Below are 57671 nucleotides of genomic sequence, written 5' to 3'. Positions count from 1 at the left end.
TGGTTGGAGATCTCTTGCGGGCGCAGTACCAGTTTGTCCTTGTACTTCTCCAGGTTACCGAACACGTCGGCATTGCGGCGTTCCGACAAGGTGATCGAGCTGCCCGAAGCGAAACTCAGTTTGCCCGCGTCGATCAGGTCGAAGGTCGAATCCTGCAACACTTCCGAATACATGGTCAGGTCTTCGAACGGCGATTCGATCAAGCCACACATCACGGCGTTGGCGATATTGCCGATACCGGCCTGCAACGGACCGAGTTTGTTGGTCATGCGGCCTGCATCGACTTCCTGCTTGAGGAAGTTGATCAGGTGATTGGCAATGCCTTGCGTATCGCTGTCAGGCGGCGTCACGGTGGAGGCGGAGTCGGCCTGGTTGGTGATGACGATAGCGACGATCTTTTCCGGCGGGATCGGGATTGCGGTACTGCCAATCCGGTCATCGACCTTCACCAACGGGATCGGCGTACGGGTTGGCCGGTACGTCGGGATATAAATGTCGTGCAACCCTTCCAGGTTCGGGTTGTGGGCCAGGTTGATCTCGACAATCACCTGCTTGGCGAAAATCGCAAAGCTGGCCGAGTTGCCTACAGACGTTGTCGGTACGATGTGGCCTTGCTCAGTGATCGCGACCGCTTCAATCACGGCGATATCCGGGAGCTTGAGCTGGTTGTTGCGCAGTTGCTCGACGGTTTCCGACAGGTGCTGGTCGATAAACATCACTTCGCCGGCGTTGATTGCCTTGCGTAAGGTGCTGTCGACCTGGAACGGCATGCGCCGGGACAGTACGCCCGCTTCGGTCAGTTGCTTGTCTAGGTCATTGCCCAGGCTGGCGCCGGTCATCAGGGTGATTTTCAGCGGAGAGGTCTTGGCCCGTTCGGCCAGGGCGTGCGGGACGGCCTTGGCTTCACCGGCACGGGTGAAGCCGCTCATGCCGACGGTCATGCCGTCCTCGATCAGTGCGGCGGCGTCTGCCGCGCTCATGACCTTGTTCAACAACGAAGGCAAGCGGATACGATCACGGTACATGGATTGTTATCTCAGGCTACGGAAGCAAGGTGCGCAGTTTAGTGATTTCAGAAAAATTCGGCCCGCTACCATGGTCGAATGCCAGGCAGCGATTTAGAGCCTTTGGTCGGGTTTCATGCGGTGATAAAAAACCCCAGCCTATCGCAGGCCGGGGTTTCGAGTATTGCGCTGAAGCAGTGTTACTCGACGGCTTTGACCATGTCTTCGATAACCTTCTTGGCATCACCGAAGACCATCATGGTCTTGTCCAGGTAGAACAATTCGTTATCCAGACCGGCGTAGCCGCTGGCCATCGAACGCTTGTTGACGATGATCGTCTTGGCCTTGAAGGCTTCGAGAATCGGCATGCCGGCTATCGGTGAGTTCGGGTCGTTCTTGGCGGCCGGGTTGACCACGTCGTTCGCGCCCAGCACCAGCACCACGTCGGCTTGGCCGAACTCGGAGTTGATGTCTTCCATCTCGAACACTTGGTCGTAAGGCACTTCGGCCTCGGCGAGCAGGACGTTCATGTGGCCAGGCATACGGCCCGCGACCGGATGGATGGCGTATTTCACCGTGACGCCGTGGTGAGTCAGCTTCTCGGTCAGTTCCTTGAGCGCGTGTTGCGCCCGCGCCACCGCCAGGCCGTAGCCGGGGACGATGATCACGGTATCGGCGTTCGTCAGCAGGAAGGTAGCGTCGTCAGCCGAGCCGGATTTGACCGGGCGTGCTTCTTTGGAGCCTGCCGCTGCACCGGCATCCGGCGCATTGCCGAAACCGCCCAGCAGTACATTAAAGAAGGAACGGTTCATCGCCTTGCACATGATGTACGACAGGATCGCGCCGCTGGAGCCTACCAGTGAGCCGGCAATGATCAGCATCGAGTTGTTCAGCGAGAAGCCGATGCCCGCCGCCGCCCAGCCGGAGTAGCTGTTGAGCATCGAGACGACCACGGGCATGTCCGCACCGCCGATCGGGATGATGATCAGCACGCCGAGCACGAAGGCCAGGGCCAGCATCAGCGCGAAGGCGGTGAGGTTGCCGGTGAACATGAACGCAAGGCCCAGGCCCAGTGTTGCTAGACCAAGCACTAGGTTCAGCTTGTGCTGGCCGCCGAACTGTACCGGCGCGCCCTGGAACAGGCGGAACTTGTACTTGCCCGACAGTTTACCGAACGCAATCACCGAACCGGAGAAGGTGATGGCGCCGATGGCTGCGCCGAGGAACAGCTCCAGGCGGTTGCCGGCAGGGATCGAGTCACCCAGGTGTTTGACGATGCCCAGGGATTGCGGCTCGACCACGGCGGCGATCGCAATGAACACCGCGGCCAGGCCGATCATGCTGTGCATGAACGCTACCAACTCCGGCATCTTGGTCATTTCTACGCGCTTGGCCATGATGGAGCCAGCGGTACCGCCGACCAGCAGGCCGACAATCACATAGCCAATGCCAGCCGTTGCCAGCTCGGCCCCCAACTTATAAATGAGGCCGACGGTGGTAAGGACGGCCAGCGCCATGCCGAGCATGCCGAACAGGTTGCCGCGCCGCGAAGTGGTTGGGTGCGACAGGCCCTTGAGTGCCTGGATGAAGCAGATCGACGCGATCAAGTAGAGCGTCGTGACGAGATTCATGCTCATTACTTAGGCGCCTCTTCTTTTGCTTTCGGGGCTTTCTTCTTGAACATCTCAAGCATCCTGCGGGTTACCAGGAAACCACCGAACACGTTGACCGCTGCAAGTGCCACGGCCAGGGTGCCCATGGTCTTGCCCAGTGGCGTGACGGTGAGGGCTGCGGCCAGCATGGCGCCGACGATCACGATCGCGGAAATCGCGTTGGTCACCGCCATCAAGGGCGTGTGCAGCGCGGGGGTAACGTTCCAGACCACGTGGTAGCCGACGTAAATGGCCAGCACAAAGATGATCAGATTGTAGATACCGGGGGAGATAAGCTCTTCCATCGTCTGAATCCCTGCTTAGGCGTTTTTGCGGATGACTTGGCCGTCGCGGCACATCAGGCACGCGGCGACGATGTCGTCTTCAAGGTTGATTTCGAACTGCCCTTCCTTGGTGAAGACCAGCTTCAGGAAGTCCAGCAGGTTGCGCGCGTACAGGGCCGAGGCGTCGGCGGCGACAGCGCCGGCCAGGTTGGTCGGGCCGCAGATGATCACGCCGTTCTCGACGACCACCTGGTCGGCGACTGTCAGCGGGCAGTTGCCACCTTGGGCGGCGGCAAGGTCGATCACCACTGAGCCGGGCTTCATTTGTGCGACGGTTTCAGCACTGAGCAAGGTCGGTGCCTTGCGGCCTGGGATCAGAGCGGTGGTGATGACAATGTCTGCTTGCTTTGCGCGTTCGTGCACGGCCAGGGCCTGGCGCTGCATCCAGCTGGTCGGCATGGGACGGGCATAACCTCCGACGCCGACGGCGCACTCGCGTTCTTCATCGGTCTCGTAAGGCACGTCGACAAACTTGGCGCCGAGGGATTCGATCTGCTCTTTAACGGCCGGGCGCACGTCAGACGCTTCGATCACCGCACCCAGGCGTTTCGCCGTGGCGATGGCCTGCAGGCCTGCCACGCCGGCGCCGAGAATGAGTACGCGTGCAGCCTTCACGGTGCCTGCGGCTGTCATCAGCATCGGCATAAAGCGCGGATAGTGATGAGCCGCCAGCAACACGGCTTTATAGCCGGCGATGTTGGCCTGGGAGGACAGCACGTCGAGGCTTTGGGCCCGCGAGGTGCGTGGTGCTGCTTCAAGTGCGAAGGCCGTGATGCCACGCTCTGCGAGCTTGGCAATGGTTTCGTTGCTGAACGGATTGAGCATGCCCACCAACACGGTGCCGCTTTTGATCAGCGCCAGTTCGCTGTCGCTAGGGGCAACCACCTTGAGGATCAGCTCGGCGCCGAACGCATCGTTGGCACTGCCAATGGTTGCGCCTGCCGTTTCATAGGCACTGTCGACGACACTGGCTTTAATGCCGGCTCCGCTTTGTACAGTGACCTTATGGCCCTGGCCGATCAGCTTCTTGATGGTTTCCGGGGTGGCAGCCACCCGCGTTTCACCGGTCTGGGTTTCGAGAGGAACACCAATGTGCACGTCAAATCTCCTGCATGATCTTTTTGCTTTTGATCTTTTTGTAAAAAGGCCAGTGCACCGCGAGTGGCGCAACTGGGGCGGCCGATCAGCACGATCCCGCTGAAATGACAGCGGGGCGCGGCATTTTGCAGGCGAACTTTACGGCCTTCAAGGGATTATGACGGGTGACGAAAAATTAACTACAAGTCACCCTGTGACCGATTGTCGCAATGCCCCGAAATAACCTCTTCAAATACAGGGGTTTAAAGAGCTGCAGGCGTTTTTTTAACCTTTTGACATCGTTGGTGTGAATAGTCGGTTATTGGCTTGTATTAGTCGCTGCAAGCCATATGGATCATGGCTTCTAGCCTTATTTTTGCTCGACAGATACAGTCTGTTTAAATGCGACATATTTGTATATCTGTAGGGCTGTAGATTTGCTGACTACAGAGTCAATAAGTCAGTGCGGGCCTTTAAATGCTATGGTTGTAGCGCTGTGACTGGTCGATTAGCCAATCCCTGAATGCATGCAATGAGGCTGATTCGACCTTTCTGTCAGGAATCATCAAGTAATAAGCCTTTGAGCTGCTCAACGCCTCGGGGCTTGCAATCACCAGTTGACCTTCCTCCAGTTCGCGTTGGATGAGGAACGGCGGGATCAGCGCGATTCCCATGTCATGCATGGCGGCCTGAGACAACATCGAGAATAGCTCGTAACGCGGGCCTGTCATGTCGCGGGGTATGTTCAATTGCTGTGCGTTGAACCATTGGCGCCAGGCGTAGGGTCTCGTCGTCTGCTGCAAGAGGGGCAGCTCTGCGATTTCCTGGGGGCTGAATTGTGTGGTGTTAGCCAGCAGTCTTGGGCTGCACACGGGGACAGGGTTTTCTCCCATCAGGCGGTGTGATTCCGTACCCGACCAGTCGGCATCGCCGAAGTAGATAGCGGCGTCGAATTCGGTGTCGGCAAACAGGAAGGGCCGTGTTCGGTTCGTCAGGTTTACTGTGACTTCAGGGTGCTTGCGTTGGAAATCCTTGAGGCGAGGGATCAGCCATTGAGTGCCAAATGTCGGGACCACGGCCAGTTCGATGGTGTTGGCGCCCTGCTGACCCATGACGGAAAGCGTGTCGCGTTCCACTGCGTCCAGTTGCGTGGCAACGCGGCGGCTGTACGAAAGCCCGGCTTCCGTCAGTTTGACCCCGCGCCGTGAGCGCCGAAACAGCTCGACACTCAAAAACTCCTCAAGGCTGGCGATCTGTCGACAGATGGCGCCTTGAGTGATCGAAAGCTCGTGTGCGGCCTTGGTAAAGCTCTCGTGGCGGGCCGCCGCTTCAAAACTGACCAGCGCGGTGGTACTGGGAATTTTTCTGCGCATATACCGTGTCCTCACATGTAAAGCGCATATGCGCGCTTCTCGGCTATTTCGAAGTGAGAAATTAGCACAACCCTATTCGGAAACCTCGTTTGCCCTACACGTCGGTCGGGCCTAGGCTGGTTGCACGACTTCCGTTTCTTTCCGCGAGGACTTATTCATGGCTGGCAAGGCAAGCTTCAACTGGATTGATCCGCTACTGCTGGATCAACAGCTCACCGAAGAAGAGCGCATGGTGCGCGACAGTGCTGAGCAGTTCGCCCAGGACAAGCTGGCCCCGCGTGTGCTTGAAGCCTTCCGCCATGAAAAGACCGACCCCGCTATTTTTCGCGAGATGGGCGAGACCGGTTTGCTCGGTGCGATGATTCCTGAGCAGTACGGCGGCAGCGGCTTGAATTACGTCAGTTACGGGTTGATTGCCCGCGAAGTGGAGCGTGTCGACTCCGGCTATCGCTCGATGATGAGTGTTCAATCGTCCCTGGTCATGGTGCCAATCAACGAATTCGGTACTGAAGCACAGAAACAGAAGTACCTGCCGAAGCTGGCTTCTGGCGAATGGATCGGCTGCTTTGGTCTGACAGAGCCTAACCATGGTTCCGACCCAGGCGCGATGATTACCCGTGCCCGCAAAGTGGAGGGTGGTTACAGCCTCACGGGCGCAAAGATGTGGATCACCAATAGCCCGATCGCGGATGTGTTTGTGGTGTGGGGCAAGGACGATGCCGGCGATATCCGTGGCTTTGTCCTGGAGAAAGGCTGGAAGGGGTTGAGCGCACCGGCGATTCACGGCAAGGTCGGGCTGCGTGCTTCGATCACCGGTGAAATCGTGATGGATAACGTGTTTGTCCCGGAAGAGAACATCTTCCCGGACGTGCGTGGTTTGAAGGGGCCTTTCACCTGCCTTAACTCTGCACGCTACGGCATCTCCTGGGGCGCATTGGGTGCCGCCGAATTCTGCTGGCATACCGCTCGCCAATACACCCTTGATCGTCAGCAATTCGGACGTCCCCTGGCGGCGACCCAGTTGATCCAGAAAAAGCTGGCTGATATGCAGACCGAGATCACCCTGGCCCTGCAGGGCTGCCTGCGCCTGGGGCGTATGAAGGATGAAGGCACGGCGGCGGTTGAGATCACTTCGATCATGAAACGCAACTCCTGCGGTAAATCCCTGGATATCGCGCGTATGGCGCGCGACATGCTCGGCGGCAATGGCATTTCCGATGAGTTCGGGGTGGCGCGTCACCTGGTCAACCTCGAGGTGGTCAACACCTATGAAGGTACTCATGACGTGCATGCCTTGATTCTGGGGCGTGCGCAAACCGGTCTTCAGGCGTTCTATTAATAGGAGCACGGCATGGGCGCGCTTTCGCATCTGCGGGTACTGGACTTATCGCGAGTACTGGCGGGCCCCTGGTCCGGGCAGATCCTTGCGGACCTTGGCGCTGAAGTGATCAAGGTTGAGCGGCCGGGCAGCGGCGACGATACGCGCGCCTGGGGGCCACCCTTCCTTAAGGATGCTTATGGCGAGAACACCAGTGAGGCTGCGTACTATCTGTCTGCCAATCGCAATAAGCAGTCGGTGACCATCGACTTTACGCGGCCGGAGGGGCAGGCGCTGGTGCGTGAGCTCGCGGCCAAGTCGGACATCCTCATTGAAAACTTCAAGGTGGGCGGGCTTGCTGCGTATGGGTTGGATTATGAGTCGCTCAAAGAGATCAACCCCGAGCTAATTTACTGCTCGATCACGGGTTTTGGTCAGACCGGGCCCTATGCGACGCGAGCGGGCTATGACTTCATGATTCAGGGGCTGGGCGGGCTCATGAGCCTGACCGGCCGTCCCGAAGGTGATGATGGGGCTGGGCCGGTTAAGGTGGGTGTGGCGCTGACTGACATTCTTACGGGGCTGTACTCGACGGTGGCGATTCTGGCGGCACTGGCTCATCGGGATCACGATGGTGGTGGGCAACACATCGATATGGCGCTACTGGATGTGCAGGTGGCATGCCTGGCAAACCAGGCGATGAATTATCTGACGACAGGGGCATCGCCAAAGCGGCTGGGCAATGCACATCCGAATATCGTGCCTTATCAGGACTTTCCCACCGCCGATGGTGATTTCATCCTGACGGTAGGCAATGACGGGCAATTTCGTAAGTTTGCCGAAGTGGCTGGTCAGCCACAGTGGGCGGATGATCCGCGCTTCTCTACTAACAAGGTGCGGGTGGCAAATCGGGCGGAGCTGATTCCGTTGATTCGTCAGGCAACGGTGTTCAAGACGACGGCCGAGTGGGTGTCGCAGTTGGAGCGTGTGGGTGTGCCGTGCGGGCCGATTAATGATTTGGCTCAGGTATTTGCCGACCCCCAGGTCAAGGCGCGTGGGTTGGCGATGGCATTGCCTCACGCATTGGCGGGGATGGTGCCTCAGGTCGCCAGTCCGATACGCTTGTCCAAGACGCCCGTGGAGTACCGCAATGCGCCTCCTCTGCTGGGAGAGCATACGGCTCAGGTGCTTCAAGATGTATTGGGGTTGGCGGGCGTGAATGTGGCTGCTCTGAAGGCGGCAGGTGTTATCTGAATCCCTTCCTCTATATAGAAGATGCTGGTGGCCCTGTATTGGTGATTTTTTAATCAATTCTAAGTAATTGATAGAAAAGCAAAATCAAGGGTTGACGGCAGATCCCAGACGTCTATAATTCGCCCCACTTCCGGCGCAGTCGAAACGGAAAACTCCTTGGTAAACAATGAGTTATGTAGGTTTCGGCAGCAGGTTGCTTCAGTTCATCGAAGCCAAAAGGAAGTTGAAAAAGAGGTGTTGACAGCAGCGTGTAACGCTGTAGAATTCGCCTCCCGCTAACGAGAGATCGAAGGCGCAAGTGGTTGAAGTTGTTGAAGAATTCTTCGAAAACTTCTGAAAATAATCACTTGACAGCAAATGAGGCTGCTGTAGAATGCGCGCCTCGGTTGAGACGAAAGATCTTAACCAACCGCTCTTTAACAACTGAATCAAGCAATTCGTGTGGGTGCTTGTGGAGTCAGACTGATAGTCAACAAGATTATCAGCATCACAAGTTACTCCGCGAGAAATCAAAGATGTAACCAACGATTGCTGAGCCAAGTTTAGGGTTTCTTAAAAACCCAAAGATGTTTGAACTGAAGAGTTTGATCATGGCTCAGATTGAACGCTGGCGGCAGGCCTAACACATGCAAGTCGAGCGGTAGAGAGAAGCTTGCTTCTCTTGAGAGCGGCGGACGGGTGAGTAATGCCTAGGAATCTGCCTGGTAGTGGGGGATAACGTTCGGAAACGAACGCTAATACCGCATACGTCCTACGGGAGAAAGCAGGGGACCTTCGGGCCTTGCGCTATCAGATGAGCCTAGGTCGGATTAGCTAGTTGGTGAGGTAATGGCTCACCAAGGCGACGATCCGTAACTGGTCTGAGAGGATGATCAGTCACACTGGAACTGAGACACGGTCCAGACTCCTACGGGAGGCAGCAGTGGGGAATATTGGACAATGGGCGAAAGCCTGATCCAGCCATGCCGCGTGTGTGAAGAAGGTCTTCGGATTGTAAAGCACTTTAAGTTGGGAGGAAGGGCAGTTACCTAATACGTGATTGTTTTGACGTTACCGACAGAATAAGCACCGGCTAACTCTGTGCCAGCAGCCGCGGTAATACAGAGGGTGCAAGCGTTAATCGGAATTACTGGGCGTAAAGCGCGCGTAGGTGGTTTGTTAAGTTGGATGTGAAATCCCCGGGCTCAACCTGGGAACTGCATTCAAAACTGACTGACTAGAGTATGGTAGAGGGTGGTGGAATTTCCTGTGTAGCGGTGAAATGCGTAGATATAGGAAGGAACACCAGTGGCGAAGGCGACCACCTGGACTAATACTGACACTGAGGTGCGAAAGCGTGGGGAGCAAACAGGATTAGATACCCTGGTAGTCCACGCCGTAAACGATGTCAACTAGCCGTTGGAAGCCTTGAGCTTTTAGTGGCGCAGCTAACGCATTAAGTTGACCGCCTGGGGAGTACGGCCGCAAGGTTAAAACTCAAATGAATTGACGGGGGCCCGCACAAGCGGTGGAGCATGTGGTTTAATTCGAAGCAACGCGAAGAACCTTACCAGGCCTTGACATCCAATGAACTTTCTAGAGATAGATTGGTGCCTTCGGGAACATTGAGACAGGTGCTGCATGGCTGTCGTCAGCTCGTGTCGTGAGATGTTGGGTTAAGTCCCGTAACGAGCGCAACCCTTGTCCTTAGTTACCAGCACGTAATGGTGGGCACTCTAAGGAGACTGCCGGTGACAAACCGGAGGAAGGTGGGGATGACGTCAAGTCATCATGGCCCTTACGGCCTGGGCTACACACGTGCTACAATGGTCGGTACAGAGGGTTGCCAAGCCGCGAGGTGGAGCTAATCCCATAAAACCGATCGTAGTCCGGATCGCAGTCTGCAACTCGACTGCGTGAAGTCGGAATCGCTAGTAATCGCGAATCAGAATGTCGCGGTGAATACGTTCCCGGGCCTTGTACACACCGCCCGTCACACCATGGGAGTGGGTTGCACCAGAAGTAGCTAGTCTAACCTTCGGGGGGACGGTTACCACGGTGTGATTCATGACTGGGGTGAAGTCGTAACAAGGTAGCCGTAGGGGAACCTGCGGCTGGATCACCTCCTTAATCGACGACATCAGCTGCTCCATAAGTTCCCACACGAATTGCTTGATTCATTGAAGAAGACGATAGAAGCAGCTTTAAGCTCCAAGCTGATAGCTCATAGCTAATCAGTTGCGCTCGAAATTGGGTCTGTAGCTCAGTTGGTTAGAGCGCACCCCTGATAAGGGTGAGGTCGGCAGTTCGAATCTGCCCAGACCCACCAATTTTGTTATGGGGCCATAGCTCAGCTGGGAGAGCGCCTGCCTTGCACGCAGGAGGTCAACGGTTCGATCCCGTTTGGCTCCACCATATAACTGCTTCTGCTGTTAGAGTTTAGAAATGAATATTCCAGTGTGAATATTGATTTCTAGTCTTTGATTAGATCGTTCTTTAAAAATTTGGGTATGTGATAGAAAGATAGACTGAACGTTACTTTCACTGGTAACGGATCAGGCTAAGGTAAAATTTGTGAGTTCTCTTAGTTGAGAAATTCGAATTTTCGGCGAATGTTGTCTTCACAGTATAACCAGATTGCTTGGGGTTATATGGTCAAGTGAAGAAGCGCATACGGTGGATGCCTTGGCAGTCAGAGGCGATGAAAGACGTGGTAGCCTGCGAAAAGCTTCGGGGAGTCGGCAAACAGACTTTGATCCGGAGATGTCTGAATGGGGGAACCCAGCCATCATAAGATGGTTATCTTGTACTGAATACATAGGTGCAAGAGGCGAACCAGGGGAACTGAAACATCTAAGTACCCTGAGGAAAAGAAATCAACCGAGATTCCCTTAGTAGTGGCGAGCGAACGGGGACTAGCCCTTAAGTGGCTTTGAGATTAGCGGAACGCTCTGGAAAGTGCGGCCATAGTGGGTGATAGCCCTGTACGCGAAAATCTCTTAGTCATGAAATCGAGTAGGACGGAGCACGAGAAACTTTGTCTGAATATGGGGGGACCATCCTCCAAGGCTAAATACTACTGACTGACCGATAGTGAACTAGTACCGTGAGGGAAAGGCGAAAAGAACCCCGGAGAGGGGAGTGAAATAGATCCTGAAACCGTATGCGTACAAGCAGTGGGAGCCTACTTGTTAGGTGACTGCGTACCTTTTGTATAATGGGTCAGCGACTTATTTTCAGTGGCGAGCTTAACCGAATAGGGGAGGCGTAGCGAAAGCGAGTCTTAATAGGGCGTCTAGTCGCTGGGAATAGACCCGAAACCGGGCGATCTATCCATGGGCAGGTTGAAGGTTGGGTAACACTAACTGGAGGACCGAACCGACTACCGTTGAAAAGTTAGCGGATGACCTGTGGATCGGAGTGAAAGGCTAATCAAGCTCGGAGATAGCTGGTTCTCCTCGAAAGCTATTTAGGTAGCGCCTCATGTATCACTGTAGGGGGTAGAGCACTGTTTCGGCTAGGGGGTCATCCCGACTTACCAAACCGATGCAAACTCCGAATACCTACAAGTGCCGAGCATGGGAGACACACGGCGGGTGCTAACGTCCGTCGTGAAAAGGGAAACAACCCAGACCGTCAGCTAAGGTCCCAAAGTTATGGTTAAGTGGGAAACGATGTGGGAAGGCTTAGACAGCTAGGAGGTTGGCTTAGAAGCAGCCACCCTTTAAAGAAAGCGTAATAGCTCACTAGTCGAGTCGGCCTGCGCGGAAGATGTAACGGGGCTCAAACCATACACCGAAGCTACGGGTATCACGTAAGTGATGCGGTAGAGGAGCGTTCTGTAAGCCTGTGAAGGTGAGTTGAGAAGCTTGCTGGAGGTATCAGAAGTGCGAATGCTGACATGAGTAACGACAATGGGTGTGAAAAACACCCACGCCGAAAGACCAAGGTTTCCTGCGCAACGTTAATCGACGCAGGGTTAGTCGGTCCCTAAGGCGAGGCTGAAAAGCGTAGTCGATGGAAAACAGGTTAATATTCCTGTACTTCTGGTTATTGCGATGGAGGGACGGAGAAGGCTAGGCCAGCTTGGCGTTGGTTGTCCAAGTTTAAGGTGGTAGGCTGAGATCTTAGGTAAATCCGGGATCTTAAGGCCGAGAGCTGATGACGAGTTAACTTTTAGTTAACGAAGTGGTTGATGCCATGCTTCCAAGAAAAGCTTCTAAGCTTCAGGTAACCAGGAACCGTACCCCAAACCGACACAGGTGGTTGGGTAGAGAATACCAAGGCGCTTGAGAGAACTCGGGTGAAGGAACTAGGCAAAATGGCACCGTAACTTCGGGAGAAGGTGCGCCGGTGAGGGTGAAGGACTTGCTCCGTAAGCTCATGCCGGTCGAAGATACCAGGCCGCTGCGACTGTTTATTAAAAACACAGCACTCTGCAAACACGAAAGTGGACGTATAGGGTGTGACGCCTGCCCGGTGCCGGAAGGTTAATTGATGGGGTTAGCTAACGCGAAGCTCTTGATCGAAGCCCCGGTAAACGGCGGCCGTAACTATAACGGTCCTAAGGTAGCGAAATTCCTTGTCGGGTAAGTTCCGACCTGCACGAATGGCGTAACGATGGCGGCGCTGTCTCCACCCGAGACTCAGTGAAATTGAAATCGCTGTGAAGATGCAGTGTATCCGCGGCTAGACGGAAAGACCCCGTGAACCTTTACTATAGCTTTGCACTGGACTTTGAATTTGCTTGTGTAGGATAGGTGGGAGGCTTTGAAGCGTGGACGCCAGTTCGCGTGGAGCCATCCTTGAAATACCACCCTGGCAACTTTGAGGTTCTAACTCAGGTCCGTTATCCGGATCGAGGACAGTGTATGGTGGGTAGTTTGACTGGGGCGGTCTCCTCCTAAAGAGTAACGGAGGAGTACGAAGGTGCGCTCAGACCGGTCGGAAATCGGTCGTAGAGTATAAAGGCAAAAGCGCGCTTGACTGCGAGACAGACACGTCGAGCAGGTACGAAAGTAGGTCTTAGTGATCCGGTGGTTCTGTATGGAAGGGCCATCGCTCAACGGATAAAAGGTACTCCGGGGATAACAGGCTGATACCGCCCAAGAGTTCATATCGACGGCGGTGTTTGGCACCTCGATGTCGGCTCATCACATCCTGGGGCTGAAGCCGGTCCCAAGGGTATGGCTGTTCGCCATTTAAAGTGGTACGCGAGCTGGGTTTAGAACGTCGTGAGACAGTTCGGTCCCTATCTGCCGTGGACGTTTGAGATTTGAGAGGGGCTGCTCCTAGTACGAGAGGACCGGAGTGGACGAACCTCTGGTGTTCCGGTTGTCACGCCAGTGGCATTGCCGGGTAGCTATGTTCGGAATAGATAACCGCTGAAAGCATCTAAGCGGGAAACTAGCCTCAAGATGAGATCTCACTGGAACCTTGAGTTCCCTGAAGGGCCGTCGAAGACTACGACGTTGATAGGTTGGGTGTGTAAGCGCTGTGAGGCGTTGAGCTAACCAATACTAATTGCCCGTGAGGCTTGACCATATAACACCCAAGCAATTTGACTACTCTAACGAGCATCAGATTGCGGTGTGTGAAGATGATACGAACCGAAAGTTCGATATCTCACAAAACACCGATCTGTCACATACCCAATTTGCTGAAGCGAGGCCATCAGGTCACGACTCAGTACCCGAATTTCTTGACGACCATAGAGCATTGGAACCACCTGATCCCATCCCGAACTCAGCAGTGAAACGATGCATCGCCGATGGTAGTGTGGGGTTTCCCCATGTGAGAGTAGGTCATCGTCAAGATTAAATTCCAGAACCCCTGTTTGCTAACGCAGACAGGGGTTTTGTTTATGTAGAAGTCCATGAATTTCATCGGCACGTTGCTAGCGCAACGGTCCGATACACAGAATTTCTTGACGACCATAGAGCATTGGAACCACCTGATCCCATCCCGAACTCAGCAGTGAAACGATGCATCGCCGATGGTAGTGTGGGGTTTCCCCATGTGAGAGTAGGTCATCGTCAAGATTGAATTCCGAAACCCCTGTCTGCTAACGCAGACAGGGGTTTTGTCGTTTAGGGCCTTAAATCACCACGTTTCGTAACCCCCATCGCCTAGGTGTACCGCTGGTCTGTTTCCCACATAAAAACAGGAAATACCTCACAAATTCCTAAGATTTGCCAAGCGTTGGCCGAAAGCCTGACGAGCCATGCGTGCACCGAAATAGAGCGGCCGGAGAAGCTGCCTATACCGCTACATGGAATGTTCCACTCGGCACGCTCACCCCCCTTTGGCAAAAGAAGTCGATGAAATGAATCTTAAGTTCAGTCATAAAATTCTGTTGGCCGCGTCAGGCGTCGTGGTTTTGGCCTTCGCGTTGTTCACCCTCTATAACGACTACCTGCAACGCAGCACCATCAAGCAGAACCTGGAATCGTCCATCCAGCAATCCGGTGAGCTCACCGCCAGCAGTGTGCAGAACTGGCTCAGTGGGCGAATACTGGTACTCGAAAGCCTCACGCAAAACGTAGCCCACCAGGGCAGTGGTGCTGACCTTCCAGGTCTGGTCGATCAACCGGCATTCACCTCGAACTTCCAGTTCACCTACGTTGGCCAAACCAACGGCGTTTTCACTCAGCGTCCGGACGCAAAAATGCCCGATGGTTATGACCCTCGTCAGCGTCCCTGGTACAAGCAGGCAGTAGCCGCGGACAAACCCATGCTTACCCCGCCCTACATGGCCGCAGTAGGCGGGCAGATCGTGACCATCGCCATGCCGGTGAAGAAGAATGGTGAATTGCTCGGTGTAGTCGGTGGCGACCTGAGCCTGCAGACCCTGGTGAAGATTATCAATTCGGTGGACTTCGGCGGTATCGGCCATGCGTTCCTGGTCAGTAGCGACGGGCAAGTCATCGTCAGTCCTGAACAGGATCAGGTGATGAAGAACCTCAAGGACATCTACCCTGGCACCCAGGTGCGTATCGAGAAGGTCAGCCAGGATGTCGTCCTCAACGGTCAGGACCGCATCCTGTCCTTTACCCCTATCAGTGGCTTACCCGGCGCAGATTGGTATATCGGTCTGTCGATTGATAAAGACAAAGCCTACGCACCGCTGGGCAAGTTCCGTACTTCCGCCTTGATTGCCATGTTGATCGCCGTAGTCGCGATTGCGGTGCTCCTGAGCCTGTTGATTCAGGTCTTGCTGCGACCCCTCACCACCATGGGCGTGGCGATGCAGGACATTGCCCAAGGCGAAGGTGACCTAACCCGCCGCCTCGTTGTGACCAGCAAGGACGAGTTCGGCGAAGTCGGTAGCGCGTTCAATCAGTTTGTAGAACGTATCCACGCCTCGATTTCGGAGGTGTCTTCGGCAACCCGACAGGTGCACGATCTCTCCCAGCGTGTAATGGCCTCGTCCAATGCCTCTATCATCGGTTCCGATGAGCAAAGCGCGCGTACCAACAGCGTGGCAGCAGCGATCAACGAACTGGGCGCTGCTACCCAGGAAATCGCACGTAACGCCGCCGATGCTTCACAGCACGCCAGCGGCGCCAGTGAACAAGCCGACGATGGGCGCAAGGTGGTGGAGCAAACCATCCTTGCAATGTCGGAACTGTCGCAGAAGATCAGCCTGTCCTGCACTCAGATCGAGACCCTCAACGCCAGCACCGACAACATCGGCCACATTCTCGATGTGATCAAAGGCATCTCCCAGCAAACCAATCTGCTGGCACTCAACGCCGCCATCGAAGCGGCACGTGCTGGTGAGGCCGGTCGAGGCTTTGCAGTGGTCGCCGATGAGGTGCGTAACCTGGCTCACCGCACTCAGGAGTCGGCCGAAGAGATCCACAAAATGATCACGTCTCTGCAAGTGGGCTCGCGTGAAGCGGTGACCACCATGAACGCCAGCCAAACCTCCAGCGAAGAAAGTGTTGAGGTCGCGAACCAGGCTGGTGAGCGCTTGGTCAGCGTAACGCAGCGGATTGTCGAAATCGACGGCATGAACCAGTCCGTCGCCGCAGCCACGGAAGAACAGACGGCGGTGGTGGAAACGCTCAACGTCGACATCAATCAGATCAACCTGCTGAACCAGCAAGGCGTGGCCAATCTCAACGAAACCCTGAAGGATTGCGACGCGCTGTCGCAGCAGGCCAATCGATTGAAACAACTGGTCGATAGTTTCAAGATCTGACCCGCTGATTGATCGGGCAGGAGCGAGCCCTCTCGCCCCTGCCGCTTAGCCGACTATCCGACGAACATTTTCCAAGGCGCTATCGGCGAAGCTCTGCACAAATTGTTCAAATCCTGTGTTTGCACGGTCGATGGGCTCGGCAATGATCGTCCATGTTGCTTTGGAACAGTCTGCGCCAAGGGCCTCCACACGGATCGCCGCCCACAGCCTGGCTACACCGAGGGTGTTGTAGATTGTGGTCCAGGTCATGTGCATGGCCTGTTCGTCGCGGCTATTGAGTTGCTCCACCACACAATTACCATCGCGGAAGAATTTTGTTCGCAAGGCGCCCACGCCTGTGCCCGTCATTTCGATATGTGTCAGGTCAGGAATGAACGCATCGAAGCCTGCGAATTGCCCCACTATGTCCCACAGGCGAGTGGCATGGCAGTCGACCAAAACAGACGCAACTATCGGCCGGCCATTCGGGTTGCAAATCAATGTATCGGGTTGCAGCGGTTTCATAAGGTTATCCTGAGGCATTCAAAGAAAGCCGGTGGCCTTGAGGTAGTCGCAGCCTTTACTCAACAGCGCCGGGTCCTTTTCGGGGTACTGTGCGCCCATTTGCTGGACAGCCTGTCGCGCGTTGTCGTAGCGAATCATCGAGGTGTCGCCGATGTCTTCGTCGAGACGGCCGAGATAAAAACCCAGTACGCCAAACAGTGCATTGTCATGGCTGATCGTGTGTAGCGACTGTTGCCACTGCTCAACGCTGACCCGCTTGAAACGGTGACCCGCCTGGCTGAAGCCATCCAAGTAGTGGGCCCAGCTCAACGGCTGCGGATTGTGCAGGTTGAACACACTGCTACCGGCTTGAAAGCGGGTGCAGTGGAACGCGATGAAGCGCGCCAGGAAGTCCACCGGCATCAGGTCGAAGTTCAACGCCAACTTCGGGAGCAGGCCCATTTGCAGTGACCCCTTGAGCATCAGCATCAGGCGATTCTTTTGCGGCTGGCAAACGCCCGTGAGGCTGTTGAAACTGATGTTGCCGGGTCGATGGATATTCACCCAGGCCCCACGTTCCACCGCACGCGCCAGTTGCCGTTCGGCGACCCACTTGGACAAGTTGTAGCCATTCTTGATGTACAGCGGCAGCGTGGCCGCGGCGGGCGCTTCTAGGACATAGCCTTGAGTATCGACACTGCTCGACGCGGAGAGCGTCGAGACAAAATTGAGGACCTTCTTGCAGTGCGTCTCACACAGGCGTAGGCATTCGAGTACGGGGTCAACGTTGTCCCTGGTCAGCGACGCATAGTCCAATACATGGTTGACCCTGGCGGCGTTATGTACCAGCACACCGAACTCTTTGGCGAGGGTCTCATAGGCATTGCTGGTCAAACCCAGGCGAGGCAGGCTGACATCTGCGGCGAATACCTGCACCCGGCTCAGGTCCAGATGCTCCAGGCGATACTCGCGCAGCGCTTGGGTAAATCGCGCCATCGCCGACTGCCCCGGCTTCTCGCGCACCAGGCATGCTACTGCTGTAGCACCCTTTGGCCAGCAGTGCCTCGACAATATGGACCCCTACAAAGCTGTTGGCCCCTGTAACGATCACTTTGTGCGGATCGCCCACGCAGTTTTCGGGGAGTGTGTTGTATATCCGCTCCCGATGCGCATCACGAACCGCTTGGCTGGCGGATGTATCGGGTCGTTCTCCTTGTTCCACCAATGTTGCGAGCGTACGAATCGTCGGCGCCTCGATGAAGTGGTTCAGCGAGAAACTACGGCCGAATTGTTCGCGAAAACGCAGCAAGAGGGTCGACAGCAAAATCGAATGGCCGCCGAGGTCGAAGAAGCTTTCATCGATAGACAACTCACCCGTGGGCAACGCCAGCAGTTCGATCCACAAGTGGGTCAATTGAGTCTGAAGCGGGGTTTGTGCCGCGCTGCAGGCTGTCGGCAACGTGGGCTGGATCGGCACTGCCAGCAACGCCGCACGGTCGATTTTGCCGTTGCTGGAACACGGTATGCGTGGCAGCTCATCCCAGACGCCGGGCTGCATGTAGTCCGGTAGCCACTGCCGTGCATGGTGTTGCAGCGCCGTCATGCTTGCTCCCGGTTCGGGTTGCGCGACAAAGCCACGGATCCTGCGATCACGGTCGATCACCACTGCCACCTGTCGATACAGCCGACTGCTGCGCAGGCACTGCTCAATCTCCAGGGGCTCTACCCGAAAACCACGGATCTTCACCTGATCATCTCGCCGTCCTCCCAGCACGATCCCGTCGGCAGTCCACTGCGCCAGGTCGCCAGTGCGATAGGCCCGCAACGGCAGTTCGCCTGGCACTGCCAGCTCCACGAAAGAACTGGAAGCCTGTGATAGTGCGTTCACGTACCCCAGGCTCACTCCTGGGCCGACGATATACACCTCACCCATCACCCCTTCATCCACCGGTTGCAGGTGTTCATCGAGGATCAGCACCTGGCTGTTGGCGATGGGGCGGCCGACGTTGCGATTGCTGTCATTGGGGCGCAGCATCCGATGGGTGACCAACACCGTGGCCTCCGTCGGTCCATAGAGGTTATGGAACTGGCACTGCGTTGAAAGGCGTTCGATCACATGGGGTTCGCACACATCTCCACCGGTCAGCAGATGCGTGAGGCCCAGCGGTTGATCGAGCGGCAGGATACTCAGCAGCGCAGGCGGAAGAAAGGCATGGGTGATGCGTTGCCGGTGAAGCAGGTCCAGCAGCTGTTGAGGGTCTTGTCGTTGCTCTGTGCTGGGGACGATCAACTGAGCACCCGCTACCAAGGCGGGGAAAATATCGATCAGCGATGAGTCGAAGCTCAATGGCGAGAACTGCAAGACGCGGCTCTGTTCATCCAGGTTCACACAGGACCTGAACCAGGCCGTGAAATGCGCCAGGTTGGCTTGGCTGAGCAACACGCCTTTGGGTTGCCCGGTGGTGCCCGAGGTAAAGAGCATCAGGCAGGGCGCATCGGCATGACGGTGGAGGCGCGCCAACGGCTGTGTGAGGTCGACGTCGTGTAGAGCGTGGTCGCTGACATCCAATGAGCTGAAACACGCTCTTAATGGATGCTGACCGGCATCCAGCAATACCTGGGCTCCTGCGCTTTCGAGCATGGCCCGATGGCAGTGAGGCGGGTGGTCCGGATCCAACGGTAGGTACACCGCTCCACTGCCCAGCACGGCAAGGATACTGGCGTACAAGCCGATTGTTTTTTCCAGGCAGATCCCGACGACTGCGGGCGTTTGCCCCGTTACCAACAAGGGGTGCAAGCGCTGCTGGATTGCCAATGCTTGAGCATGCAGCTGACGATAGGTCACTTCGCTGGCACCGATATGCAATGCGGGCCGGTCGGCAAATGTATGAAAGCTTGCCTGCAACCGATTGATCAGTGGCACTCGGGCTGCCTCTATCACGTCAGGGTCGGCGGAGCGGTTGAACCGGTGGGTGAATGCCAGCGCCTCAAGCGCATCCAGGCAGTGTTCGGGACAGCCATTGGCGACCGCCTTCAATTCGAAGTATCCAGGGTCTCGCGAGAAGCCGCTGATGTGCAGCGCGGTCCATTCCACCAATTCGCGGATGACTCGCCGGCGCAGTCGTTGACCGTTACCGCTGAGCTCGTCGGCGATGTCCAGTACGGCCAACAGCTTTCGGTCTGGCCTATAGGCGCGCAGTTGCAGCGCGGGCAACCCGTAGTCGGTGATGGGGCCGACGCCCAGGCGCAGGCTCAATTTTGGAATCGGGCGTGCGTTGCCCTGCACCGACTGATCGCCGTCATCGATGCACAGGTCGACGCCCTCGTTGCCTGTGATATGCCCATACTGTTCCAGCTCTTGCCTGACCGCCTCCAAGGCGCTGCTGGCGCCGGAAAATCCAATGCTCAGCCGCCTCATGTCACCCTCCCGGACACTGGCAGGTAATCGTTCAACGCATGCGCCACGCTCGGCGTTTGCAGCAAACCGCTGTGTTGCAGAAAGCCAAGGATATTGCCCATCAATGGATGTTGGCGGGTGATAGGGAAGGCCTGTGCCGCCACTTCAGCGCGTAACGCACCGCGTAGGCTGGCGCTGATGTCGAGGTGTTGGATCAAGTTCAAGTCGAAGTTTTTTTGCAGGTCGTTCGTCAGGTACTGAGCCAGGAAAACCGGCAGCACCTTGGCGATTTCATTGCGGTCCCCCTCGCTCACGGTTTGCCAATACAGGCGTACGAGCCGTATCCAGAACTGGGCGTGGCGGCCCTCATCAAACAGGTGGTCGGCCATCAAGCCACGGATGGAAGCTTTCACGCTGGTGTCCTTGGAGAATGCCGCCACATCCTGGGTCACGGTGTTTTCAGCGATTGCCACGCCAATCAGTGCGACAGCATCGCGTAGATGAGCGGGCGCCAACGCCTGTGCCGTGGGCAGCGCACGGCTCAGCTCTATTTCTGTGGGCAGTTCCAGCGGTTGTATGCCGGTCATGGCCACGGTTTGCTGCAGGAAATCCAGCGCAACCAGTGCGTGGTAATCCTCGTCCACGACGACGGTCATCGCATCCACGCGGCAGGTCAGCGGGAAGGGCACAGCGAAGCGATTTTTGGCGATGCTGCGTGCAGTCTTGTCGACGATCTCGGTCTCGAATATCACCACGTCGTTGATGAACTTGTAAAAGCTCTGCACCAGTACAAAATCGCGCCACTGAGGGCAGTGCTCAAGAAATGCCGCGCAGAGCACCAGGGGCTGACGGCACAGCGGGTAGATCAGTTTGTCATCGCTCTCCAGCAAGCGCCGAGGCCGTGTGCGGATGGTTGCGCGGCGCTCCCAGTCATCGGCGATGGCTTGGTAGTCGCCGGCGTTCATGGGTGCACCTCTTGCAGCGAGGCCTGAAGCTCATCCCAGAACGCGACACGGCTTTGCATCGCAGCGAGTGCGGCGTCGTGGGCCTGTTGCGGATACGTAGGGTCTGCGCTGACCAGGCGATTGAGTAACTGCTCCGCCGCTGGCCCGTGTTCCTTGGCGTCCAATTCGATGTGGCGCTTGAGGTAAGCGCACAAGGTAGGCGCTTGGCGATGAATGAACTCATCAGATTGCAGGATGCGTTCGAACATCCCCGGGATGACATGCTCGCGACCGTACAGGAATGTGGCCGCCACACAATGGGTAGGCGCATTCAATGCAAGGTGCAAGGTGGCGTTGACGAAGCGGCTCACGCCGGGAGGAGCCTCGACCTGGTGCAAGGCTGCCGTGGCTCCCAGGCCTTGGCGTAGCAGCGCAACAAAGTGGCTGATGGCCGAGGTGCTGGCGCCCACTTCCGCCATGGCTTCCAAATACAGTTCGAAATGGCTGCAATAGCCTTGCACGGGGTGTTCGTCTGACTCCTCACCCAGAATGATCTCATTGATCAGCCGCGCTGCCTGCGGGTCTGCAGCGGGTAGCCAGGGCAAGCGAGTGCAGGTCAGGTCCTGTTGCAGGCGCTTGGCGAGGGTCATGAAGTCCCAGACTGCAAACACATGACTTTCCATAAAAAGTTGTAACTTGCGCAGGCAAGTTATTTCTAAAAATAACGAGTGGCTGCATAACTGCAGTTTTGCTGTTTCAAGTAAAGGTTGATGCATGGTTGATGCCTATGAGTTGTTGCGGCTGCTGTTGGGAAACAGCGATGAGTTTGTAATGGTCAGGGCGCGCGCAGGCATAAGCCGACTACCGGCGTGCAGAAATGCTCGACGATAGGCGCTGCAACGCCGAGCGAAGTGGTTTAGTAATAAAAGATAATAAGCGTATTAAATAGGTTGGCGCGCATACAAATATAATAGAAGTTTTTCTAAATAATATATGTTGTAAGTTGGTTGCTTGGGGCGTAGTGGGAAGTTTCTTTAGCGGGAGGCACTACACTGAGTGAGTGGCCCCCGTAATATTGGAAGGACGGGACAGGAGAACGCAATACTTTATGGCGTAACTTTCTTGCCGTGGGCATCCAAGCCATTCAGGTACGCCGTGATCACCTCCATGCCTCGCATCAAGTGATTGCGCAGCGTCAAGATGCTTTCCTGGGTTTTCTTCTGCGCTACCAAGTTCAACAGTTCGCGGTGGTCCTCCTGGGACGTTTCGCCCAGCCCCATGGCCTCAAGGTTGTAACGCAGGAATCGCTCTTCCTCGTTCAAACCGTGCTCCACCAGTTTAAGCAGCCGCTGGTTGGGGGCCTTGCCATAAAGCGCCATGTGGAACAGGCGATTGAGGCGTCCAATCTCGGTGTAGTCTTTTTCCTGTTCGAGGGCACAAATAAACGCCTCGGCTTCCTCGATATCGGCTTCGGTGAGCAAGGGAATCGACAGGCGCAGCGCTTCAGACTCCAGCAACATCCGCAGTTCATAGGTCTCGGCTGAATTGTCTTCGATCAACGGTGCAACCACGGCGCCCTTGTGGGTCACCACATGCAGCAGTGACTGGGCCTCCAGTTGGCGCAAGGCTTCACGCACCGGCATGCGACTGACCCCGAACAGGCTGGCCAACTCCTGTTGGCGCATGGCAGTACCGCAGGGCAACCGACCATCCAGGATGGCGTTGCGCAAGGTTTCTTCAATCACGGAGCGAGCGAGATGGGCGGGAATAGGTCCGCTGATCTTGATGCTGTTCAAAGGGGTCGGCTTCTGCGTCACGGTTACGCTATCCTCCTTATTAGAATGGGCGTGGCTAATTGGATCCAATGCACACTAGAGACTGCCCGTAAGCTTGTCAAACGGGCACAGTTTCGGCTTGTAAGCGTTTCAACATAGGGCTCCCAGCGCCCACAGCCAGCATTTATGGCGCCTTACACAGGCAGGTTCATCAAACCTGCTTCAAGCGCCGACAATGCAGCATCAGGTGTTATGGACTGAACACTTTACCGCTGTGGTTTATTGCCCTGGGCCAAGTGGCTTGGGGTTGAGCCGAAACATTCCCGCATATCGTTATTCATTAACGGTATTTAAATAGCCGTTCTTATATCTATAAAGTCAATCTCCTGTCTGACCGGGAGTGACCTCATGTCCGCCACCTCTACTGTTCCAACAGCGACCGCTACCGTCCAATCCTTCGAGATTCGTCCACTGCCCGGCAGCGTCGGCGCCGAGATCATTGGCCTGGACTTGTCGCGACCGGTCAACGACGAGGATTTTTCGCGCATTCACCGCGCGCACTTGGACCATCATGTCGTGGTGTTCCGTGACCAGCGCATCACCCCCGAGCAGCAGATCGCCTTCAGCCGTCGTTTCGGCGTGCTGCAGATCCATGTGCTCAAACAGTTCCTGCTGGCCAACCACCCGGAAATTCTGATCGTCTCCAACATCATTGAAAACGGTCAGTCCATCGGTCTGGGAGACGCGGGCAAATTCTGGCATTCGGACCTGTCCTATAAGGAACTGCCGAGCCTGGGTTCGATGCTGCACGCCCAGGAACTGCCCTCCGAAGGTGGCGACACCTTGTTCGCCGACATGCACAAAGCCTGGGACCAATTGCCCGAACACCTGCGCACGGCCGTTGAAGGCCGCAGTGCCGCGCATTCCTACACCGCGCGCTACAGCGAGACCAAATTCGAAGGCAACTGGCGCCCCACACTGACCCCAGAGCAGCTTGCCCAGGTTGCGGAAGTCGTGCACCCCATCGTGCGTACCCATCCGGAAAACGGCCGCAAAGCGCTGTTCGTGAGCGAAGGCTTCACCACTCGAATCGTCGGGCTGCCCGAAGACGAAAGCCGCGACGTGCTGGCCCAACTCTACGCCCACAGCGTGTTGCCGCAAAACATCTACCGCCATCAATGGCAGCCCCACGACTTGGTGTTCTGGGATAACCGCTCGCTGATTCACCTCGCTGCCGGTTGCCCAAGCCATCTACGCCGCAAGCTGTTTCGTACCACCATCCAGGGCGACGCGCCTTTCTGATTCGGAGCACAAGCATGTCCAGCAAAATTCCATTCGCACGGCTGGCCGCGACTGTCGGCCTGGGTGTCAGCCTGCTGGCTGGCAGCCTTGTTGCGCCGACAGCCGCGCAGGCCGAAGGCGAGATCCGCATCGCCGAACAGTTCGGCATCGTGTACCTGTTGCTCAACGTGGTGCGTGACCAGAACCTGATTGAAAAATACGGCAAGCAGCAAGGCATCGACATCAAGGTCGACTGGACACAATTGTCCGGCGGCGCCGCCGTCAACGACGCGCTGCTCTCCGGTTCCATCGACATCGCCGGCGCCGGTGTCGGCCCGCTGCTGACCATCTGGGACCGCACCCGCGGCAAGCAGAACGTCAAGGCCGTCGCGTCCCTGGGTAACTTCCCTTACTACCTGGTGAGCAACAATCCCAAGGTCAAGACCATCGCCGATTTCACCGAGCAGGACCGCATTGCCGTGCCGGCGCTGGGCGTGTCGGTGCAGTCGCGCTTCCTGCAATACGCCGCGGCCAAGCAATGGGGCGACAAGGAATTCAATCGCCTCGACAAGTACACCGTCGCCGTCCCGCACCCGGATGCCACTGCAGCGCTGATCGCTGGCGGTACCGAGCTGACCGGGCATTTTTCCAACCCGCCGTTCCAGGACCAGGCCCTGGCCAATCCGAACGTGCATGTGGTGCTGAACACCTACGACCTGCTTGGCCCGAACTCGCCGACCGTGCTGTTTGCCACCGAAAAATTCCGCAACGACAATCCAAAAACCTACACGGCGTTCGTGGAAGCGTTGACCGAAGCCGCGCAGTTCGCCCAGCACGATAAAGGTGCTGCGGCTGACACCTACATCCGCGTGACCAAGGCCAAGATCGACCGTGCCGAGCTGCTGAAAATCATCGACAACCCGCAATTCGAATTCAGCGTTACGCCAAAAAACACCTACCCGCTGGCGGAATTCCTCTACCGCGTCGGCGCCATCAAGAACAAGCCTGAATCGTGGAAGGACTACTTCTTCCAGGACGCCAAGCCCCTGCAAGGAAGTTGAGATGAACGCGCCCTTGCAAGGCCACACGGCCAGCAACCTGCACACCACCGCGCCGTTGCTGGCGGTGGATCACGTCAGCCTGGAATACCGCACCCCGGAGCGCGTAGTGCGGGCAACCCATCAAGTCAGTTTCGAGATCGATCCTGCCGACCGCTACGTGTTGCTCGGCCCCTCCGGTTGCGGCAAATCAACGTTGCTCAAGTCTATCGCCGGGTTTATCAAACCGTGCGAAGGCGAGATCCGTCTGTTGGGGAAAAAGGTCGACCAACCGGGCCCGGACCGCATCGTGGTGTTCCAGGAATTCGACCAACTGCCACCGTGGAAAACCGTAAAACAGAACGTGATGTTCCCATTGCTGGCCTCTAAAACCTTGAAGCGCGCCGAAGCCGAAGAACGCGCGCTGCACTACCTCGACAAAGTCGGCCTCACGGCGTTTGCCGATGCCTATCCCCACACGCTTTCCGGCGGTATGAAAGCCCGTGTCGCCATCGCCCGCGCCTTGGCCATGCAGCCGAAAATCCTGCTGATGGACGAGCCCTTCGCTGCCCTCGATGCCCTGACCCGGCGCAAGATGCAGGAAGAATTGCTGCTGCTCTGGGAAGAGGTGCGTTTCACCCTGTTGTTCGTCACCCACTCCATCGAAGAAGCGCTGGTGGTGGGCAATCGCATTCTGTTGCTGTCGCCTCATCCGGGGCGCGTGCGCGCGGAAATCCACAGCCATCAATATGACCTGCACAGTCTCGGTGGCGTGGAGTTCCAGGCATCGGCGCGGCGTATCCATCGCTTGCTGTTCGATGAAGCGCCCGAGGCCGAACGTGAGTTGGGTTTCGCTGATATCCGCATCGCGTATTAAGGGGAGCATCCATGCGCCAGGAATATGAAATCACCCTAGAACCGCTGATCAGCGTCCCCGTGGAGCGCGAACTGCCCCTGCGCCAACGCCTGTGGCAACAAGGTTGGCTGCGCAAGGGCCTGATCCTGGTGGTACTCGCGATCCTTTGGGAAGTCGTTGCGCGCTACCAGAATAATGACCTGTTGTTGCCGAGCTTCTTGCAGACCTTTCATGCGCTGTACGACGGCTTGCTCAGCGGCGAGTTGCTCAGCAAGGTCAGCATCTCGCTGGTGGTGCTGATCAAGGGTTACTTGATCGGCATCGTACTGGCGTTTGCCCTGACCACCTTGGCGGTATCGACCCAACTGGGCCGCGATCTGCTGAGCACCCTGACCTCGATGTTCAACCCGCTGCCGGCCATTGCATTGCTGCCGCTGGCGCTGCTGTGGTTTGGCTTGGGGCAGAACAGCCTGATCTTCGTGCTGGTGCATTCGGTGCTGTGGGCGCTGGCGCTCAACACGTATTCCGGGTTCCTCGGCGTGTCCGAAACCCTGCGTATGGCTGGGCGCAACTATGGCCTCAAGGGCATGCGTTTTGTGCTGTTCATCCTGATCCCGGCGGCGCTGCCGTCGATCCTCGCGGGCCTCAAGATCGGCTGGGCATTTGCCTGGCGCACCCTGATCGCCGCCGAGTTGGTGTTCGGTGCCACCAGCGGCAAGGGTGGCCTGGGGTGGTACATCTTCCAGAATCGTAACGAGCTGTACACCGACAAGGTGTTTGCCGGTCTGGCAGTCGTGATCCTGATCGGCCTGCTCGTGGAAAACCTGGTGTTTGACACCTTTGAGCGCCTGACCGTGAAGCGTTGGGGTATGCAGCGCTAAACACGAATGATTGCTCTTTGTCCGCCGTGAAGCCGATAATGCCGGCGGAATCTGGCGCCGCCCTGGCGTCAGGTGTGCCTCGTAAAAGGATTTACAACGATGCGGTTTTTTGTCTTGGCAGCGGCCTTGCTATTGTCGACCTCGGTTTTCGCGGAGTTCGTGCCCGAGCCGGTCAGCATGCCCAAGCCGCTTTACCCCAGCAACCTGACCTTCACCCAAGGGCATGCGCGTATCGGCCTGAATATTCACAACGACGGTACGGTCAGCGATGTCAAAGCGCTCAGCGCCACCAAGCCGGCGTTTGGTGCAGCCGCCGTCGCTGCGGCCACACTCTGGCGCTTCAAGCCTTGGACGGTAACTGCCGATCGGCCTGCGGTACTCGACGCGCAGAACGATATGATTTTCACGCCCGAAGCGCCAAGGAAGGAAACGACTCAACTGACCTTCACGCAAACCACTTACCAATCCTGCAGCGCACTGACCGAAGAAGTCAGCCAGTTCCGTCGCGACCATCCCACCCGCCCGTTGATCGCGATGAAGAGCTTTGCCATTACCCGGGTAGCGGTGATGTTCCCGGCGCTAAGCGGTAAAAGCGATTACAACGAAGGCCTGACCCGTGCCGACGAACTGGAAAACGCCCTGCCGGAAATCGTGCGTAAGTGCCAGGCTCATCCCAAAGCCACCTACGCGGACTACCTGCCCCGTAACCTGAAGCGCTACCTGTAAAGCCTGCTACGATTGCGCCCAGTTCACTCCCCATTGGTCACGAGTGCTTGGCATGCAATTACCGGACATGAACCTGCTGGTCGCCCTCGACGCCTTGCTCGACGAGGGCAGTGTGGTTGGCGCCGCGCGCCGCATGAACCTCAGCCCGGCGGCCATGAGCCGCACCCTCACGCGTATCCGCGAAGCCGTCGGCGACCCGATCCTGGTGCGCGCCGGTCGCGGCCTGGTGCCAACGCCCAAGGCTCTGCAGTTGCAAGGCCAGGTGCGCAACGTGGTGGAACAAGCGGCGCTGTTGTTCCGTTCCGCGGACCAAGTGGATTTGAGCACGTTGCGCCGTCGTTTCAGCGTGCGCGCCAACGACTTTTTCATCGGCGTGTACGGCGGTCGCCTGTTCGACACCATGGAACGCATGGCGCCGCTGTGCGAGCTGTGCTTCGTGCCCGAAGGCGATACCGACGACGAGGCCCTGCGTGAAGGTCGCCTGGATTTGCGCGTGAGCAACACCATGCCGGTCACGCCCGAAGTGAAGGTGCAGAACCTGTTCTCCACCACCTTCGTCGGCCTGGCACGGGAAGACCATCCGTTGTTCGACGAAGACATCACCGCCGCACGCTTTGCCAGTTACTCCCATATCAGCATCTCGCGGCGCGGCATTGCCCGTGGGCCGATCGACACCGCGCTGAGTGCTCAGGGCTTGGAACGTCGTGTGGCAATGATCGCCCCAGGCTTTCACGGCGCGATGTTCATGCTGCCCGATTCCGACTTGCTGCTGCCGGTGCCCAAGGAAGCGCTGTTGAGCGCCAATCGCCTGAAACTGCCCCTGCGCTCGTTCGCCCTGCCGATCTCGTTGCCGACGCTGGTGCTTGCCCAATCCTGGCACCCGCGATTCGATAAAGACCCTGCTCACAAATGGCTGCGTGAAACCATGCGCGAGAGTTGTCACGCCACTTGGCTTGAAGCACAGCCTGTTTGATCGTTGCGTTTGGTGCACTTATACCCTTCCAACAAGTAACTTTTTGTCATGTTTGTGCCTGATTAAACTGCTCAGGTATTCAACATCCCGAGTTACCTGTTCATGACCTCCCTCGCTGCCCCCACCCTTGCGGCCGCAGCCAAACCCACCGCGATGACCCCACCCGTATTCGGCCCGCGCATCATCATCGGGCTGGTCGGCGTGTTGCTGGCGGTGCTGGTCTCTGGCCTCAACGAGATGGTCACCAAAGTGGCCCTCGCGGACATTCGCGGTGCGCTGTACATAGGCTTTGATGAAGGCACCTGGCTGGTCGCGGCGTACACCGCGACTTCCGTGGCGGCCATGGCGTTTGCGCCCTGGTGTTCGGTGACCTTTTCCCTGCGCCGTTTCACCTTGTGCGCCATCGGCCTGTTCACTGCACTGGGCATCCTGTGTCCGTTCGCGCCGAACTACGAAAGCCTGTTGGTGCTGCGCACTGTGCAAGGCCTGGCCGGTGGTGCGTTGCCGCCGATGCTGATGACCGTGGCTCTGCGGTTCTTGCCGGCCAACGTCAAGCTGTACGGCTTGGCCGGCTACGCACTCACCGCCACCTTCGGCCCGAGCCTGGGCACGCCGCTGGCGGCGCTATGGACCGAGTATGTTGGCTGGCAGTGGGCGTTCTGGCAGATCGTCGCGCCGTGCCTGCTGGCCATGATCGCCGTGGCCTACGGATTGCCGCAGGATCCGATTCGGTTGGAGCGTTTCAAGCAGTTCAACTGGCGCGGCTTGCTGCTGGGTTTCCCGGCGATCTGCATGCTGGTCATCGGCATTCTGCAAGGCAACCGCCTGGACTGGTTCGAGTCGGGTCTGATCACCTTCCTGTTAGGGAGCGGTGGCGTGTTGCTGGTGCTGTTCATGGTGAATGAATGGTCGCAGCCCATCCCCTTCTTCAAGCTGCAGATGCTCGGTCTGCGCAATCTGTCGTTCGCCCTGATTGTGCTGGCGGGCGTACTGATGGTGCTGACCTCGGTGATCATCATCCCGTCGAGTTTTCTCGCTCAGGTCCAGGGCTACCGTCCGCTGCAAACCGCGCCCGTGATGCTGTTGATGGCGATACCGCAGTTGATTGCGCTGCCGCTGGTGGCGGCGCTGTGCAACCTGCGTTGGGTCGATTGCCGATGGGTGCTGGGGATCGGCCTGGGCATGCTGGTGCTGTGCTGTGTGGGCAGCGCGCACCTGACTTCGGAATGGATTCGCGACGATTTCTACGGCCTCTACCTGCTGCAGATCTTCGGGCAACCGATGGCCGTGTTGCCGTTGCTGATGCTTTCCACCGGCAGTATCCAGCCAATGGATGGTCCGTTCGCCTCAGCCTGGTTCAACACCATCAAGGGGCTGGCCGCCGTGATCGCCACTGGCGTGCTCGATACCTTGACCACCCAGCGCCTGCATTTTCACTCGACCATGTTGGTCGACCGCCTGGGCAATTCCCCCCTGGCCGACGGCGATGCGCCGGGCCTGGCGCACCGCCTGCATGAGCAGGCCGTGGTGCTGACCTCTTCGGATCTCTATTACGTCATGGCCGCGGTCGCGGTGGCGTTGATCCTGCTGATTTTCTGGATGCCCACGCGGATCTTTCCGCCTCGCGCACCGACTTGATAGAAAGGACTGTTCATGAAACGCAAAGACAAAATTGCCGTCTCCGTCATCGCCGTGTTTGCCGTCGGCGTGCTGGTGTACCTGGTCGCGCCGGGTGTGCTGGGCAGCAAGCGCCAGACCACCAACGACGCGTTCGTCGCCGCTGACTTCACCCTGGTGGCGCCGCGCGTGGCCGGCTTTATCAAGGAAGTGCTGGTGGAAGACAACCAGCGTGTCAAAGCCGGGCAACTGCTGGCATTGATCGACGACCGCGACTTCCGCGCTGCCGCCCAGGCGGCTGATGCCGATACGTTGGTGGCGCAGGCCCAGCTGAAAAATGCCACCGCCACCTTGGAACGCCAAAGCTCGGTCATCGCCCAGGCCCAGGCCACCGTCGCGGCGGATCGCGCCGAAATGGCCTTCGCCGAACACGAACTCAATCGCTACAACCACCTTGCCGGTGTCGGCGCGGGCACTGTGCAGAACGCCCAGCAAGCCAAGACCCGTATCGACCAGGCCACCGCGCGGCTGGCGAATGCCACGGCGGTGCTGGCGGCCGAACGCAAGCAAGTGGAAATCCTCACCGCCCAGCGCGATGCCGCCGAGGGCGGGCTCAAACGCGCCCAAGCCGCGCTGGAACTGGCCAGCTTTCAACTGTCGTACACGCGCATCGTCGCGCCGGTGGATGGCATGGTCGGCGAGCGTGCGGTGCGCGTGGGCGCGTATGTCACGCCGGGCAGCAAGATCCTCGCGGTCGTGCCGCTGGAAGAGGCGTACGTGGTGGCCAACTTCCAGGAAACCCAACTCTCCCATATGCGTGCCGGCCAAGCCGTGCAGGTGCGTGTTGACAGCCTCGACGGCGAATTGCTCAACGGTCATCTGGAGAGCCTTGCGCCCGCGACGGGCGTGACGTTTGCCTCGGTCAAACCGGATAACGCCACCGGCAACTTCACCAAGGTGGTGCAGCGCATTCCGGTGAAAATCGTCCTCGAACCCAACCAGGCACACACCGAGCGCCTGCGGGTCGGCATGTCGGTGGAAGCCAGCGTCGACACCCAGTCGGTCGCGCAGACGCGTGAGGTAGCCCAGCAATGAAGCGAGTTGCCTGGCTCACGTTGAGCCTTATCAGCCTGAGTGCCTGCACGGTCGGTCCAGACTTCCAGAGGCCGCAGGGCCCGCAAGTGACGCAATGGAGCGAGCCCCAGGGCCGCCAGGCGGCCAGCCGTGCGGTCAACGATCCGTTGCAGGAACGTTGGTGGGATGTGTTCCACGACGAGCAACTCTCGGCCCTTACACGCCGTGCGCTCACCGATAACCTCGACCTGAAGTTGGCCAGCAGTCGCCTGCAACAAAGCCGGGCCGTACGCCAGGTGACCACGGCCGAGCGTTATCCCAACGTCAACGCCAACGGTGATTACCAGCGCAAACGCAACAGTGGCAAAGGCTTGAGCGACCCGTCCGGCAACAACGGCCGTTCGGCATTCAACCAGTGGGACATGGGTTTCTCCGCGTCCTGGGAGCTGGACTTCTGGGGCCGCGTCAAACGCGAAACCGAAGCCGCCGACGCCACCTTGCAAGTCGCCGAAAACGACCGCCGTGCCGTGCTGTTGTCAGTGTTGGCCGAGACCGCTCAGAACTACATCCAACTGCGCGGTGTACAAAACACCCGCGCGGTCACCGAGCAGAACCTCGACGTCGCCCGTCACAGCCTCAAGCTCTCGCAGTTGCGCCTGGCTGACGGTGTGGCGACCGATCTGGACGTCGCCGAAGCCGCCGCCCAGGTCGCCGCCATTGAAGCGCGACTGCCGGATCTGCAACAGCGTCAGGACCAACTCATCAACGCCCTCAGCCTGTTGATGGGCGAACCGCCGCAGGCGCTGCATGCGCAACTGTCCAAGGACGCCGCCGTGCCCCAAACCCAGCGCCAGGTCGCGATTGGCCTGCCGTCGGAGCTGGCTGAGCGCCGCCCGGATATCCGCCAGGCCGAGGCGCGTTTGCATGCCGCCACCGCGAGCATCGGCGTGGCCAAGGGCGATTTCTACCCGCGCATCACCTTATCCGGCAGCCTCGGTTCCCAGGCCATGCAACTCTCGGATTTCGGTTCCTGGGGCTCCCGTGCCTTTGCCTTCGGCCCGCAGTTCAGCCTGCCGCTGTTCAATGGCGGGCGCTTGCAAGGCATGTTGAACCTGCGCGAAGCCCAGCAACAGGAAGCGGCGCTAGCGTACCAGCAAACCGTGCTGCGTGCCTGGCATGAGATCGACGACCAATTGACCCGCTACAACGCCAGCCAACTGCGCCGCGACAGCCTCGCCGAAGCCGTGCGTCAGAACCAGATTGCCCTGCGCACCGCGCAGCAGCAATACGTGGAAGGCGTGGTGGATTTCGTCAACGTGCTCACCGTGCAAAGCGCGCTGCTGGCCACGCAGGAGCAGTGGGTGGACAGTTCGACCGGCGTGTCGCTGGCGATGGTTGGCCTGTACAAAGCGTTGGGCGGGGGCTGGGAATCGGTCTACCCGCTGCAAACCGTTGGGCGCTGATCGACAAAGAGTTTTTGTCAGTCGCGAAATAAGGTGTAATGATAATTGCTCTCAATAGTACGCCTGAGCTTTTCATGGACACCGCGACTGACGGCCAGCAACAGCTTCATCTCCTGTACCGCGACCATCACGGCTGGCTGCAAGGCTGGCTGCGCAGGCGCCTGGGCGACCGCGAGCACGCGGCTGACGTGGCGCAGGACACCTTCCTGCGCCTACTGGTGTCCGGACGATTCCCGGGTGACAAGGAAAGCCGCAGCTACCTGGCGCAGATCGCACGCAACCTGGTGATCGACCAGTGGCGGCGTCTACGCATCGAGCGTGCCTATCTGGAAAGCATCGCGCACCTGCCCGAGCCGGAATCGCCGTCCCTGGAAACCCGCGCGCTGATCCTCGAAACCCTGATGCAGATCGACGCCATGCTCGACCGCATGCCCGACAACGTGCGCCAGGCGTTTTTGCTGTCGCAGTTCGAAGGCCTGAGTTACGCACAGATCGCCGAACGCTTGGGGGTGACTGTCAGCTCGGTACAGAAGTACATGACCCGCGCGATTGTTGCCTGCTATCAGGTGGCCTACGAAGAATGAGACACGACGCCCCCATCGCCCCGGCGGTTGTCGAGCAGGCCAGCGAATGGCTGATGCTGCAATGGGGCGGCGCCCTGCAAGGCGAACAACGCCAGGCCTTTGCCCGCTGGCAGGCCGCCGACCCTGAGCATCGCCGTGCCTGGCAGCGTTTGCAGCAGCTGCAGCAAACCCTCGGCAGCGTGCCCGCCGACAGCGCCCGCGCCGTATTGCGCGACACACCCGACACCCAACGCCGCGCTGCACTCAAGCTGCTCGGCCTGCTGTTGATGGCCGGCGGCAGTGGCTACCTGGTGCAACGCAGCGAGCCCTGGCAAGCCGCCTTCGCCGAATACCGCACCCGCACCGGCGAGATTCGCCACGTCACCCTCAGTGACGGCACGCGGCTTGACCTCAACAGCGACAGCGCAGTCGACCTGCGTTTCAGCCCCCGCGAGCGGCGTATCCGCTTGATCCGCGGCGAGATCCTGCTGACCAGCGGCCACGACCCCATCCGCCCGTTGATCGTCGAGACCCCAGCCGGCGTCGTGCAGGCCCTGGGCACCCGTTTTGCCGTGCGCGAACTGGCCGATGGCAGCCGTGTCGACCTGTACGAAGGCCGCCTCCGCGTAACGCCGACCCATGGCGCAGCCGTGCAGATGAAGGCCGGTGACAGCCTGTGGTTCGACGCGCGTCACAGCGCGTCGCTGGCGGCGGTGAGCGCCAACGCCAGCAGTTGGACCGAACACCGCCTGATCGCCGAGCGCCAGCCGCTGGGCGAGTTTGTTGCGCAACTGAGTCGCTATCGTCCGGGGCTGTTGCGGTGTGACCAGGCGGTGGCGGGTTTGCTGCTCACTGGCGTGTTTCCGCTGAACGATACCGATGCAATCCTAGCGGCACTGGAGCGCTCGCTACCGGTGCACGTACACGCGGTCACGCGCTACTGGGTGACGATCAAGGCGCGGGTCTGAACATTTTTTCATCCGTGCTTGTCGGTTTTTGCTTCCCGCTCGGGATACCTCTTGAAAGCCAATCAAGAAGCGTTCTCACGGGGAGTCCTGCAATGCCGCACCACCCAATTCAACCTTTGGCCCGCGCCCTGCGCCGTGGCTTGTTTGTCAGCCTGTTGGCAACGGTGCCGATGGTGCCGACGCTGGGCTATGCCGAAGAAAGTGCCGAGGCGCAGCGCAGCTACAACATCCCGGCCGGCAACCTCGACCAGGCACTGAACCGCTTTGCCAGCGCCTCTGGCATTTTGCTGTCGGTCGATGCCTCACTCACCGAAGGCAAGCGTAGCGCGGGCTTGCAGGGGCGCTATGGGGTCGAGTCGGGCCTGGAGCGGCTGCTGATGGGCAGCGGCCTGATGGCGATGCAATCCCAGGGCGGGTGGTCGTTGCAGGCGGTGTCCAATGGCGGGCCTTTGCAACTGGGCGCCACCCAGATCAGCGGCCAGCAAACCCAGGAAAGTGCCTGGGGCCCGGTGGACGGCATTGTGGCGACGCGCAGTGCCTCCGGCAGCAAGACGGACTCATCGCTGGTGGAAATCCCCCAGACCATCAACGTGATCACCGCCGCCGAGATCAAGGCGCGCGGCGCGCAAAGCGTCACCCAGGCGTTGCTTTACACCCCCGGCATGACGGCGGGTGGTTTCGCCGACCGGGTCAAGTTGTTCGATGAGCCAACGTCCCGGGGCTTCTCGCCTACGCCCCTGTACCTCGACGGTCTGCACTTGCCTTACGGCGGCGGCAGCACTGGCGGTGCGTTGCAGATCGAGCCCTACTCCCTGGAGCGTATCGAAGTGCTCAAAGGCCCGGCCTCGGTGCTGTACGGGCAGAATCAACCCGGCGGCATCGTCAACATGGTCAGCAAGCGCCCCAGCGAAACAGCGATCCACCAAGTGGTACTGGAAGCGGGCACCTACGAGCACAAAAGCGCGGCCATCGACCTGAGCGGCCCGCTGGATGAGCAAGGGCAATTTCTGTATCGCCTCACCGGCCTGGCCAATGACGGCCAGGACGAGATCAATTACGTCGAAAACAAACGCCAGTTCATCGCCCCCAGTCTGACCTGGCGGCCTAGCGATGAAACCAGCGTGACGGTGTTTGCCCAATACCAGAAAGACAAAGGTGTACCCGAAGCCCAAGGCCTGCCGGCGTCCGGCACGCTGTGGGACAACCCGAACGGCAAGATCAAGCGTGACGTGTTTATCGGCGAACCGGGCGTCAACCAGTACAACCGCGAGCAATACGCACTGGGCTACGAGATTTCCCATCGCCTGAACGACACCTGGACCCTCAAGCAAAACGCGCGTTACGCCGAGGTCGACGACCGCTACACCGCGCCGCTGCACGGCTACCGTTTTGTCGCCAACCCGGTCTCCGGCGTGCAGGACCAACGCTACCTGCAACGCTTCGGCGTGGACTGGGCGCAGAACAACAAAGTGTTTGGCGTGGACAGCATCGCCCAGGCTGAATTCGACACGGGCGCGCTGTCTCACACGATGATCTTCGGCCTGGATTACTACCATTCCAACTCGCTGTTCCATGGCCTGTATGACCGCAACCCACCGATCATCGACCTGTTCAAGCCGGTCTACGGCCAGCGCCTGAACTTTGGCCAGCCGTACCGCTGGGACCGCACCATCACCCAGACCGGCCTGTACGTGCAGGACCAGATCAAGCTGGATAAATGGGCGTTGGTACTGGGCGGCCGCTATGACTGGGCCAATGTGGTGAACAAAGAGCCCTTGACCGACACCCGCTTCGCCAGCAAAGACCAGGCATTCACGGGTCGTGCGGGCCTGGTGTATCTGTTCGACAATGGCGTGGCCCCCTTCGTCAGCTACACCGAATCCTTCCTGCCGCTGGCTGGCACTGACGCCAACCAAAAGCCATTCAAGCCGTCGACGGGCAATCAATATGAAGTCGGCGTGAAGTACCAGCCGCCTGGCCAGAAGAGTTTCGTGCAGGTCTCGGTCTACCAGCTGGACCAGGAAAATGTGCTCACCACCAACCCGGTGGACACCACCTTCAGTACTCAAAGCGGCGCCATGCGCTCACGCGGTGTGGAGCTGGAAGCCAAGGCCGTTCTCAGCGATGCCTGGGACATCGTCGCTTCGGCCTCGCGCAATGACATCAAATACACCAAGGACAACGATGGCCGCGAAGGCCGCCACCCTGCCGGCATCTCACCGCTCACCGCGTCAATGTGGGTCAACTACAGCGTGCTCGGCGACACCCCGCTGGCCGGCCTTGGCGCAGGCCTGGGCGTGCGCTATGCGCGCCAAAGCCTGGGCGACTACTATGAGGGCGCCTTCAGTGTGCCGTCCTACAGTGTCTACGACGCCAGCCTGAGCTACGACCTGAGCCGTTCGCCACTCAAACTCAAGGGCGTGAAACTGGCGATGAACGTGCAGAACCTCACCAACAAGACCTACGTCTCGCAGTGCACCAGTAACCTGGATTGCTATTACGGTGAAGGACGCACGGTGGTGTCGAGCCTGACCTACGATTGGTAACTGCCCGCATACGGTAGGAGCGAGCGTGCTCGCGAAAAACGCATGGAGCACGCGCCGCTACCTGATAGCGCTGCGTTATCGTTGACGTCTTTCGCGAGCAAGCTCGCTCCTGCAGGTCGTGGTTGAAGTCTTAAGGGTTCTGCAAGAACACCACATAACCCCGAAACCAATCACTCCCCTGTAAATACCCCGGTTCCTCCCACGTCCCACCCTGGATCAAGCCAATCTTGAACGGCAGCCCCAGCCGGTTCATCCGCGGCAAGTACGCCGCGTAATCCGGGATGCTGTGCCGTCCCTGATAGGTCTGCACCACGACTTCATCCACCACGCCCTTGAGTTGGGCGATGGCGGCTGGGTCGGCGTTGCTGCTCCAGTCCATCAGGCCGGTGATGCTCAGGCGCAGGTCGGCGGGCAGCCGTTGACGCAGGTCGCGCAGGAAGCTGGCGTATTCATGCAGGTACTGGGTGCGGGCGTCGAAGTCGATCTGGATGCCGACCACCGGGTTGCCCGCGTCGCGCCAGCGTTGCACCTGACCGAACAGTTGGCGGTAGACCTGCTCGGGCCAGTGCAGGGTGTGGGCGCGGTAGACGATCCAGATGTCGCCCTGGGTAAGGCGCGGCACACTGACGCCTTGGGCGATCATCTGCACGCCGCGCTGGGGCGCGCGGCGCGTGGAGTTGATCTGGCCCTGGAGGATGTACAGGGTTTTCGCCTGCTTGAGCACCGGCTGTGGCGTGACGCCGCTCCACAGCCAGAAAGCGTCATAGTCGCGGGCGTCGACGGCGCCGAAGGCCGGGCTTGCCAACAACAGCAAGCCTAACCATAGGTGCTTCACCAGTAGTACTGCAGCGATTTGCCCCATTGGGTGTCGGCGAAGCTGCTTTTCAGCTGGCGGAACCAGGCTTTGCGCACGGCAGGTTCAACGTCTTGCCCGCCGCAGCTGTTGTAGCCCGACGGTGCGTAACAGTTGATCGCACGGAACAGTGCGTAGGCCTTGTCATTTTTCGGCGCCTTGGCGTTGCCGATCACCTGTTTGTAGCCATCCAGCCGCGAGAAGGTTTCCCCCTTGAAGTCCGACGCGGTGCTGCCCAGGCTGCCGGCGGCGCGGGCCTGCTCCAACGGCATGCCGTCCAGGCCGTTGCGCAGGATGAACTCACCCAGGCAGTTCAGGCCCTGCGGGTTTTTCGCATCGGCCTGCAAGGTCGCGGCGGTTTGCGCGATGCTCGGGCAGGCGTAGCCGGACTCGGCTTTGTCGCCGTTCCACTGGAACAGCTTCAAGGTCTGGCTGGCGCTGTAGACGTAGCCCAGGCTGGTGCCCAGTTTGTCGTCCGGGGCGGTGGTCGGCAGTTGCTTGAGGTCGTCGGCGAACGTTGCGTACTGGCCGCGCAGCAGGTCTTTGTAGAGCAGCACGAATTGCGCAGTCTGGCGCTCCAGCGGGTCGCTGGCCTGGGCGATCTGCTGGCGCAGCAACTCGGGACCGGCGACGTTGCGCAGCAGGATGTAGCGCACCTGCTTGGCGCTGATCGGCGAATCGGCGGCAAACACCTTGGCCAATTGGCCGCTGCGCTCGTAGTTCATGGCCAGGGCCAATTCCAACTGATCGCGTTGCAGCGGTAACTTCGCCAGCGGCAGCAATTGCAGCCAGAGCGCTTCGGCGCCTTTCCAGTCCTGCTTGGCTTCCAGGGCCAGGGCGCGCAGGGTCTGTTGGCTGAAGGCGAAGTAATTGAGGCTCGACGGCACACTCTGGGGCAATTGCTTCAACGCGGCGTCCGGTTGCTGCTCGATGTACAGCGCGCACACCGCCAGCAGGTAGTCGTACAGTTCCGGCGCGCTGGCGAACGCTGCTTTTTGCTTCTCCAGGTCCGCGCGGGAAAGGGCGGGTTGGTTGCCGCCGCGCATCACCATCAGGTCGCTGACGAGCTGGATCATCGGCGTGGTGACGGTCTCGCTATTGACCATCAACAGCTTGAGGTCGGCCTCCTCCACCAGTTCATCCACCGACACATTGCGCTGCGCGTCTGTCGCTTCGGTCATCGACCAGGCGTAGGCCTCGGCGAGTTTGGTGTTATCTCCTGCCAACCAATAAACACGGCGCAACAGGCCACGGGCGGAGGCCAGGTATTCGCCTTGTGGATAAGTTTTCAGGTAGCCGAGAAAGCCTTCTTCGGCATCGCCCAGGGCGGACTTATCCACATGCTTGAGTTGCGGCATGTCGTATTCGTCAAAGGCTTCAGCCTGGGCCTGGTTCAAGGATGTACGCGCGGTCATGTACAGCGCGGTTTCCTTCAGCCAAGGCACCTGGCTGGTGCTGGCAGCGGCAAAACCGCGCTCAGCGTCACCGAAGCGACCGCTGTAGAAGTCGGCGGCGGCTTGCAGGTATGTACGGAACAGTTGGCCGTCGCTGGACTGGATCTGCTGGGCGTCCACCACCTGGCCGTCCCACGAACAGGCCGTGAGCAGTTGCAAGCGCGCCTTTATCAGCAGCTCACGCTCGGTCGCTGGCATGTCGGCCTTGATCACCTGGCTGATGAACGCAGTGGCGCTGTCATCATCGTTGCTGCGGCAACGGCTGCCCTCGCCATTCAGAAACGCTTCGCCTGCGGTCTTGTACTCGTCACGTTTGATGCCCAGCGGCTGTAGCAGCGTGTCGAGTTCGGCGGTGCGCGAGTCGTCCGGTTTGGTGTCGGGCTCGTCGCTGGTGGCGGGGACAGGCACCAGGCGATAGACCGGGAAGGGCACTGGGCCGAAGCCTTGGGCCAAATCGTCTTCACTCAAGGCATTGGGCGTAAGCGGTGCGGCCTTTTTGTCCGCCAGCAGCAGGCGCAGGTTCACGCGACTGTCGTTACCGGGGCTCAGGAAGGGCAGGTTGCTGCATGAATCGAGGCTGTCATGCGAGACGCGCCAATCGGGATAACACGAGTCGTCAGAGCTTGCCTGAGCGTGCTGGGTCATAGCCGCCAGCAATGTTAGTGCGAGGGGTGACAAAAAACCGATGCGCATGACGTGTCCTTGATCCTGAGTCCTTGGAGGAGGGCAATAATAGCGTGTTCCTGCATTTACTTCGGAGAGGCCCTGCACAAATTGCTGATTTGTCCGATTCCAGCAGCCAGCCTGGATCTTTTGTCCTAGAGTGGCGGTGTTTGCGCTTGGGCAATCAGGGGAATCGAGGTGCGTCGGTCTGTGGTAGAGCAAAACGAAAAGGTCGGGACGTTACCCGCACTTAACCGCCTCAGTTGGGAAGGTGCCGGTTGGATCAACCGTCTCTGGTGGGTGCCGATCCTGGCGCTGGCCATGGCCCTGCGCTTTTACCACCTGACGTCGGCGGCGATTTGGGGCGACGAGGGCTCAAGCCTGTTGCTCAGCGAATATGCTCTGGGCGACCTGTGGTTCCACGCCGCGCACGACGTGCACCCCCCGCTGTATTTTTTCCTGTTGCGCGGTTGGATCGAATTGTTCGGCGACAGCATCTGGTCGATTCGCGCCATGAGCGCCATTCCCGGCGTGATCGTCGTGGGCCTGGGCATCTGGCTCACGCGGCAATTGTCCACTCGTCGTGCGGCATTGCTGGCGGGGATCCTGCTGGCATTGTTGCCGACAGCGGTGCGCTACAGCCAGGAAGTGCGCATGTATTCGCTGCTGGGCGTGTGGTTGCTGGGCGCCACGCTGGCGCTGGTGTACTGGGTGCGTCACCCCGAGCGCTCGCGGTATCTGGCGGCGTACGGGGTGTTGATGAGTGCCGGCTTCTACACCCATTACTTCACCGCGCTGTGCGTGCTGGTGCATTGGGCCTACCTGGGCGTGCTGAGTGGCGCGATGCCGCGAGACCAACGGCTGATCACGCGCCCGGCCTGGTGGGTGGCCAACGCTGCGATTGTGTTGATGTACCTGCCGTGGTTGCCGAATCTGCTGGACCTGGTGCAGCACGTCGACCAGCTCAAGGTGGGCGGCGACATTGGTTGGGAAGAACCGGTCAACCTGTTCTCCCTGCCGTCGATGATCTGGCAGTTCGTGCTGCAGGATGAAGGCGTCGGCTTCTGGGCGCCGCTGTTCTGGTTGTTCCCGTTGCTGCTGGTAGCGGTCGTGGTCATCACGGCCTGGCGTGACCGCGAGCGCCATCGACCCGCCAGCCTGTTGGCGCTGCTTTTCCTGTTGCCACTGCTGCTGGTCTACGGCGTGTCGTTTATTTCCCCGGTGTTTATCGAACGTTACCTGACCGTATACGCCTTGAGCTTGCCGATCCTGCTGGCGATGGCCATCGACCGCTTGCCGTCGCGGTTTTCGCTGTTGGGGGCGGCGTTGTTCGTGCTGTTTGTCGGCGTGGAACTGGTGGGCTTGAAGAACAACTTCACCGTGGACGAACACGACCAGTTCAACGTGCCGGTGGAGTTCGTCAACCGCAATTACCAGGAAGACGACCGCATCGTCCTCAGCGACATGATGTGGTACCTCAGCTACGTGTATTACGACCAGACCGACGCCCAACTGCAGCTCTACACCCCGCCCAAACCTGATGGCACGCCCACCCGGCCGAATGCCTATGGCTTCGGCACCCTGGTGGACCAGGACGGCGGGCGTATTTACCTGGACCATCTGTCTGCACTGCCCGCCGACACCCGCCGCGTTTGGCTGATCAGCAGCAACGAAGCACCGGACGATTTCGCCCCGCTGCCTGAAGGCTGGCGCGAACTCAGTCGCCAGGATGGCGGCGGCGCGAGGGCGCGATTGTTTGTGGTCTGCAACGCACCGTCGGCGCAACCCGAGGGCTGCCGCTAGACTGGGTTAATTCATTTCTTTCAGGAGCCCGCCATGGAATCGCCCGTGCATAGCTTGCCGTCACTGTTCAAACAGCTGGGCCTGCCGGATGACCCGGTGAGTATCGAGAAATTTGTGGCGGTGCATTCGCCGCTCAAGCCGGAGTTGAAACTGGCGGATGCGTTTTTCTGGACGGACAGCCAGAAGGCGTTTTTGCGCGAGGAGATTCTGGAGGATGCGGATTGGGCTGAGGTGGTGGATGAGCTGAATTTGATGTTGCGGGGTGGGCGAGGGGCGTAAAAAATTTGGCAGAAAGGGCAAAAGCACCGCTTGGACGGATCGGTCCATGATCGACCTGTGGGGGTGTTGGAATTCTGCAGCCGTTCCTAGACCCACTTTTACTCAGCCATACCGCCTCCCACCCATCCACTAAATTGTTTCAAAACTTGACGCATTTCGATCCATCCACCATATTGATAGTTAGCAAACTAACTGTATGCGAACTATCCAGTGCCTCATTCTCCCGAACAACTCCAGATGAACCTCAGCAGCAGCATGGTGGTGGGCGCCCGTAACTGGCGCAAAATCTGCCAGACCACGCTGGTGAGCTATGGCATCTCCGAAGCCTGCGCCGTGCCGTTGTTGATGATCGGCCGCTTGGGCGATGGTGTGCACCAGGTCAAAGTTGCCCAGGCTTCAGGGATGGAAAGCCCGTCGCTGGTGCGCTTGCTCGACCGCCTGTGCACCGATGGTTACGTGTGCCGCACCGAAGACATCCATGACCGTCGCGCCAAGGCCCTGAGCCTGACCGAGCGCGGCCGCGAACTGGTGCAAGCGGTGGAAGGGCAGTTGGTGCGCCTGCGCAAGGAAGTGCTGGCAGACATTCCCCGGAGCGACATGGAAGCCGCGCTGCGTGTGCTGCGCGCCTTCGAGGCGGCTTCGCTTTGAACGGATTTTTTACCGGTTTCCCGCCCGCCCGTGATTGGTTCTACGGGGTGCGCACCTTTGCGGCCTCGATGATTGCCTTGTACATCGCCATGCTCATGCAAATGCCGCGTCCGTACTGGGCGATGGCCACGGTGTATATCGTTTCCAGCCCGTTTGTCGGTCCCACCAGTTCCAAGGCGTTGTACCGCGCCATCGGCACCTTCATGGGCGCGGCGGCGGCGGTGATTTTTGTGCCGATGTTCGTGCAATCGCCCTACATGCTGGTGGTGGTGATTGCCTTGTGGACGGGTACGTTGTTGTTTCTGTCCATGCACCTGCGCACCGCCAACAACTACGCGCTGATGCTGGCCGGCTACACCTTGCCGCTGATCGCGCTGCCGGTGGTGGATAACCCGTTGGCAGTGTGGGATGTGGCCGAGGCGCGCACCGAGGAAATCTTCCTTGGCATCGCGGTGGCAGCCGTGGTGGGCGCGATGTTCTGGCCGCGCCGGCTGATGCCGGTGTTTGATGGCTCGGTGGCCAAGTGGTTTGCCGATGCCCAGGTCTACAGCCAGCGCTTTCTGACGCGCAACGTTGAGCCTGACGAAATCAGCACGCTGCGCGGTGGCATGGTCGCCACCTTCAATACCCTTGAACTGATGATCGGCCAACTGCCCCACGAAGGCGCGCGCCCCCAGACGGTACGTAATACCAAGGAACTGCGCGGGCGTATGATTCACCTGTTGCCGGTGGTGGATGCGCTCGATGATGCGTTGTATGCCATCGAGCATCGCGCGCCGGAATTCCTCGATAAGATCACGCCGCTGCTGCAGGCGACCCGCCAATGGTTGGAAGGCACCCAAGACGCTGCGCCGATGGAAAGCTGGCGCGCCTTGCGCGATCAGGTCGATGCCTTGCAACCTCAAGGTGAAGCGCTGGACGATCGTCACACATTGCTGTTCTCCAACGCGCTGTACCGCCTGGGCGAATGGATCGACCTGTGGCAAGACTGCCGCAGCCTGCAAGCCGCCATCCAGTGCGAAAGCCAGGACACCTGGCGCGCCGTGTACCGCCATTGGCGCCTGGGCCGGCTCACGCCGTTCCTCGACCGTGGCCTGATGTTCTACTCGGCGTTTTCCACCGTCACCGCGATCATCGTTGCCTCGGTGCTGTGGATCCTGCTCGGTTGGACCGACGGCGGCAGCGCGGTGATCCTGGCCGCCGTCGCCTGCAGCTTTTTTGCCTCGATGGACGACCCGGCGCCACAGATCTACCGGTTCTTTTTCTGGACCGCCATGTCGGTGCTGTTCGCCAGTCTTTACCTGTTTTTGGTGCTGCCCAACCTGCATGACTTTCCGATGCTGGTGCTGGCGTTCGCCGTGCCGTTTATCTGCATCGGCACGCTCACGGTGCAGCCGCGTTTTTACCTGGGCATGCTGCTGACGCTGGTCAACACCTCGTCGTTTATCAGCATCCAGGGCGCCTATGACGCCGACTTCCTCAATTTCGCCAACGTCAACCTGGCGGGGCCGGTGGGCTTGCTGTTTGCCTTTGTGTGGACACTGATCGCGCGGCCCTTCGGTGCTGAACTGGCGGCCAAGCGCCTGACCCGTTTCAGTTGGCGCGACATCGTCAGCCTCACCGAGCCCGCGACCCTGGCCGAACACCGGCACATGGCTGCGCAGATGCTCGACCGTCTGATGCAGCACCTGCCGCGCCTGGCCCTGATCAACCAAGACACCGGCACCGCCCTGCGCGATTTGCGCGTGGCGCTGAATCTGCTCGATCTGCTGGCCTACTCGCCGCGCATCCTCGGTGTGCCACGGGTGTTGCTCAACCAAGTCGTCGAAGGCGTAGGCGGTTACTTCAAGGCGTGCCTCAAGGCCGGTGAACGCTTGCCTGCGCCGAGCGGTCTGCTGATGACCCTGGACCGCACCCGCCGCGCCCTCAACGGCCAGGGCCTGCAAGACGAAGACGACACTCGCCTGCACCTTTTGCACGCGCTGGCTGGCTTGCGCCTGTCACTGCTACCGGGCGTGGAATTTATTGGCGGCACCGAGATGGAAGCGCCGCTGCCTGATGGAGCGCCTTTATGATCGGTGATCTGGATATCAGCGGGGTCTTTCTGCCCACGCTGCTGGTGCTGATGGGCATTACGTACGTGTTGTTCCTGGTGGTGCACGGGTTGTTGACCCGGCTCCACTTCTATCGCCTGGTCTGGCACCGGGCATTGTTCAATGTGGGGCTCTACGCGCTGTTGCTGGGCGCGGTGGACTCACTCAGTCGATACCTGATGACATGAAAAAACCTTTTTTGACCATCGGCCGTGTCGTCCTGACCCTGTTGATCGTGACGTTTGCGGTCGTCGTGGTGTGGCGCATGGTCATGTACTACATGTTTGCCCCCTGGACCCGTGACGGCCACATCCGTGCCGACATCGTGCAGATCGCCCCGGACGTGTCCGGGCTGATCCAGCGCGTGGACGTGCGCGATAACCAGTTGGTGACCAAGGGCCAGGTGCTCTTTGCCGTCGACCAGGATCGCTTCAAACTGGCGTTGCGCCAAGCCCAGGCCGCTGTGGCCGACCGCCAGGAAACCCTGGCCCAGGCCCAGCGCGAGTACAAGCGTAACCGTGGCCTTGGCAACCTGGTGCCCAGCGAACAACTGGAAGAAAGTCAGTCCCGCGTGGCCCGTGCCCAGTCGGCCCTGGCCGAGGCTCAGGTGACGGTGGATTCTGCCCAGCTCAACCTCGATCGCTCGGTAATCCGCAGCCCCGTGGACGGTTACGTCAACGACCGTGCGCCGCGTACCCAGGAGTTTGTCACCGCCGGGCGCCCGGTGTTGTCGGTGGTGGACAGCAACTCTTTCCATATCGATGGTTATTTCGAAGAGACCAAACTCGACGGCATCCACGTCGGCATGGGTGTGGACATCCGTGTGATTGGTGACAACGCCCGTCTGCACGGCCATGTGCAGAGCATCGTCGCCGGTATCGAAGACCGCGACCGCAGCAGCGGCTCCAACCTGTTGCCCAACGTCAACCCGGCATTCAGCTGGGTGCGCCTGGCCCAGCGGATTCCGGTGCGCATCGCTTTTGATGATGTGCCGGCCGACTTCCGCATGATCGCCGGCCGTACAGCCACCGTCTCGATCATCGGCGATAAGGTTAAAGACGGAGACAAACCATGAAGCAGCTGTTGGCCACCGCTGCGTTGGGGTTGTTGCTGTCGGCCTGCCAAGTGGTGGGGCCGGATTACTCGTTGCCAGATAAAGCCGCCATCAACCGTGGCGACCTGCAAGGGCACATTGCGGGCGAGGGCAATAACGTAGTGTCGGCGCCGGTGCCGGCCGATTGGTGGAAGTTGTACAAAGACCCGCGCCTGGATGAGCTGGTGCGCCAGGCCATGGCCTCGAACACTGACTTGCGCGTGGCCGCCGCGAACTTGCAGCGTGCGCGCTATCAGACCCAGCAAGCTGAATCCGCAGGCGGCTGGAGCCTCGGCGCGAAGGCGGAGGCCCAGCGCCTGCAAGAGTCCGGCGAAGCGTTTTTGCTGGCCGACAAAGTCCCGGTGGGCAACATCGGCAGTGTGGGGATCACCACCTCGTATCAATTCGATCTGTTCGGCACCTTGCAGCGCGGCATCGAGAGCGCCCAGGCCAGCGCCGATGCGGCCCAGGCCGCTGCCGATATCGCCCGCATCACGCTGGTGGCCGATGTCGTGCGCTCCTACACCCAAGTGTGTGCGGCAAACGAAGAACTGGCGATTGCCAACGAGTCCCTCGACTTGCAAGCCCAGAGCACCCAACTGACCCAACGCCTGCGTGACGCAGGGCGTGGTGATGAAACCCAGGTGACCCGTTCGCAAACCCAATACAAATCCTTGCGCGCCGACATGCCGCGCTACGAAGCGCTGCGCCAAGCTGGTTTGTTCCGCTTGTCGATGCTGCTGGCCAAGCCGGTTGACCAACTGCCGGCGGGCACCGGCACCTGCGCTGAATTACCCCATATCGCCCAACTGTTGCCGGTCGGCGATGGTGCGACACTGCTCAAACGCCGTCCCGATGTGCGCCAGGCCGAACGTCAACTGGCCGCAGCCACCGCACGTATCGGTGTGGCCACTGGCGCGCTTTACCCGGATATCAGCATCGGCGCCACCGTGGGCACCGTTGGCCTGCTCGACAACCTTGGTCAGCCTGCAACCAACCGTTGGGGCTTTGGCCCGATGATCAGTTGGACTGTACCGACCAACGGCGCCCGCGCGCGCGTCCACGAGGCCGAAGCCGCAACCCAGGGCGCCCTGGCGCACTTTGACGGGGTGGTGCTCAATGCCATCCGCGAAACCCAGACCGGCCTTGCGCAATACACCGCGCAACTGCAACGCCGCGATGCCTTGGCCGAAGCCGGCGAGTCGGCCAAGGAAGCAGCAGGGCAGACTCACCGTTTCTTCCAGGCGGGACGCGCCTCATTCCTGGCCGACCTGCAAGCCACCCGCACGTACACCGATGTGCGCGCGCAACTGGCCGCGGCCAACACTCAGGTTGCCATGAGCCAGATCGATCTGTTCCTGGCCCTGGGCGGTGGTTGGGAAAGCGGACGAACGCAAGCGTCTCAGCCCAGCAAACCCTGAGCGAATGACTATGCTTTGACAGGTGGAGAGCCGTGACGCTCTGCCTGTCACTGTTCGCGTTTGCTCATGGGGATTCCAATAATGAAAAACCCTTATGCTCCCGCTTTCTGGTGCGTGTGTTTCGCACTGGTATTGTTGTCGGCTACCTACTTCTACGGCGTCATGCTGGCTCACCAACTCGACAAGGCGATGGTGTTTCTCGACAGCGCCTGCCTGGTGATCGGCACCCTGTCCATCGGCGTAGTGGCTTGGGCCTCTTACCAGAATCAACGGGTGAAGAAAAAACTCCTCGAACAAGGCAAGACCCGCGTGGCGATCTGGGACACCAAGGTCGCGCTGCGTCGGGTCGAGACCGTGTTCGACCGCTATTTCTGGGGCAGCTATTGGCAGCCGGGGCGGACCTTCCAGGAGGTCATGGGTGACCTCACTGGCACACCCCTGGAAAAAAGCCTCGAAGTCCTGAAGAAACAGTGCGTGGCCCTCGACCGGCAAGTGGCCGACGGAAGGCACTGGCTGAACAACGCGCGGGAATTGTCCGACGTGGCCACGCAAATGGCCCGCGAACGCTACCAACTGGACTTCTGCGACCCCAAGGCCGACACCCCCGGCAATGCCGTGATACACCGCGAGTTTGAGGTGCTGGTGTACACCTGGACGGCGCGCCTGAAGAGTTTCGACCACCAGTTGGATGAAATAGAGCTGGAGTATTCCTGAACCAGTCCTGAACTGAGGCCTCTGAAAAGCTGGGCCGTTCGCAGCCGCCAGTGCTAATCTTCCCCCGTTTTCGGCGGGCTTGAGCCAATCCCCCTTGGGGTTCAAGGAAGACAGCCCACTTCTCACAGGATTTGATCAGGTCACTTCATGAATAAGCCAGCCGTAGTTCTCTTGGGTTTCGTTGTCGCCGTGGGCGTCGTCAGTGCAGGCGGTGCCTGGTACACCGGCAAGCAGTTGGAGCCGGTGCTGCAAACGGCCGTGCAGGATGCCAACAAGGAACTGCAACGTTCCATGGCCGGCGTCGACGGCACCGTTAACCTGGAACTGGTGTCCCTGGAACGTGGCCTGTTCAGCAGCACCGCGCACTATCGCCTCAAGGGGCAAGGCTCGTTCTTCGGCGAGCAGAACCCGAACCCTGAGCTGCTGTTTGTCGACCATATCGAACACGGCCCGCTGCCGTTCTCGCGCCTGGTGTCGTTGAAGTGGCTGCCGGTCATGGCCACCAGTCACTATGCGCTGGAAAAAAACCCCACCACCGAAAAATGGTTCGCCGCCGCCAAAGACGTGCCGCCGCTCAAAGGCGTGGCCAATATCGGCTACAGCCGTTCGGTCACCGGCAACCTCGAATTGCTGCCGCTGGAATTCAAGGACGAGACATCCTCGGTGAGCTTCTCCGGTGTGAACCTGGATTTCGACAGCACCGCGGAGGGCAAGAAGGTCAAGGTTGAAGGCTATATGAACAGCCTCAAGCTGGACGTAGTCGACGCCAATGGCGCGCCGTTCAACGTCGAACTCGCCGGTCTGACCGTGGCCAGCAACCTGGAGAAATCCACCTTCGGCTTCTACACCGGGCAGAACACCGTAGAGCTGAGCGACACCAAGCTCACCTTCGGCCCGCAGAAAGCCGTGATGACCCTCAAGGGCTTCGAGCAGAAAGACACCAGCGAAATCAAGGACAACAACATGTCCGGCCGCGTCGACTACAAGATCGACGAGATTGGCTACCAGGGCAAGCCGGTCGGCTCTGCTGCCATGGCCCTGAGCTTGAAGAACATCGATGTGCCGTCCGGTCTGGTGCTGACCAAGCTGTATCAGGACAAGATGCAGCCGGTACAAGCCGCTGCCGCTGCCGGCCAACCAGTGCCTGAGCTGCAACTGACCGAAGCCGAGCAAACCCTTGCTGAAGCCAACGTCAACCAATTGCTGGCTGCCAAGCCGCACCTGGCGCTGGAAAACCTGTCCCTGAAAACCACCCACGGCGAAAGCAAGTTCAATCTGGTAGTGGACCTGGCCAAGCCGACCTCCATGGAGCTGCCTCCGGTTGAATTGGGCAAGCAAATGGTCTCGCTGCTGGACGCCAACCTGACCCTGTCCAAGCCGATGATCGCCGACGTTGCCGCCCTGCAGGCGCAGGTCGGTGGTGTGACCGACCCTAAAGCCATCGAGCAGCAATCCCAGATGGCGAGCGAAATGGTCAGTGGCATGGCCGTAGGCACGCAGCTGGCAACCCTGGTCGGCAGCGACGTAGTGTCCAAGCTGCATTACGCCAACAATGAAGTGACCTTCAACGGCCAGAAGATGACCGTCGAGCAATTCATTGGCTTCGTGATGTCCAAAATGGGGGCGGTGGGCGGCGCGCAGTAAATATTTCGCCATCGCCCAGAAATAAATAATGGGGGAGCGGGGTTGCCCGCGATAGGGGTCAAACGGTCGGCGCGTGTGTTGGCCGGTACCCCCTTATCGCCGGCAAGCCCGCTCCCCCATTGGTATTTCAGATTTGATGGGCAATTCTGAACAATTGTTATTGATTGCCCTTTTTCATCGGCGCGTCGGGGATAGTTCATACAGGAAAGCTAGGTCGGGTCACGAGACGCCGACACCCTGATGCAGATTGCTCAGGACCACCTATCGTTACAGCTTTCCGTGTGTAAGGAAGCTCACGATATGCTGCGACACATTCCACTCAGTGCCTCAGGCCGGTTACGGCTGCTCATCGGGGTAACCTTGTGCAGCCAGTTGCTGATGCCCACCTTCGCCATGGCCGACCCGGCCTATGACGCCCTGATCATCCAGGCGCGCAACGGCAACTTCACACCCGCCCTGACTCAACTTCGCCAATTGCCCGCCGAGCGCCAGACGCCGGGGCAGATCAGCGATCACCTGGTGATCGCCGGTTGGGCCGGCCAGGATGCCGAAGTGCTGAAGGTGTACGAGGCACAGGGTCAGAATCGCAACTTGACCGCCCAGGCGCTGGCGACGGTCGCGCGCACCTATCGCAACCAGAAGCAGTGGGCGCGGGCCGAGGCGGTCTATCGCAAAGCGCTGCTGCGTGAGCCGAACAATGTTGACCTGCAACTGGGCCTGGCACTGACCCAGGCTGACGGCGGCAAAACCAACGAAGCGGTGCAACGCGCTCGTGCGCTGGTGGCCGGCAAACCGGATGATCCCAATCGACGCATGGCCCTGGGTTATGCGCTGACCCGTGCGGGTTTGCAGTACGACGCACTGCACGAATTCGACCAGGCGTTTATCCGCGCCGGCGACAAACCGGAAGTGGCTCGCGAATACATCGTCGCCTTGCAAAAAGCGCGTCTGCCCGAGCCCGCACTGCGCCTGTCCGCCCAGCGTCCCGGTCTTGTCGACCCCGTGACCCAGCGTCGTCTCGAAGGCGACCTGGCCGCCGAGCGCGTGCGCATGGCCGAGTTCGCCACGCGTACCGAGAAAGAGCGTTATGTCATCGCTGATCGCGCTTTGCAGGGCTACGATCAACTCCTCGCCCGCTGGACCCCGGACCCCACGGCCAAAGACGATGTGGTGCGTTGGCGCATCGACCGCCTGGGTGCGCTCAAGGCGCGGGCGCGTACCGCCGAGGTGATCCGCGAGTACGAAACCCTCCAAGCCGAAGGTGTGCAGTTGCCCACCTATGCGGTGCGTTGGGTGGCCGCGTCCTACCTCGACCAGCGCCTGCCGGAAAAGGCTGCGCCCTTGTATCGCCAAGCGCTGAGCGCTCCCGATGCGGATGTGGGCGATCGTGTTGAAGACAGCACCGCACTGTTCTACGCCTTGCTCGAAAACGATCAGGTGGACGAAGCGCGGGCGGTCGCCAAGAACTTGGCCGACAGCCAGAAACCTCGTGTTGAACTGAAGGGGCTACCGATCGGCAACCCAAACGACGAGTGGATGGACGCCCAACAATTGGCCGCCCAGGCCGGCACCTATGGTTCCGACCTGCCGTCCAGCGAAAAAGCCCTGGAAGAACTGGTCGGCAAGGCGCCTGGCAGCATCGGCCTGCGCCTGGCGCAAGCCGAGATGTACCGAGCCCGCGACTGGCCACGGCGCGCCGAGCGCTCACTCAAGGAAACCGAAACGCAAAGCCCGCGTGACATCGGCCTGGAGATGTCCCAAGGCTTCACGGCCCTGGACCTGCAGGAATGGCGTCAACTCGACATCCTCACCGACGATGTGGTCGCCCGTAACCCAGACAACCGCCAGGTGCAGCGTCTCAAACGCCTGCGTGATGTGCATGATATGGCCGAGCTGCGGGTCGAGGCCTACACCGGTAAAAGCTTTGGCGGTGGTAACAACGGCGATGCCGGTGCCGTCTCGGGTAGCCGGGATTGGGGCATTGAAAGCCGCCTCTACACGCCGCCGATCGACGAAGACTGGCGCCTGTTCGCCGGTGCCGGTTATGCGACGGCCGACTTTGAAGAAGGCACTGGCCATCACCGTTGGCAAGTGGTCGGCGTGGAGCGGCGTACCCGTGACATGACCATTGAAGCCGAGGTCTCCAACCATTCCTACGGCGATGGCTCAAAACAAGGTGCCGCCGTGTCGATTGCGCGCGACATCAACGACAACTGGCAGTACGGCGGTAGCCTCGGCTACCTCCTGTCCACCACGCCATTGCGCGCGTTGAATGACGGGATCACCGCCAACGGCGGCAGCGGTTTCATCCGCTGGCGCGCCAATGAAAGCCGCGAGTGGAAACTGACCCTCAGCCCCTCCCATTTCAGCGACGGCAACGACCGATTCGAAGCTTTGCTCAGCGGCCGCGAAGGCCTCTACAGCTCGCCGAAAGTGCAAGTGGACCTGGGCCTGGAAGTCGGCGCCAGCCGTAACAGCAAGGAAGATACGGTCTACTTCAACCCGAAGTCGGACTTCACCGTGTTGCCTGTCCTCAACATCAACCATGTGCTCTATCACCGCTACGAGACCCAGTGGAGTCAGCAGTTCCAGGTCGGTGCGGGTACGTATAGCCAGCAGGATTATTCCACCGGTGGCATTGGTCTGGTCGGCTACGGCCAACGCTATCGCTGGAACGATGTCCTGGAAGCCGGCGCCAACCTGAGCCTGATCAGCCGACCTTACGACGGCGATCGCGAACGCGATCTGCGTCTGCTCGTCGACCTCACTTACCGTTTCTAGAAGAGCCTGACCATGACCGTCCTCAGCCGTTGCTTGTTGATCCTGGGCGTAATGCTGGCCAGTGCCTGTGCCCAGCAACCCGCGCCCTTCACTCCACCCGCCGAGCGGCCGACCCCGGCCAACGAAGCGCCGTGGCCGAAAAACCATTTCCTTGGCATTGCCTATCACGACGTCGAGGATCGCGACCCCGATCAGGCGGTGGTGGCGGTGCGTACCGAGCGTTTGATCGAGCAGTTGGCCTGGCTGCGCGAGAACGGCTACAAGGCGGTCAGCGTTGACCAGATCCTGGCGGCTCGCAACGGTGGGCCTGAGTTGCCGCCCAAAGCGATCATGCTCAGCTTCGATGATGGCTATTCCAGCTTCTACACGCGGGTGATGCCGATCCTGCGTGCCTATCACTGGCCGGCCTTGCTGGCGCCGGTGGGCTATTGGATCGATACGCCCATGAACCAGCCGGTGGACTTTGCCGGCCAGCCACGGCCGCGCGGCGAATTCCTGACCTGGCAGCAGATCCGCGAAGTGTCCCAGTCGGGCCTGGTGGAAATCGCCGCGCACACCGATAACAGCCACAAAGGCATCCTGGCCAACCCCCAGGGCAACCTGGAGCCGGCGGCGACCTCGCTGCGTTTTGATCCGGCCACCGGACGCTATGAAACCCAGGCGCAGTTCGAGGCGCGCATGCGTGCTGACGTTGCAGCGATTTCCAACAAGATCCAAACGGTCACCGGCAAGAAACCACGCGTGTGGGTATGGCCTTACGGTGCAGCCAAAGGCACCTCGCTGGCGATCATTGGCGAGCAGGGCTACCAGATGGCCCTGACCCTGGAAGATGGCCTCGACAGTTCCAGTGACCTGATGAACAGCCCACGCTTCCTGGTGGCCTCCGATCCGGACGGCGAGCATTTCGCCAACAGCATGGTCGCGGTGCAAGCCAAGGCGCCGATGCGCGTACTGCACGTGGACCTGGATAACGTCTACGACCCCGACCCGGCCCAACAGGCCCGCAACCTCGACCAACTCGTGCAGCGGGTGGTGGACATGGGCGCAGGCACGGTATTCCTGCAAGCCTTCGCCGACCCCAAGGGTGACGGCCTGGTGCATGAACTGTACTTCCCCAACCGTCACTTGCCGGTGCGCGCCGACCTGTTCAACCGCGTCTCCTGGCAGCTGCACACCCGTGCCCATGCCAGCGTGTATGCGTGGATGCCGGTACTCAGTTTCGCCCTCGACCCCAAGCTGCCGCGCGTCACACGGTGGGACCCGGAAACCGGCAAGGTCGGCCTCGACCCTGACCAGTACAAACGCCTGTCGCCGTTTGACCCGCAAGTGCGCAAGATTATCGGTGAGATCTACGAGGACCTGGCGCGCAACAATGCCATCGACGGCGTGCTGTACCACGACGATGCGGTGTTCAACGATTTTGAAGATGCTAGCCCCGCCGCGCTCAAGGCTTACGCCGCCGCCGGCCTGCCGGCTACGATCGAGGCCCTGCGTGCCGACCCCGCCGTGATGCAGCGCTGGACCCGTTTCAAGAGCCGCTACCTGATCGACTTCACCAAAGAGTTGACCGCCAAGGTCCGCGCCATCGGTGGGCCGCAGGTGCAGACGGCGCGCAATATCTTCGCCGAGCCCATGCTCAACCCAGGCAGCGAAGCCTGGTTCGCGCAGAATCTCGACGATTTCCTCCAGACCTACGACTGGACCGCGCCCATGGCCATGCCGTTGATGGAAGGCCAGGAGTACAGCAACTCCAATGCCTGGCTGGAGAAGCTGGTCGCCACGGTCAAGGCGCGTCCCGGCGCCATGGAGCGCACGGTATTCGAACTGCAAGCCAAAGACTGGCGCACCCAGGCCGCGCCGGATATCGACAGCGCGCAGATGGCTGAATGGATGGGTGTGCTCAAGCGCCAGGGTGTCACGAGTTTTGGCTACTACCCGGACAACTTCCTGGAAAACTCCCCGGACCTGAAAACGGTGCGTCCGGCCCTTTCCAACCAATGGAACCCTTGACCATGTTCGACAGACTCCTGGCTTTATTCGTACTGGCATTGGTATTGGGTGTGCCCCTGGGCCTGATCTTCCTGGTCACCGGGCAGTTCCTGATGGACTTTGTGTTTTTCTACCCGCTGTTCATGTCGGCGCTGTGGATCGCAGGCGGCCTGTATTTCTGGCTGCACTGGGAACGCCACTGGCCGTGGGAAGAGGACACTCCGGCGCCCACCTTGGCCGGCAACCCGCTGATCTCGATCATCATCCCTTGCTACAACGAAGGGGATAACGCCGCCGATACCATGCAGGCGGCGCTGGGTCAGTTGTATCCGAACATTGAGGTGATCGCGGTAAACGACGGCTCCACAGACAACACCGCCGCAGTGCTCGATGCGTTGGCACTGGAGCACCCGCGTCTGCGTGTGTTGCACCTGGCGCAGAACCAGGGCAAGGCGGTGGCCTTGCGCATGGGCGCCGTGGCGGCGCGCAGTGAGTACCTGGTGTGCATCGACGGCGACGCGTTGCTGGATAAAAACGCGGCGGCCTACATGGTCGCGCCGATGCTGGATAACCCGCGCCTGGGGGCGGTGACCGGCAACCCGCGCATCCGCACGCGTTCGACCCTGATCGGCCGCGTGCAGGTCGGCGAGTTCTCTTCGATCATCGGCTTGATCAAGCGCACGCAACGGGTATTCGGCCGGATCTTTACGGTGTCGGGTGTGGTGGTCGCGTTCCGTAAAAAGGCGCTGGACCGTATCGACTACTGGAGCACCGACATGATCACCGAGGACATCGATGTCAGTTGGAAGCTGCAACTCGATCACTGGAGCATCTTCTACGAGCCCCGTGCCCTGTGCTGGATTCTGATGCCCGAGACGGTCGGCGGCCTGTGGAAGCAGCGCCTGCGCTGGGCTCAGGGTGGCGCTGAGGTGCTGTTCAAGAATATCCGGGGCATCTGGCAATGGCGTCATCGTTACCTGTGGCCGCTGTTGTTCGAATACTGCCTGTCCACCGGTTGGGCGTTTACCTTCCTGCTGTCGGTGATTTTCTACGTGCTTGGCAAGTTCATGGTGTTGCCACCGGCGATCACGGTGGACTCCCTGGTTCCGCCCGCGTTTACCGGCCTGGTGTTGGCCATGGTGTGTCTGGTGCAGTTTGCAGTGAGCATCATGATCGACCGCCGCTACGAGAAGGACCTGTGGAAGACCCTGTTCTGGACCGTGTGGTACCCGATGGTGTTCTGGCTGGTCAGCCTGTTCACCACCCTGGTCAGTTTTCCCAAGGTGCTGTTCAACCAGCACCGGAAGCGGGCGCGCTGGGTCAGCCCGGATCGCGGCATCAAACCTACTGAAGAGGAGGCGTGATCATGAAACTGGTCAGAACCCGCCAACGTATGGTGATGTGGATCATTGACGTGCTGCTGACCCTGATGGCCTGGGCCGGCTTGATCTGGCTGCTGGCACGTGGGATCAACTCGATGCTGGAGACCCACGGTGGCCCTCGGATTGAGGCGCCGATCTTTGCAGCGCTCAACACCCTGCAGATCTACCTGTGGATCGCCCTGTTCAACGCCCTGATCCTGATCAGCTGGGCGCGCTACCAGCAGCGCCGGGGCCGCAAGTTCGCCCAGCGTCGCGCCGAGGCCAAGGCCTTGAGCGACCAGAACCTGAGCGAGAGTTTCAGCCTAGGCGAAGGGGATCTGGAGCAGCTGCGTCGGCCTGGGGTGCTGGTGATCCATAACGACGAGGAGGGTGGCGTGGCGGAAGTCAAATCCCATGTCTCCCGCGATGTGGAGAAGCCAGGGCTGACGCTGGTGCCCGGCAAGGATCAGAACAAAGACGCGAGCTAAGGAAGCGCTTTGCAAGATCGTTCCCATGCAACGTGGGGACGATCGGGCTTAATCCCGACAAATGGGATCCAATTCACAAAAATGCCGCGAACTTTTCTGCTATTTCCGATACTAAGTTATCTCGGTAAGAAATTGATGGCCAATTAATGGCTATCTGTAAGTTCTCCGATGAATCGCCATCAAGGGTGCTGCCGCTGGTCGGAATAAAAATTCCATGATCAGAAGGCTTCTACCTATGATGATTTTTAGTTGTTATAAATCAATGCGTTGCGTGAAAAATTAGTACTAAGTTCCAACTAGCTCGGCTTTTTGAGTTGTAGGAAGTTAGGTGTTAGTTTGCGCCACTTGATTTTCGATGGATCGAATATGTCTTTGTTATTGCCACGGACTCGGTTATTGCTGTGCACTTTCATGCTCGCTTATTTGGGCCTGAACAGTGCCACCGCCGCCCCTACGCCCGGGGATCAGGACCTGATCCGCGATCGGCAGAACCGCCTGCTTGAAGAGCAGCGCCGGCGCCTCGAAGAACTCAAGGACCTGCCCGGTAAAGAAGCCAGGCCCACGGCCCCGGCGACGCCTGCCGACACACGTTGCTTCCCGATCAAAGACATCGAACTCAAGGGCGCTGACAGTCTGTCTGCCGACGACCGCGCGGGCTTGCTCAAACCCTACACAGGCCAGTGCCTGGGCGTTTCACAGCTCAATGAACTGCTCAAGGTCATCACGGACTTCTACCTCTCCAAAGGCCGCGTCACCAGCCGTGCCTATCTGCCGCAGCAAGACCTTTCCAGCGGCCACCTGCAAGTGTTGGTGGTGGAAGGCAAGCTCGAAGCCTTGAAAAGCGCCCCAGGCAGTACCGTCACCGACCGTGAGTTGGCGATGGCCTTTCCCGGCAAGGTGGGCGAGGCACTCAACCTGCGTGAAGTCGAGCAACTGGTGGACCAGCTCAACCGTTTGCCCTCCAAGCAGGCGCAGATGGAACTGACCCCCGGTACGCAGATCGGCGGCAGTGAAGTGGTGGTCAAGAACACCCCGCAAAAACCCTGGCGCGCCAGCCTGTCGCGCAATAACGATGGGCAGAAAAGCACCGGCGAACAGCAGTGGGGGGCAGGCCTTGAGTGGGACAGCCCCCTGGGCCTGGCCGATCACCTGGTACTGCGCGGCGGCCACGACGCCGTGAGTGACCACCAGAAAACCTCGAAAAACAGCATGCTCTACTACAACGTGCCGTGGGGCTGGTGGAACTTCAGCTACACCTACAGCGAAAGCGACTACCGTACCTATGGCATGCTCAACGACTTCAAATTCAAACAGAACGGCGACAACCAGAACCACCAACTGCGCGCTGAGCGGGTGGTCCACCGTGACGACGTGAGCAAGACATCGGTGAACGTGGGCCTTGCGCACCTGCGCACCAATAACTACATCCTCGACACCCGTACAAGCACAAGCAGCAACCGCCTCAGCGAACTGCAACTGGGCATCAACCACGGGCGCCGTATCGGCAACGCATTCGTCAACGTCGACCTGGGCATGCAGAACGGCATCGGCATGTTCGACGCACAATCTCAAGAGGAGCGCGACCCGTTCGGTAAT

General features: G+C 59.5%; 40 protein-coding genes, 2 tRNA genes, 4 rRNA genes and 1 pseudogene (2 of these 47 cut by a window edge). 35 read left to right on the top strand and 12 right to left on the bottom strand.

The features are described from left to right. From AB4O08_RS11970 to AB4O08_RS11950, 5 genes are all read right to left on the bottom strand, one after another. A protein-coding gene (locus AB4O08_RS11970) for an acetyl-CoA hydrolase/transferase family protein (RefSeq protein ID WP_305436785.1) crosses the window boundary here: on the bottom strand, positions 1–1025 show its 5' portion. Its footprint begins 469 nt before the window's first position; 1025 of the gene's 1494 nt are visible here — the first part of the coding sequence; its start codon is at positions 1023–1025; its stop codon lies beyond the left edge, outside the window. A gap of 179 nt (positions 1026–1204) precedes the next feature. Continuing rightward, complete coding sequence (locus AB4O08_RS11965) at positions 1205–2641, bottom strand: NAD(P)(+) transhydrogenase (Re/Si-specific) subunit beta (RefSeq protein ID WP_021491387.1); 1437 nt, start codon at positions 2639–2641, stop codon at positions 1205–1207. After that, positions 2641–2961, bottom strand: coding sequence for an NAD(P) transhydrogenase subunit alpha part 2 (locus AB4O08_RS11960; protein ID WP_003220416.1), 321 nt, complete (start codon positions 2959–2961; stop codon positions 2641–2643). The genes AB4O08_RS11965 and AB4O08_RS11960 overlap by 1 nt, the downstream gene beginning before the upstream one ends. 15 nt (positions 2962–2976) lie before the next feature. Beyond that, complete coding sequence (locus tag AB4O08_RS11955; protein ID WP_010207879.1) at positions 2977–4098, bottom strand: Re/Si-specific NAD(P)(+) transhydrogenase subunit alpha; 1122 nt, start codon at positions 4096–4098, stop codon at positions 2977–2979. Between the two features lie 452 nt (positions 4099–4550). Next, a complete protein-coding gene (locus AB4O08_RS11950) occupies positions 4551–5450 on the bottom strand; it encodes a LysR family transcriptional regulator (RefSeq protein WP_038452478.1) in 900 nt (299 codons plus the stop codon). A 157-nt stretch (positions 5451–5607) separates the two neighbouring features. On the opposite strand from AB4O08_RS11950, the gene AB4O08_RS11945 reads away from it, so the two are divergent. The 9 genes from AB4O08_RS11945 (at position 5608) to AB4O08_RS11905 (ending at position 16207) form a co-directional block, all read left to right on the top strand. Next, positions 5608–6789 (top strand): acyl-CoA dehydrogenase, encoded by a 1182-nt coding sequence (locus tag AB4O08_RS11945; RefSeq protein ID WP_010207882.1) that lies wholly within the window; start codon positions 5608–5610, stop codon positions 6787–6789. Positions 6790–6801: 12 nt separating this feature from the next. After that, on the top strand, positions 6802–8022 hold the full coding sequence (locus AB4O08_RS11940; RefSeq protein ID WP_044286423.1) for a CaiB/BaiF CoA transferase family protein: 1221 nt from the start codon (positions 6802–6804) through the stop codon (positions 8020–8022). A 572-nt stretch (positions 8023–8594) separates the two neighbouring features. Continuing rightward, positions 8595–10131, top strand: a 16S ribosomal RNA gene (locus AB4O08_RS11935). Positions 10132–10253: 122 nt separating this feature from the next. Next, positions 10254–10330, top strand: a tRNA-Ile gene (locus AB4O08_RS11930). 10 nt (positions 10331–10340) lie between these two features. After that, positions 10341–10416 (top strand) — tRNA-Ala (locus AB4O08_RS11925). A 238-nt stretch (positions 10417–10654) separates the two neighbouring features. Next, positions 10655–13545 (top strand): 23S ribosomal RNA (locus AB4O08_RS11920). A gap of 156 nt (positions 13546–13701) precedes the next feature. After that, positions 13702–13817 (top strand): 5S ribosomal RNA (gene rrf, locus AB4O08_RS11915). Between the two features lie 109 nt (positions 13818–13926). Next, positions 13927–14042 (top strand): 5S ribosomal RNA (gene rrf / locus AB4O08_RS11910). The 16S, 23S and 5S rRNA genes sit together here with 2 tRNA genes alongside, the layout of an rRNA operon. A gap of 284 nt (positions 14043–14326) precedes the next feature. Then, a complete protein-coding gene (locus AB4O08_RS11905; RefSeq protein WP_010214278.1) occupies positions 14327–16207 on the top strand; it encodes a methyl-accepting chemotaxis protein in 1881 nt (626 codons plus the stop codon). A 45-nt stretch (positions 16208–16252) separates the two neighbouring features. Here AB4O08_RS11905 and AB4O08_RS11900 read toward each other — a convergent pair whose 3' ends face one another. The 5 genes and pseudogenes from AB4O08_RS11900 to AB4O08_RS11880 all read right to left on the bottom strand — a co-directional run bounded on the left by AB4O08_RS11900 (position 16253) and on the right by AB4O08_RS11880 (position 22848). Then, positions 16253–16711 (bottom strand): SRPBCC family protein, encoded by a 459-nt coding sequence (locus AB4O08_RS11900; RefSeq protein WP_042571271.1) that lies wholly within the window; start codon positions 16709–16711, stop codon positions 16253–16255. An 18-nt stretch (positions 16712–16729) separates the two neighbouring features. Then, a pseudogene (locus tag AB4O08_RS11895) lies at positions 16730–20108 on the bottom strand (amino acid adenylation domain-containing protein). After that, positions 20105–21052: a diiron oxygenase gene (locus AB4O08_RS11890; RefSeq protein ID WP_460114148.1), complete on the bottom strand. Its 948-nt coding sequence runs from the start codon at positions 21050–21052 to the stop codon at positions 20105–20107. The pseudogene AB4O08_RS11895 and the gene AB4O08_RS11890 overlap by 4 nt, the downstream one beginning before the upstream one ends. After that, positions 21049–21807: a DUF3050 domain-containing protein gene (locus AB4O08_RS11885; RefSeq protein WP_460114147.1), complete on the bottom strand. Its 759-nt coding sequence runs from the start codon at positions 21805–21807 to the stop codon at positions 21049–21051. Before AB4O08_RS11885 ends, AB4O08_RS11890 begins: the two co-directional genes overlap by 4 nt. A gap of 330 nt (positions 21808–22137) precedes the next feature. After that, the gene (locus AB4O08_RS11880) at positions 22138–22848 is read right to left on the bottom strand and encodes a GntR family transcriptional regulator (RefSeq protein ID WP_010214271.1); all 711 of its coding nucleotides are present in this window, start codon (positions 22846–22848) and stop codon (positions 22138–22140) included. 366 nt (positions 22849–23214) lie between these two features. On the opposite strand from AB4O08_RS11880, the gene AB4O08_RS11875 reads away from it, so the two are divergent. From AB4O08_RS11875 to AB4O08_RS11820, 12 genes are all read left to right on the top strand, one after another. Next, complete coding sequence (locus tag AB4O08_RS11875; RefSeq protein ID WP_021491675.1) at positions 23215–24108, top strand: TauD/TfdA dioxygenase family protein; 894 nt, start codon at positions 23215–23217, stop codon at positions 24106–24108. Positions 24109–24122: 14 nt separating this feature from the next. Then, complete coding sequence (locus AB4O08_RS11870; protein WP_460114146.1) at positions 24123–25148, top strand: ABC transporter substrate-binding protein; 1026 nt, start codon at positions 24123–24125, stop codon at positions 25146–25148. A 1-nt stretch (position 25149) separates the two neighbouring features. Then, positions 25150–26001, top strand: a complete 852-nt coding sequence (locus AB4O08_RS11865) for an ABC transporter ATP-binding protein (protein ID WP_044286424.1) — start codon at positions 25150–25152, stop codon at positions 25999–26001. Positions 26002–26012: 11 nt separating this feature from the next. Beyond that, positions 26013–26861: an ABC transporter permease gene (locus AB4O08_RS11860; protein ID WP_010214267.1), complete on the top strand. Its 849-nt coding sequence runs from the start codon at positions 26013–26015 to the stop codon at positions 26859–26861. A 99-nt stretch (positions 26862–26960) separates the two neighbouring features. Further along, positions 26961–27587: an energy transducer TonB gene (locus tag AB4O08_RS11855; protein ID WP_010214265.1), complete on the top strand. Its 627-nt coding sequence runs from the start codon at positions 26961–26963 to the stop codon at positions 27585–27587. 52 nt (positions 27588–27639) lie between these two features. Beyond that, the gene (locus AB4O08_RS11850; RefSeq protein WP_010214263.1) at positions 27640–28560 is read left to right on the top strand and encodes a LysR family transcriptional regulator; all 921 of its coding nucleotides are present in this window, start codon (positions 27640–27642) and stop codon (positions 28558–28560) included. 102 nt (positions 28561–28662) lie between these two features. Then, positions 28663–30198 carry an MFS transporter gene (locus AB4O08_RS11845; RefSeq protein WP_045791446.1) on the top strand — a complete coding sequence of 512 codons (1536 nt, stop codon included), beginning with the start codon at positions 28663–28665 and terminating at the stop codon, positions 30196–30198. Positions 30199–30213: 15 nt separating this feature from the next. After that, the gene (locus tag AB4O08_RS11840; protein WP_010214261.1) at positions 30214–31272 is read left to right on the top strand and encodes an HlyD family secretion protein; all 1059 of its coding nucleotides are present in this window, start codon (positions 30214–30216) and stop codon (positions 31270–31272) included. Further along, positions 31269–32714 carry an efflux transporter outer membrane subunit gene (locus tag AB4O08_RS11835; protein WP_010214260.1) on the top strand — a complete coding sequence of 482 codons (1446 nt, stop codon included), beginning with the start codon at positions 31269–31271 and terminating at the stop codon, positions 32712–32714. Before AB4O08_RS11840 ends, AB4O08_RS11835 begins: the two co-directional genes overlap by 4 nt. A gap of 74 nt (positions 32715–32788) precedes the next feature. Then, the gene (locus AB4O08_RS11830; protein ID WP_010214259.1) at positions 32789–33298 is read left to right on the top strand and encodes a sigma-70 family RNA polymerase sigma factor; all 510 of its coding nucleotides are present in this window, start codon (positions 32789–32791) and stop codon (positions 33296–33298) included. Beyond that, the gene (locus tag AB4O08_RS11825; protein WP_460114145.1) at positions 33295–34245 is read left to right on the top strand and encodes a FecR domain-containing protein; all 951 of its coding nucleotides are present in this window, start codon (positions 33295–33297) and stop codon (positions 34243–34245) included. Before AB4O08_RS11830 ends, AB4O08_RS11825 begins: the two co-directional genes overlap by 4 nt. Positions 34246–34337: 92 nt before the next feature. Then, on the top strand, positions 34338–36791 hold the full coding sequence (locus AB4O08_RS11820; protein ID WP_044286427.1) for a TonB-dependent siderophore receptor: 2454 nt from the start codon (positions 34338–34340) through the stop codon (positions 36789–36791). Between the two features lie 130 nt (positions 36792–36921). Here the strand turns inward: AB4O08_RS11820 and AB4O08_RS11815 are convergent, their stop codons facing one another. Both AB4O08_RS11815 and AB4O08_RS11810 read right to left on the bottom strand, forming a co-directional pair. Beyond that, a complete protein-coding gene (locus AB4O08_RS11815; protein ID WP_457244223.1) occupies positions 36922–37626 on the bottom strand; it encodes a DUF3142 domain-containing protein in 705 nt (234 codons plus the stop codon). Continuing rightward, entirely contained in the window at positions 37623–39791 is a 2169-nt protein-coding gene (locus AB4O08_RS11810; protein ID WP_460114144.1) for an outer membrane assembly lipoprotein YfiO, read from the bottom strand. The genes AB4O08_RS11815 and AB4O08_RS11810 overlap by 4 nt, the downstream gene beginning before the upstream one ends. 168 nt (positions 39792–39959) lie before the next feature. Here AB4O08_RS11810 and AB4O08_RS11805 point away from each other — a divergent pair, with 168 nt between their 5' ends. From AB4O08_RS11805 to AB4O08_RS11740, 14 genes are all read left to right on the top strand, one after another. Continuing rightward, positions 39960–41564: a glycosyltransferase family 39 protein gene (locus AB4O08_RS11805; protein ID WP_021491670.1), complete on the top strand. Its 1605-nt coding sequence runs from the start codon at positions 39960–39962 to the stop codon at positions 41562–41564. Positions 41565–41597: 33 nt separating this feature from the next. Then, positions 41598–41843, top strand: a complete 246-nt coding sequence (locus AB4O08_RS11800) for a DUF2789 domain-containing protein (protein ID WP_010214250.1) — start codon at positions 41598–41600, stop codon at positions 41841–41843. Positions 41844–42080: 237 nt separating this feature from the next. Beyond that, a complete protein-coding gene (locus AB4O08_RS11795; RefSeq protein ID WP_010214249.1) occupies positions 42081–42491 on the top strand; it encodes a MarR family winged helix-turn-helix transcriptional regulator in 411 nt (136 codons plus the stop codon). Then, complete coding sequence (locus AB4O08_RS11790) at positions 42488–44566, top strand: FUSC family protein (RefSeq protein WP_010214248.1); 2079 nt, start codon at positions 42488–42490, stop codon at positions 44564–44566. Before AB4O08_RS11795 ends, AB4O08_RS11790 begins: the two co-directional genes overlap by 4 nt. Beyond that, the gene (locus AB4O08_RS11785; RefSeq protein ID WP_010214247.1) at positions 44563–44772 is read left to right on the top strand and encodes a DUF1656 domain-containing protein; all 210 of its coding nucleotides are present in this window, start codon (positions 44563–44565) and stop codon (positions 44770–44772) included. Before AB4O08_RS11790 ends, AB4O08_RS11785 begins: the two co-directional genes overlap by 4 nt. Then, the gene (locus tag AB4O08_RS11780) at positions 44769–45659 is read left to right on the top strand and encodes an efflux RND transporter periplasmic adaptor subunit (RefSeq protein WP_010214245.1); all 891 of its coding nucleotides are present in this window, start codon (positions 44769–44771) and stop codon (positions 45657–45659) included. The genes AB4O08_RS11785 and AB4O08_RS11780 overlap by 4 nt, the downstream gene beginning before the upstream one ends. Next, the gene (locus tag AB4O08_RS11775; protein ID WP_010214243.1) at positions 45656–47098 is read left to right on the top strand and encodes an efflux transporter outer membrane subunit; all 1443 of its coding nucleotides are present in this window, start codon (positions 45656–45658) and stop codon (positions 47096–47098) included. The genes AB4O08_RS11780 and AB4O08_RS11775 overlap by 4 nt, the downstream gene beginning before the upstream one ends. Before the next feature lie 81 nt (positions 47099–47179). Continuing rightward, complete coding sequence (locus AB4O08_RS11770) at positions 47180–47812, top strand: hypothetical protein (RefSeq protein WP_010214242.1); 633 nt, start codon at positions 47180–47182, stop codon at positions 47810–47812. 147 nt (positions 47813–47959) lie between these two features. Further along, positions 47960–49456, top strand: a complete 1497-nt coding sequence (locus AB4O08_RS11765) for a YdgA family protein (protein ID WP_010214241.1) — start codon at positions 47960–47962, stop codon at positions 49454–49456. 300 nt (positions 49457–49756) lie between these two features. Beyond that, complete coding sequence (gene pgaA, locus AB4O08_RS11760) at positions 49757–52237, top strand: poly-beta-1,6 N-acetyl-D-glucosamine export porin PgaA (RefSeq protein WP_010214240.1); 2481 nt, start codon at positions 49757–49759, stop codon at positions 52235–52237. 12 nt (positions 52238–52249) lie between these two features. Beyond that, positions 52250–54247 (top strand): poly-beta-1,6-N-acetyl-D-glucosamine N-deacetylase PgaB, encoded by a 1998-nt coding sequence (gene pgaB / locus AB4O08_RS11755; protein ID WP_042571281.1) that lies wholly within the window; start codon positions 52250–52252, stop codon positions 54245–54247. A gap of 2 nt (positions 54248–54249) precedes the next feature. After that, complete coding sequence (gene pgaC / locus AB4O08_RS11750; protein WP_010214237.1) at positions 54250–55590, top strand: poly-beta-1,6-N-acetyl-D-glucosamine synthase; 1341 nt, start codon at positions 54250–54252, stop codon at positions 55588–55590. A gap of 2 nt (positions 55591–55592) precedes the next feature. Continuing rightward, positions 55593–56075 (top strand): poly-beta-1,6-N-acetyl-D-glucosamine biosynthesis protein PgaD, encoded by a 483-nt coding sequence (pgaD, locus tag AB4O08_RS11745; RefSeq protein WP_010214236.1) that lies wholly within the window; start codon positions 55593–55595, stop codon positions 56073–56075. Positions 56076–56441: 366 nt separating this feature from the next. Next, positions 56442–57671 carry the 5' portion of a ShlB/FhaC/HecB family hemolysin secretion/activation protein gene (locus tag AB4O08_RS11740; RefSeq protein WP_457244227.1) on the top strand. The gene runs 492 nt beyond the window's last position, so only the first 1230 of its 1722 coding nucleotides appear in the window; its start codon is at positions 56442–56444; its stop codon lies beyond the right edge, outside the window.

The sequence above is a fragment of the Pseudomonas sp. H3_E07 genome, assembly GCF_054668895.1.
The sequence above is the reverse complement of the archived record's forward strand: the minus strand, read 5'-3'. Positions and strand labels throughout refer to the sequence as shown.

Coding starts and splice junctions, on each gene's coding strand:
- AB4O08_RS11965 (WP_021491387.1), bottom strand. CDS start 2,641: ATGAGCATGAATCTCGTCACGACGCTCTACTTGATCGCGTCGATCTGC.
- AB4O08_RS11960 (WP_003220416.1), bottom strand. CDS start 2,961: ATGGAAGAGCTTATCTCCCCCGGTATCTACAATCTGATCATCTTTGTG.
- AB4O08_RS11950 (WP_038452478.1), bottom strand. CDS start 5,450: ATGCGCAGAAAAATTCCCAGTACCACCGCGCTGGTCAGTTTTGAAGCG.
- AB4O08_RS11945 (WP_010207882.1), top strand. CDS start 5,608: ATGGCTGGCAAGGCAAGCTTCAACTGGATTGATCCGCTACTGCTGGAT.
- AB4O08_RS11940 (WP_044286423.1), top strand. CDS start 6,802: ATGGGCGCGCTTTCGCATCTGCGGGTACTGGACTTATCGCGAGTACTG.
- AB4O08_RS11905 (WP_010214278.1), top strand. CDS start 14,327: ATGAATCTTAAGTTCAGTCATAAAATTCTGTTGGCCGCGTCAGGCGTC.
- AB4O08_RS11900 (WP_042571271.1), bottom strand. CDS start 16,711: ATGAAACCGCTGCAACCCGATACATTGATTTGCAACCCGAATGGCCGG.
- AB4O08_RS11890 (WP_460114148.1), bottom strand. CDS start 21,052: ATGAACGCCGGCGACTACCAAGCCATCGCCGATGACTGGGAGCGCCGC.
- AB4O08_RS11885 (WP_460114147.1), bottom strand. CDS start 21,807: ATGCATCAACCTTTACTTGAAACAGCAAAACTGCAGTTATGCAGCCAC.
- AB4O08_RS11875 (WP_021491675.1), top strand. CDS start 23,215: ATGTCCGCCACCTCTACTGTTCCAACAGCGACCGCTACCGTCCAATCC.
- AB4O08_RS11870 (WP_460114146.1), top strand. CDS start 24,123: ATGTCCAGCAAAATTCCATTCGCACGGCTGGCCGCGACTGTCGGCCTG.
- AB4O08_RS11865 (WP_044286424.1), top strand. CDS start 25,150: ATGAACGCGCCCTTGCAAGGCCACACGGCCAGCAACCTGCACACCACC.
- AB4O08_RS11860 (WP_010214267.1), top strand. CDS start 26,013: ATGCGCCAGGAATATGAAATCACCCTAGAACCGCTGATCAGCGTCCCC.
- AB4O08_RS11855 (WP_010214265.1), top strand. CDS start 26,961: ATGCGGTTTTTTGTCTTGGCAGCGGCCTTGCTATTGTCGACCTCGGTT.
- AB4O08_RS11850 (WP_010214263.1), top strand. CDS start 27,640: ATGCAATTACCGGACATGAACCTGCTGGTCGCCCTCGACGCCTTGCTC.
- AB4O08_RS11845 (WP_045791446.1), top strand. CDS start 28,663: ATGACCTCCCTCGCTGCCCCCACCCTTGCGGCCGCAGCCAAACCCACC.
- AB4O08_RS11840 (WP_010214261.1), top strand. CDS start 30,214: ATGAAACGCAAAGACAAAATTGCCGTCTCCGTCATCGCCGTGTTTGCC.
- AB4O08_RS11835 (WP_010214260.1), top strand. CDS start 31,269: ATGAAGCGAGTTGCCTGGCTCACGTTGAGCCTTATCAGCCTGAGTGCC.
- AB4O08_RS11830 (WP_010214259.1), top strand. CDS start 32,789: ATGGACACCGCGACTGACGGCCAGCAACAGCTTCATCTCCTGTACCGC.
- AB4O08_RS11825 (WP_460114145.1), top strand. CDS start 33,295: ATGAGACACGACGCCCCCATCGCCCCGGCGGTTGTCGAGCAGGCCAGC.
- AB4O08_RS11820 (WP_044286427.1), top strand. CDS start 34,338: ATGCCGCACCACCCAATTCAACCTTTGGCCCGCGCCCTGCGCCGTGGC.
- AB4O08_RS11810 (WP_460114144.1), bottom strand. CDS start 39,791: ATGCGCATCGGTTTTTTGTCACCCCTCGCACTAACATTGCTGGCGGCT.
- AB4O08_RS11800 (WP_010214250.1), top strand. CDS start 41,598: ATGGAATCGCCCGTGCATAGCTTGCCGTCACTGTTCAAACAGCTGGGC.
- AB4O08_RS11795 (WP_010214249.1), top strand. CDS start 42,081: ATGAACCTCAGCAGCAGCATGGTGGTGGGCGCCCGTAACTGGCGCAAA.
- AB4O08_RS11785 (WP_010214247.1), top strand. CDS start 44,563: ATGATCGGTGATCTGGATATCAGCGGGGTCTTTCTGCCCACGCTGCTG.
- AB4O08_RS11780 (WP_010214245.1), top strand. CDS start 44,769: ATGAAAAAACCTTTTTTGACCATCGGCCGTGTCGTCCTGACCCTGTTG.
- AB4O08_RS11775 (WP_010214243.1), top strand. CDS start 45,656: ATGAAGCAGCTGTTGGCCACCGCTGCGTTGGGGTTGTTGCTGTCGGCC.
- AB4O08_RS11770 (WP_010214242.1), top strand. CDS start 47,180: ATGAAAAACCCTTATGCTCCCGCTTTCTGGTGCGTGTGTTTCGCACTG.
- AB4O08_RS11765 (WP_010214241.1), top strand. CDS start 47,960: ATGAATAAGCCAGCCGTAGTTCTCTTGGGTTTCGTTGTCGCCGTGGGC.
- pgaA (WP_010214240.1), top strand. CDS start 49,757: ATGCTGCGACACATTCCACTCAGTGCCTCAGGCCGGTTACGGCTGCTC.
- pgaB (WP_042571281.1), top strand. CDS start 52,250: ATGACCGTCCTCAGCCGTTGCTTGTTGATCCTGGGCGTAATGCTGGCC.
- pgaC (WP_010214237.1), top strand. CDS start 54,250: ATGTTCGACAGACTCCTGGCTTTATTCGTACTGGCATTGGTATTGGGT.
- pgaD (WP_010214236.1), top strand. CDS start 55,593: ATGAAACTGGTCAGAACCCGCCAACGTATGGTGATGTGGATCATTGAC.